Raw genomic sequence first — 56252 nt, 5'->3', positions numbered from 1 at the left:
CGCGTCCTCCACCACCTCCAACGTCACCACCCTCGGCCAGTTCCAGCAGCCGCCGCAGCTCGTGATCACCGCCTCCGACGTGGTGCGCAACGACGCGGCGGGCGTGGCCCCGGGCCACGGCTTCCACGGCGGCGTGCGCGGCGGCGGGCGCGGCTACGGCGGGCGCGGCCGGGGTTGGAACCGCGGCGGCGCGGTGCCCGGGACCCGGCCGACGGCCCCGCAGCCCACCGGCGCGGGCACGACCGTCTCCGGCGCCACGCAGACCAGCTCGACCACGCGCCCCACCAGCCTCCCGGCGAGCGCGTCCACCCAGTCCGGCACGACGTTCGGCCCCGGCGGCGTCATCGGCGGCAGCGCCGACAACCGGCAGCAGGACCGCCGCAAGTCCGCCGCCGACACCGCCGCCGACACCACCACCGAGCAGCACAACACCGGCCAGTCCGCCACCGAGCAGCAGCTCGCGAACGGCCGGCCCAACGGCACGACGGTGGTCAGCTCGGCGGAGTTCGGCGCGCTCGCCACCACCGCCAACGCCCACCACGTCGCCGCCGGGTCCGGCACCGCGAGCGGTGTCCTCGGCGCGGCGCAGCAGGGCGGCGGCGACACGGTCCACAAGCGCGCCACGCCCGTGCCCGTGCAGCAGGCGTTCGACCCGTTCGGCGGCCTCGGCGCGGGCCGCGCGGACGACGAAGAGGATGCCGAGCACGACGGCGCGGACTACCTTCGGGAAACTGACGACATCTACGGCCTCGGCGGGCACATCTCGCCGCCGGTGATCGGGGAGAGCACGACCCGCTGATGACGACGTTCGGTCTGGACCTGGGCACGCACGACGTGCGCGAGCCCGTCACCATCTCGGCCCTGGAGTTCGACGTGCTCTGGGAGCACCTGCGGCTGGAGACCATGCCGCTGGTGCTCAAGGTGCCCTCACCGGGCAAGACGCACGCCGAGCGGGCCGACCTGGAGCGGCGGGCGTGGGCGGGTCTGGAGAGCCGCGGCCTGGGCCGGCCGGTGGCGCTGGACCCGATGCTGGAAGACCTCCTGCACCTGCTCAACCGGCCGCAGCGCGAGGTGGACGGCCGGTTGTGGCTGGGCCGCAGCGTGCGGGTGCTGGCGGCGGCCAAGGGCCAGTCCGCCGTGCTGGCCGTGCTCGACGGCGACCAGCTCACCCTGCGCCCGGCCTCCGCCGAGGGCCTGCCCCGCGAGGCGCTGTCGGTGCTGCCGGCCGCCCCGCCCGGACCGGGCCACTCGGTGACGCTGCCCAGCGCGGACCTCGACGCCGCCGCGGCCGCCGCCGGCACCCCGGACAAGCTGGAGGCCGCGCTGCGCGAGCGGGGCGTCCGGCAGGACGACGCCAAGGTGCTGGCGGACATGTTCAAGGACGCCGGCAACCGCGGCCAGTTCGGCGCGGCGGTGCGCGACAAGTGGGGCAAGCGGGTCCGGCCCGAGCACGTGGTGGCGTTCTTCGACAACCCGAACGGCCGGTACGTCCAGCTGCGCCGCGCCACGCCGGGCCAGCAGCCGTGGAGCACGGTCTCGCCGACCGACCAGCGCCGCCTGGTCCAGCACGTCTCGGACCTCCTACCACCCCCCTGACCGGGTGAACCCGGTACGAGGACCGGTCCGTCGGCCCTCGGTTCCGGCATGACCCACGGCGTCCACCTGCGCACCGACCTGGTCCGGTTCGGCCCGCGCGTGCTGGTCGAACGGCACCGCGCGCTCGACCCCCGCACCCGCTGCGCGGCGGTCCTCCTGCACGCCGGCCCGACGGCCGTGCTGTGCCGGGAGACCGCGCTGTTCCTGCACGGCTGTCCGACCGGCGCCGGCACCGTGCACGTCCGGGTGCCGGACGGGGTGCGGGTCGAGCGCCTGCGCGGCACGACCATCCACCACGGGCCGCCCGGCGAGAGCGTCGAGGTCGACGGCCTGCGCTGCCAACCGCTCGAAGCGGCGCTGCGGGAACTCGTCCGGGCAGCGGACCGGCTCACCGCCCTGACCTGCGTGGACCACGTCCTGAGCCGTCGGCCGGAGTGGCGGGGGACCCTCGACTGCCCCCGGGACCTGCTCGACCTCGCCCCCGGCGTCGGCTCGGCGGCGGTCTGCGCGCTGGTGCTGTCCCTGGTGGACGCGGGACTGCCCGTGCCGTGCGTCGAGCGGCACGGGCAGCGGGTGCGCCTCGCCTGGCCCGCGCGGAAGGTCGCCGTCGTCTACGGCGGCGCGGCGACCCCGGCGCACGGCTGGATCGTCGTCCCGGCGGACGACGTGGACGTGCGCAACCCCCTGCGGCTCATCTCACGGCTGTCACGGCCCGATGCCCTGGCAGGGGCGGGTGCGCAGGTCGGCCACGTAGTCGTCCGGGGCGCCGGCGGCCTCGGCCGCGTCGGCGACCACGCCGATGTAGCGGGCCGACGGCAGGCCGCCTTCGTAGGCGTCCAGCACGTACAGCCACGCGGTGACCGACCCCTCCAGGGTCTGCACCCGCAGGCGGATCTTCTTGTAGAGGCCGAGCGCGCCCTCCCACCGGTCGAGGCGGGACTCGTCGCGGGGGCTCACGTCGTAGAGCACGCAGAAGACCTGGGCCTCCGGGTCCTCGACGATGGTGGCCAGCGCGCCCTCCCAGCCGAGGTCCTCGCCACCGAAGGTCAGACGCCAGCCGACGAGCCATCCGGTCCCCGCCATCGGCGAGTACGGGGCTCGCTCCATCATCTGGTTCGGATCCATGTTGGACCCGTACGCGGCATAGAGCGGCACGACGACAGCCTAGCGACCTCTCGATCACCCGGAAGCACCAGAAGACCGGACGACACGCCCCGGCACCCGACCGCGTACGGTAAACGCGCCGGAGGAGAACCCTGAGGAAGGACGTGTCGTGACCCGCATCGTCATCATGGGCGGTGGGCCCGCAGGTTACGAGGCGGCGTTGGTCGCGGCGCAGCACGGGGCCGACGTCACCATCGTGGAGCGCGAGGGCCTGGGTGGCGCGTGCGTGCTGTACGACTGCGTGCCGTCCAAGACGTTCATCGCCTCGGCCGGTGGCCGCAGCGCCTTCCGCAACGCCGGTGAGCTGGGCATCCGCACCTCCGACACGACCGCCGCGGTGGACCTGCCGGTCGTGCACGGCCGGGTCAAGGGCCTCGCGCTGGCCCAGTCGTCCGACGTGCGGGCGCGGTTGCAGCGCGAGGGCGTGCGGATCGTCAACGGCACCGCGAAGTTCTGCGACGACGCCCGCGGCCTGGCGCAGCACGAGGTCGTCGCCGAGCTGAAGGACGGCGGCACGGAGGTGCTGCCGGCCGACGTGGTGTTGATCGCCACCGGCGCGACCCCGCGCGTGTTGCCGGGCGCCGAGCCGGACGGCAAGCGCGTCCTGACCTGGCGGCAGATCTACGACCTGCCCGAGCTGCCCGAGCACCTCGCGGTCGTCGGCTCCGGTGTGACCGGCGTGGAGTTCGCCTCCGCCTACACCGAGCTGGGCGTGAAGGTGACCATGGTCTCCAGCCGCGACCGCGTCCTGCCGCACGAGGACGCCGACGCGGCCGTGGTGCTGGAGGACGTGTTCGCCGAACGCGGCACGGCCGTGGTGAAGCACGCCCGCGCGGACCGGGTCGAGAACGTCGGCGACCAGGTCCTGATTCACCTGGAAGACGGTCGCACGATCGAGGCCAGCCACGCCCTGATGACGGTCGGCTCGGTGCCCAACACGGCCGACCTCGGCCTGGACAAGGTCGGCATCGAACTCGGCCGCGGCGGCTACATCCCGGTGGACCGCGTGTCGCGGACGAACGTGCCCGGCGTGTACGCGGCGGGCGACTGCACCGGGGTGCTCCTGCTCGCGTCGGTGGCGGCGATGCAGGGCCGGATCGCGATGTGGCACGCGCTGGGCGAGGGCGTGAGCCCGATCAAGCTCAAGACGGTCGCGGCGAACGTCTTCACCAACCCGGAGATCGCGTCGGTCGGCATCAGCCAGCAGGCGATCGACTCGGGCGAGGTCCCGGCCCGCACCATCATGCTGCCGCTGGCCACCAACCCGCGCGCGAAGATGGAGGGCCTGCGGCGCGGTTTCGTGAAGCTGTTCTGCCGGCCCGCGACCGGCGTGGTGATCGGCGGCGTGGTGGTGGCGCCGAACGCGAGCGAGCTGATCCTGCCGATCGCGCTGGCGGTGCAGAACCAGCTGACGGTGGAAGACCTGGCGACGACGTTCTCGGTGTACCCGTCCCTGACGGGCTCGATCACCGAAGCCGGCCGCCAGCTGATGCGCCACGACGACCTGGACTGACGGCCGGGGCGGCGGAGCTCCGGCTCCGCCGCCCCGCCGGCATCAGGACATCGCGCGCCAGAAGTGGCACTGGTGGCGAGCGGCGAAGTCGACCGGCCGGTCGCCGTCGGGCGTCAACTCCACCGCGAGCCGGCCGCGCTGCCAGCCCGGGTCGCCGGTGCGGGCGAAACTCGTCCAGTAGCCGATCATGCGGTCACCCAGCGCGCGTTGCGCCGGCGTCAACGGCGTGTCGAAACCGGCCGTCCGGAACAGGTACTGCAATTCCGCCGTGTGGTAGGAGCCGGTCGGGAAGCTCGGCGCCGGGAACCCGCTCAGCCACGGCGCGGTCGGGTCGGCGAACTCGTAGGCGTAGGTCGGGGTCCGCCACGCGAGCTGCCGGTGGAAGTCGACCATCGGCTCTCCGTACAGCGCGTCGGTCACCACCGTCGACCACGCCTCGCTCGGGCTCGTGGTCACCGGGTACCGGGCCAGCACCGACGCCGCCCGCTCGGGGCCGACGAACCGCGCCACCCGCGCCTCGTACTCGGCCGCCGTCAGCGGCGGCACGCCGAACGCCTCGTTCAGCCCGTCCGAGATCCGGTGCTCGTCGCGCGTGATCCCGTGCAGCACCGGGACCCGCGCCACCCACCCCGCGACCGCCGGGTCCACCGGCAGGACGTCGGTCCCGTGGGTCGGCGCGAACCACTCCGCGCTGGCCAGCAACTCCGCCGGCGTCCTGCCCCGCAGGCAGGCCACGTCCGCGCACCCCAGCGCCTCCGCGTACCGCACACCCTGCCGCTCGGCGGCCGACCGCGACCGCGGGAACCCCGGCGGCTCGGCCTCGGGCGTGCCGTCGGCACCGGGCCAGTCCCGCATGGTGCACGGCTCGCTCTGCACCACCGCCCGGTGGAACAGCCCCCGCGACGCGGGCGCGACCAGGTGCGCGCACACGCTCCGCGCCCCGGACGACTCACCCGCGATGGTCACGTTGCCCGGGTCGCCGCCGAACGCCGCCGCGTTGCGCCGGACCCAGCGCAGCGCCGCCTGCTGGTCGGCGAGACCGTAGTTGCCGGACCCCGCCAGCGACGGGTGCGCGAAGAACCCGAACGCGCCCAGCCGGTAGTTCACCGTCACCACGACGACGTCCCCCAGCGCGGCCATCCGCTCCGCGCCGTAGTCCGCGCCCGTGCCGAACTGGAACCCGCCGCCGTGCAGCCACACCACCACCGGCTTGCCGCCACCGGGACGGCGGGGCGTGGTGACGTTCAGGTACAGGCAGTCTTCGTGCTCGCTGCCCGCGCCGAACCCGGCGGACTGCGCGCACGCGTTCCCGGGCCGGGTGGCGTCCCGGACCTCCGACCACGGTCGCGGCGGTTCGGGCAACGTCCACCGCTGCGGCGGTGCCGCGTAGGGAATGCCCTGGAACAGCCGGTGGTCGTCACCCACCACGCCGCGCACCGGCCCGCCGGCTGTCTTCACCACGTCGGGCGTGGCCGCGGCCGGGCTCGCCATGGACGCGAGTCCCAGGCAGGCGGCGGCGAGGCTGACAAAGGGCTTCCACACCATGTTTCCCCCAGATACCGATGTTTCCATCAGACGCTGATGTGTCCGTCGGACACTGGGGTGTACGGTAGACACAGATCGACATCGCCGGCAACACCGGATCACGCCGCCGCAGGACTCGCCGCGGGGCAGCCCGTCAAGAAGCCCAAGGGCGCGCCCGGAACCGGTGGGCGGGACTGTTCTGGTTGGACGCTCGCGCGGTCACTGAGGGAAACCGCGCGAGCGTCCGACGAGAGATCACTCCACCCAGTCGAAGGTCCGCGTCACCGCCTTCTTCCAGAAGTGGTACTGCCGTTCGCGGGTCTCCTCGTCCAGCGCCGGGTCCCACTGCTTGTCCTGCGCCCAGTTGGCGCGGATGTCGTCCTCGGACTCCCAGAACCCGACCGCCAGGCCCGCCGCGTACGCCGCGCCCAGGGCGGTGGTCTCGTTGACCACCGGGCGGATCACGGGCACGCCGAGGATGTCGGCCTGGAACTGCATGAGCAGTTCGTTGACGACCATGCCGCCGTCCACCTTCAGCGACGTCAGCGCCACGCCGGAGTCGGCGTTCATCGCGTCGATCACCTCGCGGGTCTGGAAGGCCGTCGCCTCCAGCACCGCCCGCGCCAGGTGGCCCTTGTTCACGAACCGGGTCAGGCCGACGATCGCGCCGCGCGCGTCCGACCGCCAGTACGGCGCGAACAGGCCCGAGAACGCGGGCACGAAGTACGCGCCGCCGTTGTCCTCGACGGTCCTGGCGTGCTGCTCGATCTCGGCGGCCGTGCCGATCATGCCGAGGTTGTCGCGCAGCCACTGCACCAGCGAGCCGGTCACCGCGATGGAGCCCTCCAGCGCGTAGACCGGCGCGGCGTCGCCGATCTTGTAGCAGACCGTGGTGAGCAGGCCGTTCTCGCTCATCACCTTGTCGGTGCCGGTGTTGAGCAGCACGAAGTTGCCGGTGCCGTAGGTGTTCTTGGCCTCGCCGGGGGACAGGCACGCCTGGCCGAACGTCGCCGCCTGCTGGTCGCCGAGGATGCCGGAGATCGGCACGCCCGCCAGCGCGCCGCGCTCCCGGACCTGGCCGTAGGTCTCCGACGACGAGCGGATCTCCGGCAGCATGGACAGCGGGATGCCCATGTCCGCGGCGATGCCCTCGTCCCAGCTCAGCGTGTCGAGGTCCATGAGCAGGGTGCGCGAGGCGTTGGTGGGATCGGTGACGTGCACGCCGCCGTCCACCCCGCCGGTCATGTTCCACAGCACCCAGGTGTCCATGTTGCCGAAGAGCAGGTCGCCGGACTCGGCCTTCTCCCGCGCGCCCTCGACGTTGTCCAGGATCCAGCGGACCTTCGGACCGGAGAAGTAGGTCGCGAGCGGCAGGCCGGTCTTGGCGCGGTAGCGCTCCTGGCCGCCGCCCAACGCCGCGAGGTCCTGGCAGATCTTGTCGGTGCGGGTGTCCTGCCAGACGATCGCGTTGTAGACGGGCTTGCCGGTGGTGCGGTCCCACACGACGGCCGTCTCGCGCTGGTTGGTGATGCCGACGGCGGCGATGTCGCCCGCGGTCAGGTCGGCCTTCGCCAGCGCGCCGGCGACGACCTGCCGGGTGTTGGTCCACACCTCCTCGGGGTTGTGCTCGACCCACCCGGCCTTGGGGAAGATCTGCTCGTGCTCCTTCTGGTCGACCGACACCACCCGGCCCGAGTGGTCGAACACCATGCACCGGGTCGACGTCGTGCCCTGGTCGATCGCTGCCACGTACTTGGTCATGCGTCGGAGTCCTTTCGGGGGCGGGGTCAGACCGGCAGGGCGAGGTAGAGCAGCGCCGCGAGGGCGCCGCCGACCAGCGGGCCGACGACGGGGATCCAGGAGTAGCCCCACTCGGCGCTGCCCTTGTCGCGGATGGGCAGGATCGCGTAGGCGATGCGGGGGCCGAGGTCGCGGGCGGGGTTGATGGCGTACCCGGTCGGGCCGCCGAGCGAGTTGCCGATGCCGATGACGACGAACGCGACGGCCGCGTAGCCCAGCGCGGAGTTGCCGAACTGCGGGACGCCGCCCTCCGCCGCCTTGGCGCCGGGGCTGAGCAGGATCCAGATGACCAGCACGAACGTGCCGATGATCTCGGTGACGAGGTTCCACGGCACGGTCGGGACGGTCGGTCCGGTGCAGAAGATGCCGCGGGTGTTGGGCAGGTCGTCGTGCGTGTCGAACTGCGCCTTGTACGCCGCCCAGGCGAGCACGGCGCCGAGGAACGCGCCGACCAGCTCCCCCGCGAAGTAGACGGGCACCTTGGACCACTCGACCTTGTCCGAGATGGCGAGCCCGAGGGTGACGGCCGGGTTGAGGTGCGCACCGCTGGGAGCGGCCACGCTGGCGCCCGCGAACACCGCGAAACCCCAGCCGAAGTTGATCAGGAGCCACCCGCCGCCGTTGCCCAGGGTGTTCTTGAGGACAACGTTGGCGACGACACCCGCGCCGAGCAGGATCAGGATCGCGGTGCCGAGGGTCTCCCAGACGAAGATCGAGCCGTTGCTCATCCGCCGACCTCCTTGCGTTGGCAGGGGACAGCGCTCGTGCCCGGGGGTCCGGCGGCGCTGCCCACCCACGATGTTCGTTGACGCTAGTTCGGTTGCCGATCAGTTGTCCACGGTGGCGTACCGGCGGGTAACGTGGTCAAGTCAAGTCCTTGGTCCCGACCAGCCGTCAGTATCAGGGAGGCGTTGTCCAGTGGCCACGCGCGAGACGCCCGCCGGAACCGACGACCCCGGTCGCCTCGGCCCGCGGGAGCGGGAGACGGCCTGGCGGCGGCTGGGTTCCGAGACGTTCGACCTGGTGGTCGTCGGCGGTGGCGTGGTCGGCGTCGGCGCCGCGCTGGACGCCGCGACCCGCGGCCTGCGGGTCGCCCTGGTGGAGGCGCGCGACCTGGCGTCCGGCACGTCGAGCCGGTCCTCGAAGCTGTTCCACGGCGGCCTGCGCTACCTCGAACAACTGGAGTTCGGCCTGGTCCGCGAGGCCCTGCGGGAACGCGAGCTGATGCTCACGCGCATCGCGCCGCACCTGGTCAAGCCGGTGAGCTTCCTGTACCCGCTGACGCACCGGGTGTGGGAGCGGCCCTACACGGCCGCAGGGCTGTTCATGTACGACACCATGGGCGGCGCGCGGTCCGTGCCGGGGCAGAAGCACCTCACCCGAGCGGGTGCGTTGCGCATGGTGCCGGCGTTGAAGCCCGACGCCCTGGTCGGCGGCATCCGCTACTACGACGCGCAGGCCGACGACGCCCGGCACACCATGATGGTCGGCCGGACCGCCGCCCACTACGGGGCCGTCGTGCGGACGTCCACGCAGGTGGTGGCGTTCCTGCGGGAGGCCGACCGGGTGTCCGGCGTGCGCGTGCGGGACGTGGAGGACGGGCGCGAGACGGACGTGCGGGCGCACGCGGTGATCAACGCGACCGGCGTGTGGACCGACGAGTTGCAGCGCCTGTCGGGTTCACGCGGGCGGTTCCGGGTGCGGGCGTCCAAGGGCGTGCACATCGTGGTGCCGCGCGACCGGATCGTGTCCGAGTCGGGGTTGATCCTGCGGACGGAGAAGTCGGTCCTGTTCGTGATCCCGTGGCGCAACCACTGGATCGTGGGCACGACGGACACGGACTGGAACCTGGACCTCGCCCACCCGGCGGCCACGAAGAACGACATCGACTACATCCTCGACCACGTGAACTCGGTGCTGGCCACGCCACTGACGCACGACGACATCGAGGGCGTCTACGCGGGCTTGCGGCCGTTGCTGGCGGGGGAGAGCGAGTCGACGTCGAAGCTGTCCCGGGAGCACGCGGTGGCGCGGGTCGCGCCGGGGCTGGTGGCCATCGCGGGCGGGAAGTACACGACGTACCGGGTGATGGGCGCGGACGCCGTGGACGCGGCGGCGGTGGACCTGCCGGGGCGGATCCAGCCGTCGATCACGGACAAGGTGCCGTTGGTGGGCGCGGACGGGTACCACGCCCTGGTGAACCAGGCCGACCAGCTCGCGGGGCGGTACGGGCTGCACCCCTACCGGGTCCGGCACCTGCTGGACCGGTACGGGTCGCTGGTGCACGAGGTGCTGGGGGCCGCGGCGGCGGAGCTGCTCAAACCCGTGCCCCACGCGCCGGACTACTTGCAAGTGGAGGTCGTGTACGCGGCTTCGCACGAAGGAGCGCTCCACCTGGAGGACGTGCTGACGCGGCGGACCCGCATCTCGATCGAGTACCCGCACCGGGGCGTGGACTGCGCGGAGGTCGTGGCGCGGCTGATGGCCCGGGTGCACGGGTGGGACGACGCGCGGGTGGCGCGGGAGGTCGAGATCTACACGGCCCGGGTCGAGGCGGAACGGGCCTCGCAGACCGAGCCGGACGACCAGGCGGCGGACGCCGTCCGGTCGGCCGCTCCCGAGGCGCGGCCCCAGATCACCGAACCGGTGAGCTGACCGGACCCCGGTCGGGTGGGGGTGCGGTGTCCCGGTGGGTGGGCGTGGCACGATCGGGCCCGTGGCCACCGATCTTGAGCTCGCCCTCCGCCTCGCCGACGCCGCCGACGCGATCACCACCGCCCGGTTCCGGGCCCGGGACCTCGTCGTGGAGCGCAAGCCCGATCGGACGCCCGTGACCGACGCGGACGTCGCCGTCGAAGACGCCCTCCGCGAGCTGCTCGCCGCCACCGGGGACGACGTCGCGGGCGAGGAGCGCGGCGGGGTGGTCGGGGCCGGGCGCACGTGGGTCGTCGACCCGATCGACGGCACCAAGAACTTCCTGCGCGGCGTCCCGGTGTGGGCGACGCTCATCGCGCTGGTGGTGGACGGGGTCCCGCGGGTCGGGGTGGTCAGCGCGCCCGCCCTCGGGCGGCGGTGGTGGGCCGCAGCCGGGCAGGGCGCGTTCACGCGGGACGCGACCGGCGAGCGGCGGATCAGCGTGTCGGCGGTGCGGGACCTGGCGGACGCGTACCTGTCGACCACGCACCTCGGGTCGTGGGTCGAGCACCACTCCCGCGAGGCCTACCTGCGGCTGGTGGACGCCTGCTGGGAGAACCGGGCGTTCGGCGACTTCTGGCAGCACTGCCTGGTCGCCGAAGGGGCCATCGACGTGGCCGCCGAGGCGATCGTGAACCCGTGGGACGTCGCGCCGTTCCAGGTGCTGGTCCGGGAAGCCGGTGGGCGGTTCAGCGACCTGGCCGGGGTGGACCGGTTCGACGGCGGCAACGTGCTGTCCACCAACGGGCACCTGCACGACGCGGCCCTGGACGTGCTGCGCCGCGACTAGCGCCTCAGGAGTGGCCCAGGGCCTGCTCGTCGTCGTCGGAGTCGTAGGACCGCTTGGCGCGGGGGCGGAAGTCCGCCTCCGGGAAGACCCACTTCTTGTAGCTGTACCAGCGGAACGCCATCGCTATCGCCGTCCCGACGATCTGGGCGCTGGTGAAGTCGGCGATCTCCTCGACCAGGCGGCTGACGTTGGGCTCCTGGAGGTGCAGCAGGTAGCGCGACGCCCACAGCGGCACCGAGTTGATGCCGATGGCGAGGCCGTTGACCAGGAAGAACAGCGCGGCCTCGTGGTGGCGCTCCCGGCCGCCGCGGGTGCGGAAGCTCCACTCCCGGTTCAGGACGTAGGAGACGATCGTGGCCACCAGGGTCGCGACGATCTTCGCGGTCACCGGTTTCTCGGTAAGCACGGTGGTCTTCAGGCCGAGGAAGATCGCCGTGTCGATGATGAAGCAGGTGCCACCGACAAGGGCGAACTTCACCAGCTCTCGGTGCCGCAGGGCGACCTTGCGCAGCGGCTCGGGCAGGCGGCGGACGACGCTCTCGACAACGGACACTCAAGGCAGTGTACGGAGAACGGGTGAAAGCGCAGTTCAGGTCGCTGCGGGGGTGGCTCAGGCCACTTCGCGCTCGTCGTCCTCGGCGACCACGCGCAGCGTGCGGACCTCGGGGCGCGCGCCGGCCTCCGGGAAGACGACCTTGCGCATCGCCCAGAACTTGAAGGCCGTCGCCGCGAGCATGCCGATCACCGAGCCGCTGAGGAAGTCGGCGACCTGGCTGTGCAGGTCGAACACGTGCCGCGACAGGTACAGGGGCGCGAGGTTCACCCCGATGCCCAGGCCGCTGACGATGAAGAACAGCGCGGCCTCGTGGTGGCGCTCCCGGCCGCCCCGGGTGTGGAAGGACCACTCGCGGCTGAGCACGTAGGACGAGATCACCGCCACCAGCACGGCGATCGCCTTGGCCGTGACCACCTTGTCCTGCAGGACGGTCAGCTTCAGGGCGTACCAGATGCCGTTGTCGATGACGAACGTCGTGCCGCCGACGACGGCGAATCTGATCAGCTCGCGGTGCTTGTTGATCAGGAAGCGGACCGGTTCCGGGAGCCGGCTGAAGGCCCTGCGCACGAATGGCAGCACCCGGGCAGCCTACCCACGTCCGTATCGAAGCGATCACGAAGGGGTGCGGCAGAGATCCGGTAGCAGGTCGCGCAGCCCCGGCGGCAGCCACGGCTGGCAGGGCGGGTCGACGCGGCCGGGCGGGTCCTGTCGGCCCGGCGGGTCCTGGCGACCGGGCGGGTCTTGGCGACCGGGCGGGTCCTGTCGGCCGGGCGGGTCCTCGCGGCTCGGCGGCGTCGTCGGGTCGGTGGTGCGCGGCGTGCCCGGCGTGCCCGGCTCCACGGGCGTCGACGGCGGGGTGGGCAGCGGCAGGGTCGGCAGCGGCAGGGTGGGCAGCGATGGGAGCGTCGGCTCGTCGGCCGGCGTGGTCGGGTCGGTGGTCACCGGGGGCTTGGTCGGCTTCGGGGTGGTGACCGGCGGCTCGACCACGGGCGGCTCGGGGACGGTGCCCTCGCCGTCGCCGGGGTGCAGGTGGACGGGCACCGAGACGCTCTTGCTCGCCGTGCCCAGGGTGGCGGTCACGGTGACGTTCCCGCCCCGGTACGGCAGCCCGAAGGCCCACACGGACAGCCGGAACGACTCGCCGCGCTTGAGCGGCTGTTCGCAGGTGACCCGGTGGTCGCTCTGCGCGCAGTCCGGGCGCATGGCCACCACGTGCACGTTCTCGTCCGACTCGACCACCAGGCGCAACGTCCGCGCGCTGCCGCCGGTGTTGGTGGCCCGGATGTCGATGCGCGGGTCCCAGTACCCGTGGTGCCACTTGTGCACGGCCAGGTCGAGGTCGTCGTCGGCGGGCTGCACGGCCACGTCCACCCGGACGGACACGGACATCGCCGTGCCGGCGCTGATCGTGCCGGTGATCACGGCCGAGCCGCCCTCGTAGTCGTGGTCGACCTTGAGGCGGAAGACGAACGTCGCCGTGCCGCCGGGCGCGATGCCGCGGTCCGTGGCGCACCGGATCTCGCCGCGGCCCGCCGGGCAGCCCACGGTCTGGTCGGCCGCGCCGTCGAGCCGGACCAGGCGCTGACCGGTGAACGGGTTGCCCGGACCGACCGCCTGCACGCCCGGCGGCAGCACGAGCGCGGCACTGGCGGGCTCGGACGCGGTCTCGCCGGTGTTGCGGACCGTGATGGGCAGCGCGACCGGTGGTTCGTGGGGCCGGAGGGTGAACCCGCTGGGCACCGTCGGCACCAGGGTGGGCGGTGTCGGCTGGGGCCGCGGTTCGGGCTCCGGGGCCGGCGTGGGCGCCGGGGTGGGCGCGGGCGCGGGGGCCGGGGTGGGTTCCGGCGCCGGGGTCGGCTCGGGCGTCGGCTCGGGCGTCGGTTCGGGGGTGGGTTCCGGGGTCGGCGTGGGCGACTCGGCGGCCGGCGGCGGTGGCAGCTGCGGCGGCTGCACCGGCTGGCTGGAGGCCGGGGGCGGCGGCACGACCTGGGCGGCCGGCACCTGCTGTTCGCCACCGGACGCGAGACCGATCACCACGGCCACCGCGAGCGCCGCGACCGACGCCGCCGTGCCGAGGATCTGCCGGGGCGCGGACGTGGCGGCCGTCGCGGCCCCACCGGCTCCCGCGCCCACCGCGACGACGGTCGCGGCCTTGGCGGTGGTGGCCGTCGCCGCCAGGTAGCCCGCCGCGCCGACGCCGAGCACCAGCGGCGCGACGAACGCGCGCAGCGCCCCGTTGACGTCGGCCAGCTCGGCGGCCAGCGAGCGGCAGTCGGCGCACTCGTCCAGGTGCGCCTCGACCTGGGTGGTCTCCCGCTTGGACAGGCCGCCGCGGGTCCACGCGCCGAGGCGGTCGACGGTGGCGCGGCAGCGCTCGGCGGAGGTCTCGGCGAGGTGCACCTGGAGGTAGGCCTGGCGCAGGCCCTCGCGGGCCCGGTAGGCCAGCGCGGACACGCCGTTGGCGGTCAACCCGAGCAAAGGGGCGACCTCGGCGGGCGTCTGGCCCTCGATCTCGGTGTGCCACAGCACGGTCTGCCACCGCTCGGGCAGCCGGGCGAACGCCTTCGCGGCCAGCGACCGCTCCAGCCCGGCGACCGCGGTGTCCCGGAACGGCACGGCGGTCTGCTCGGGCGCGACCTCGGAGACGTCCTCGGCGAGGTCCACCTTCTTGTCCCGCCGGGTCTTGTCGTAGGCGGTGTGCCGCAGCGCGGTGAGCAGATAGGCGCGGAACGCCGAGTCCGGGCCCCGGCCGCCCTGCAACGTCTCCAGCACCTTGGCGAAGGCGTCGGAGACCAGGTCGTCGGCCTCGGCGGACGAGCGGGTGAGCTGGCGGGCCAGGTTGTAGGCCGCGCTCACGTGGCGCTCGTAGAGCTGCCCGTAGGCGTCGATCGCCCCGCCGCGCACGGAGTCGATCAGCTCCGCGTCGCTCGGTCCCTGGACTTCAGCAGGAACGGTCGCCACGTGTTTTCCCTCCTCGCGCGCCCAGTGTGACCTACCGCATCGAGGCCAGTCACGCCGAACCCCCCAACTGGGCACCCGGACCGCCGTCATGGATGAGCCCCGGCGACGTCCCGTACTCGAATCCCCAGGTCGAGGAGGCATCCGGGTGGGTGTGCGGGAAGCAGCCAAAGGTGGCGCCGAACGGCGGTCCGGCGCGCGGCGCTCCGGCTCCGGTGACGAGGCGCGTGCCCTGAGATCCAGGTGGCGCACCGCGTCGATGGCGGCGGGGTGGGCCTACCCGGCCGACTGGCCGTTGGCCGAGGTGGACGAGGTGTGCGCGGCGGTGCTCGGTCCGGCCGACCCCGGGTCCGCGCTGTACCGGCTGGGCGGCGCGCGGGCGGAGGCGGGCGCGGGCCTGGCGGAGACGCTGCTGGACCTGGCCGCGCTGCACGCGGTGCTGGCCGAGCCGCCGGGGTCCACCGGCATCGTGTCGCCGAACGTGGACGCCATCCCGGCCCGCATGCTCCGCGCGACCGCGCTGGGCTGGGGCGACGTGATGTCGCGGCAGGCGTCCAACTGCGCGGCGGACAACCCGTTGACCGGCCTGGCGACCGGGGCGTACCTGCGGACCCGGTTGCGCGAGGTGTACGCGGAGAACCGGGCGTCCGGGCGGGACGACTACGTGCTGGTGCTGGTGCGGCTGGACCTGAGCCGGACGGCGGGCTGGTCGCGGGTGGTGGCGATGACGCTGCTGGCCGACGCGCTGCGCGAGGTGTTCGACGCGGGCGAGACCATCGCGTCCGTCGGTCCGTCCGTGGCGGCGGTGCTGCTCAAGCGCGACGAGCACCTGCACCGGGCCCTGGTGAACCTCCGCATCCTGACCGCGGACCGCCTGTCGGTGGACCCGCACGTGGCCCCGAGCGGCCCGGCCAAGGTCTGGCTGGAACCGCTGCCGAGCACGTACGAGGAGGCGTCCGACCTGCTCGCGACCCTGGGCCGCTGACCGGACCCGGGCGCTGTCGTGGACCCCTGTCCAGCGCCCGCCAACGATCCCCCTCCCCACCCGCCAGGCCCGTGCCGCCAGCCCCCCGGCGGCACGGGCCTGGCCCTTTCCCGACCGGGACCTCCGCCGGCCGCAGGGCGTGCCGGCGGGTGGGGCGCGCTGGTGGGCGCGGGTGTGCTGGTGGGCGCGGGTGTGCTGGTAGCGGGGCGCGCTGGCGGGGGCGGGCGTGCGCCGGTGGACGCGGTCTCGGCGCTCGCCGGGTCGGGCCGCTTTGACAGGCGAAGGCGTGTTCTGGTCTTCTAGTGTCTTAGTTGAGTAGAACACTTTGGAGGCGGCGGGTGGAGTTCCGCATCGACCGGGCCAGTGGTCTGCCGGCTTACCTGCAGCTCGTGCGGCAGGTGCGGGAGGCGCTGCGGTTGGGGTGGCTCGTGCCGGGCGACCGGCTGCCGACCGTCCGCGACGTCGTCGCGAGCAGCGGGGTCAACGCGAACACCGTGCTCAAGGCGTACCGGGAGCTGGAGCTGTCCGGCCTGGTCGAGGCGCGCCAGGGGTCGGGCACGTTCGTCAAGGCAGCGCTCGGGTCGGGCGACCCCGAGGTGATGGCCGCGCTGCGAACGCGGTTCGCCGAGTGGGTGCGCGCGGCGCGGGAGGCCGGTTTGGACCACGAGGACATCGACGCGCTGGTGCGCTCGGTCCTCACCGAGGGGGAAGGAGAGGCGGTCGCATGACGACCGTGGTCGAGTCTGCCGACACCACCGCGCTCGCGGTGCACGCGCGGGGTCTGGGCAAGCGGTACCGGACCAAGTGGGCGCTGCGGGAGTGCTCGTTCGAGCTGCCCGCGGGCCGGGTGGCGGCGCTGGTCGGCGCGAACGGCGCGGGCAAGACGACGTTGATGAGCGTCCTGGCCGGGCTGTTGCAGCCGGACGAGGGGGCCGCGGGCACATCGGGCCGGGTGGCGTTCGTGTCCCAGGACAAGCCCGTCTACAAGCACTTCTCCGCCGCGGACATGCTGCGGCTGGGCGCGCACCTGAACACCGTGTGGGACCAGGCGCGCGCCGAGCGGTGGCTGGAGCGGTTCGAGATCCCGTTGGGCAAGGCGTGCGGGAAGCTGTCCGGCGGCCAACAGGCGCAGGTGGCGTTCGCGCTGGCCATCGGCTCGCGGCCGACCGTGCTGATGCTGGACGAGCCGCTGGCCAACCTGGACCCGCTGGCCCGCCGGGAGGTCACCGCCGAGCTGCTCAGCGAGGTCGAGGAGACCGGCATGACCGTCCTGCTGTCCACGCACGTCGTGGCCGAGCTGGGTGGCGTCGCCGACTACCTGCTGCTGCTCGCCCACGGCCGGCTGCTCGCGGGCGGCGACCTGGACGAGCTGCTGGAGCGGCACGTCCTCTACACCGGGCCGAAGTCCGACGTGCCGCCCGCCCTGGGCACGGTCGTCGAGGCGCGGCACCGCGGCAACCAGTCGACGTTCCTGCTCGAACTGCCCGAGGGGCAGGAGCGCCCGGTGGTCGCGGGCCAGTGGACCACGCGCCCGGTGACGTTGGAGGACTACGTGCTCGCGCAGCTCGCGGCCACCCGGAAGGGGTTCGACGCATGACCGTGACGGCGGTTCCCGTGCAGCGGCGGGACCGGGTCGGCTGGGGCGACCTGGTGTGGTTGACCTGGCGGCAGCACCGGTGGTCCATCGGCGCGCTCGCCGTCCTGCTCGGCCTGGGCGCGGTGCTGTGCCTGGTGCTGGCCGCGTTCGTCCGCGGCTCCGGCCGGGTCGAGCTGCTCGGCCTGATCGGGGTCTACGGGCTCAGCCAGCTCGTCTCCCTGGTGCCGATGGCGGCGGGCGCGGTCGTCGCGGTGTTCTGGGCCGCGCCGCTGGTGTCGCGGGAGTACGAGCAGAAGACGTCGGTCGTGGTGTGGAGCCAGGACCTCTCGCCGGCCCGCTGGGTAGTCGGCAAGATCGTCCTGCTCGGCGTGCCCGCGGTGGGCCTGTCGGCCGGGTTCGGCGCGACCGTGCTGGTCCTGCAACACGCGGTGAACGGCACGTTCGGCACGGACTACCAGCCGTACCGGCCGTTCGAGCAGCAGGTGTTCGAGGCCGCGCCGGCGCTGCAGGTCGCGTACGCGGCGTTCGGCTTCGCGCTGGGCCTCGCGCTGAGCGCGCTCACCCGGCGGACGATCGTGGCGATGGCGTTGACGCTGGGCGGCTTCATCGTGGCCCGCATGGTGGTCGCGCTGGGCTGGCGGCCGTACTTCCAGACGCCGGTGCGCGAGGTGTGGCCGTACGGCGAGGCCGGCGAGCGCGCGTACGGCCAGGTCGCCCGGGAGAACGGGCTGCACGTGAGCAGCGGCTACCTCGACGCCGCGGGCCGCGAGGTCGAGTTCCCGATGATCTGCGCGCGCACCTCCACCGACGGCGACAGCTTCCAGACGTGCATGGCGGACCAGGGGATCTCCAGCCACTTCACCGACTACCAGCCGGTGGAGCGGGTCGGGGCGTTCCAGGTGTTCGAGTTCTTCGTGTTCGTCGTGCCGGCGGTGGCGCTGCTCGTGTTCGCCTACTACTGGGTGAAGCGTTCGCACCGGATCTAGGTGCGTCTCGAAGGGCGGTCCCGCACACATCGGGGGTGTGCGGGACCGCCCTGTTTGTGCAGGTAGAATCTTCACACCGTGGACTCCCGAACTCGTCTCCCCGTCGTCGGCATGATCGGCGGCGGGCAGCTCGCGCGCATGACCCACCAGGCCGCCATCCCGCTGGGCCAGTCGCTGCGGGTGCTCGCCGAGTCGGACGCCGACCCCGCCGCGCTCGTCGCGCGGGACGTCGAGCTGGGGAAGCACACCGACCTCGACGCGCTGCGGGCGTTCGCCAAGTCGTGCGACGTGCTCACGTTCGACCACGAGCACGTGCCGCAGGAGCACCTGCGCGCCCTGGTCGCGGACGGCGCGCGCGTCCACCCCGGACCCGACGCCCTCCAGCACGCGCAGGACAAGCTGGTCATGCGCGAGCGGCTCGGCGCGCTGGGGCTCCCGGTGCCGCCGTTCCGCGAGGTCACCGACGCCGCGGACGTGCTCAAGTTCGGCGCCGAGCACGGGTGGCCGTGCGTGCTGAAGGCGCAGCGCGGCGGGTACGACGGCCGGGGCGTGTGGATGTTGAACACGCCGCAGAGCGCGCAGCGCGTGGTCCCCGAGCTGCTCGCGGCAGGGACGCCGCTGTTGGTGGAGCAGTGCGTGCCGATGCGGCGGGAGCTGGCGGCGCTGGTCGCGCGGTCGCCGTTCGGGCAGGGCGCGGCGTGGCCGCTGGTGCAGACCGTGCAGCAGGAAGGCATCTGCGTCGAGGTGCTGGCCCCCGCGCCGGACGCGGGCGAGCTGGGCGAGCAGGCCCAGGAACTGGCGCTGCGCATCGCGTCCGAGCTGGGCGTGGTCGGGCTGCTCGCGGTGGAGCTGTTCGAGACCGCCGACGGCCTGGTGATCAACGAGCTGGCCATGCGCCCGCACAACTCCGGCCACTGGACCATCGAGGGCGCGCGGACCTCCCAGTTCGAGCAGCACCTGCGGGCCGTCCTGGACTACCCGCTGGGCGCCACCGACCTCGCCGCGCCGGCCGTCGTGATGGCCAACGTGCTCGGCGCCCCGGACGCCCCGGAGATGGGCCCGGACGAGCGGCTGCACCACCTGTTCGCGCGCTTCCCCGACGCGCACGTGCACCTGTACGGCAAGGCGGAGCGGCCCGGCCGCAAGATCGGGCACGTGACCCTGCTCGGGGAGCGGATGGACCACGTGCGGGAGCGGGCGCGGCTCGCGGCGCACTGGCTCTCGCACGGGGTTTGGCTGGACGGTTACGACATCCACGGAGGACAGCGGTGACGTCGGTCGGTGTGATCATGGGCAGCGACTCGGACTGGCCGGTGATGAAGGCCGCCGCCGAGGCGCTGACCGAGTTCGACGTGGCGCACGAGGTCAGCGTGGTGTCCGCGCACCGCACGCCCCAGCGCATGATCGACTACGCGCGGTCCGCCGCGTCCCGGGGGCTGCGCGTGATCATCGCCGGTGCGGGCGGGGCCGCCCACCTGCCGGGGATGGTGGCGTCGGCGACCGTGCTGCCGGTGATCGGCGTGCCGGTGCCGTTGAAGTACCTGGACGGCATGGACTCGCTGCTGTCGATCGTCCAGATGCCGGCCGGGGTGCCGGTGGCGACGGTGTCGGTCGGTGGGGCGCGCAACGCGGGGCTGCTGGCCGTCCGGATGCTGGCCGCGTCGGACCCGGCGTTGCAGGCGCGGATGGCCGAGTTCCAGGAGTCGCTCGAACGGCTGGTCCTGGAGAAGGACGAGGCGCTGCGCGCGTCCCTCTGAGTGGCGGGTTTCCGCACGTCCGGGTGCTTGTAGTACAGCGCACACGGGATATTCCAGTGAACGCGCGCTAACATCTCCGGTAGGTCCTGCTACTCGGAGGTAACTTGACGTGGACGCGAGCTTCGGTACCTACCAGCTGGCCGAGGAGCACGAAGCGCTGCGGGAAGCGGTCCGGGCACTCGCCGACAAGGAGATCGCGCCGCACGCGGCCGACGTGGACGAGCAGGAGCGCTTCCCCGTCGAGGCCCTGAACGCGCTGGTCAAGTCGGGGTTCGCGGCCGTCCACGTGCCCGAGGCCTACGACGGGCAGGGTGCCGACTCGGTGGCGACGTGCATCGTCATCGAGGAGGTGGCGCGGGTGTGCGCGTCGTCGTCCCTGATCCCGGCGGTGAACAAGCTGGGCACCATGCCGATCCTGCTGTCGGCGTCCGAGGACCTGAAGCGCCAGGTGCTGCCGTCCATCGCGGCCGGTGAGGCGATGGCGTCCTACGCGCTGTCCGAGCGCGAGGCGGGCTCCGACACGGCCTCCATGCGCACGCGCGCCCGCCTCGACGGCGACCACTGGGTGCTCAACGGCACCAAGTGCTGGATCACCAACGCCGGCGAGTCCACCTGGTACACGGTGATGGCCGTGACCGACCCGGACGCCCCGAAGAAGTCGCAGGGCATCTCGGCGTTCGTGGTGCACAAGGACGACCCCGGTTTCGTCGTGGGCTCCAAGGAGCGCAAGCTCGGCATCAAGGGCTCGCCCACCCGCGAGATCCACTTCGAGAACTGCACGATCCCGGCGGACCGCATCATCGGCGAACCCGGCACGGGCCTGAAGACGGCCCTGAAGACGCTGGACCACACCCGCCCGACCATCGGCGCGCAGGCCGTGGGCATCGCGCAGGGCGCGCTGGAGCAGGCGATCGCGTACGTCAAGGACCGCAAGCAGTTCGGCAAGTCGATCTCGGAGTTCCAGGGCGTCCAGTTCATGCTGGCCGACATGGCGATGAAGATCGAGGCGGCCCGGCACATGGTGTACGTGGCGGCGGCGAAGGCCGAGCGCGGCGAGCCGAACATCGGCTTCATCACGGCGGCGGCGAAGTGCTTCGCGTCGGACGTGGCGATGGAGGTGACGACCGACGCGGTCCAGCTGTTCGGCGGCGCCGGCTACACGCGCGACTTCCCGGTGGAGCGCATGATGCGCGACGCCAAGATCACCCAGATCTACGAGGGCACGAACCAGATCCAGCGGGTCGTCATGTCCCGCGCCCTGCTCAACGGCTGAACCAAGCTGCACACCACGGCCCGGAGGCCCTCGATCCGCGTGATCGGGCCGCCTCCGGGCCGTGCCGGTGGTCCTGCGCTACGCCTCCAGCGACGCCAGGTAGGTCTCCAGGCGGTCGTAGCTGGTGTCTGCGCCGGACGTCATGCCGGTGCCCATCGCGCGGTCGCGGGCTTCGCGGTTCGGGTACTTCATGGTCTGCACGACCACGGTCCGCGACCCCGCCCCGGTGAACGTGGTCGTGTTCTCCGTCTCCGGCCACTCCTCGCCCCACGACTCGGTCTGCACCAGGCGCGAGTGCGGCGTCACCTCCAGGTAGCTGCCGGTCATCGACATCTCCGTGCCGTCCGCCCGCCGCCACACCATGTGCCACCGGCCGCCGGGGCGCAGGTCCACCTCGCACACCGGCATGGTCCAGCCCTCGGGTCCCAGCAGCCAGTGGACGATGTGCTCCGGCCGCGTGAACGCCTCGAACACCAGCCGCTGCGGCGCGTCGAACGTGCGGGTCACCGACACCTCCACGTCGGAGGGCGTGGTCCAGGCGCTGGTCTCAGTGGTCATCGGACTGCTCCTTCATGTGCTCCAGGTAGGCGTCCAGGCGGCGGTGGCTGTCGTCCCAGAACCGGCGGAAGCCGTCGGTCCACGCGCTGGCCTCGCGCAACGGCGTCGCGTCCAGGGTGCACGGCCGCCACTGCGCGTCGCGACCGCGCACGACCAGCCCCGCCCGTTCGAGCACCTTCAGGTGCTTGGACACGGCCGGCCCGCTCATCGCGAACGGCGCCGACAGCTCCTTGACGGTGGCCGCACCCTCGGCGAGGCGGGCCAGGATGGCCCGTCTGGTCGGGTCGGCGAGGGCCGCGAAGGTGAGGCTCAGCGGATCGTCTGCCATGGGTACCTAACCTCTTGGTTATCTAACTGATTGGTTTTCTACGCGCCTGTCGAGTCCCTGTCAACCGGTCGCGGACGGCCGGGAATGGTTGAAACTTCATATACCGTCGAGCGCGGCAAAGGTCCCGACCAGGAAGGAACCGCGGAGACATGGTTCGCGTGAGCGATGTGACGGCCCTGATCGGCCGCATCGGCGTCGGTGTGGTGTTCGTGGCGCACGGCTGGCAGAAGTTCACCGAGTGGGGCCCGAGCGGCACCGCGCAGGCGTTCGAGGGCATGGGCGTGCCGCTGCCCGTGGTGTCCGCCTGGTTCGCCGCGCTGGTCGAACTCGTCGGCGGGGCGCTGCTCATCGCGGGCGCGGCGCTGCCCGTGGCCGGGGTCCTGCTGTTCGTGGACATGCTCGGCGCGCTGATCATCGTCCACCTGCCCAACGGCCTGCTGGGCCAGGGCGGCTACGAACTCGTGCTCGCCCTCGGAGTCGCGGCCCTGGCCCTCGGCTTCAACGGCGGCGCGCTCACCGTGGACCGCGTCCTGCGCCGCAAGACCACGGCGGACGCCTAGCCGACGAGGTCGATCGTCGTCTGCTCGCCGGCGCGGCGGGCGGGGAGGGCGTCCGGGTTGGCGTTGCTGACCTGGACCAGCGACCCGCCGCCCGCCAGCACGGCCAGGAAGCCGGTCAGCACGCCGTCCGGATGAGTCCACTCCACAGTGGACAGGACGCGCGAACTCGCCGTGATGCCCAGGGTTTCCGCGCGCTGCCGAGCCTCCGCCACCACTTCGTCCACAGTGGACTTGCCCAGCGCGGGCGTCGAGCCCGGCACCGGGGCCCACGGCATGAACTCGTCGCCGAACACCCGCACCTCGTCCACGTAGTCGACCGGCGCGCCGCAACCCAGGCCCATCGGGTGCAGGGACACCGTGGCCACCACGTCCGCGCCCGGCACCTCGCCGCCCGGCGCCACGAACGCCACCTTCGCGCCCGACGGGTCATCGGTCACCGCCGCGCCGCACCACCACGCGCCCAGCAGCACGCCCGCGGTCTGCCAGTGGGCGGGCAGGAGCACCGCCACCGGGTCGCCCGGCTCCACGTCGTGCTCGTCGCGCAGCCAGTTCGCCGTCTTGGCCGCCCAGTTCGCGATGGTCGCCCGGGACAGCTCCACCCGGGACCCGGTCGCGTCGTCGTAGTGCGTGATCAGCGGACGGCCCGGACCGGCGGCGAACAACGGCGTGAGCAGGACTTCCGTGACGGTCATGGGGTCAACCCTGCCACCCCCGGCGACCGCGCGCGTGAGAGGGGTCAGTCCACGCAGGGAGGGCCCTGAGCGACCCGCCGGGCGTCTGGAACGGCCTGCTGGGCGTCCGGAACGGCTTGCTGGGCGTCCGGAACGGCTTGCTGGGCGTCCGGAACGGCCTGCTGGGCGTCCGGAACGGCTTGCCGGGCGTCCGGAGCGACCTGCTGGGCGTCGGGAGTGGCCCGGCGTGCGCCGTCGAGACCGAACGCCGGCGTGCCGCCGAACTTCCGCGCCGACGTGGTGGTGGGCGCGGGCGGGGCCTTCTCGCCCAGCACCTCCGCCACGAACGCCTTCACCTGCGCCGGGTCCACGGTCACCACGCTCTGCCCGCGCTCGTTCACCGCGCCCACGCCGGTCACCGGGATGGTCGTGAAGTCCACGTTGCCGCCCGCCAGGCCCTGCGCGTGGCCGGCCAGCGTCGCCAGGTCGAACTTCTCGTCCACCACGACCGACTTGCGCATCGCGTCGAGCAGCCCGTCGAGCTTCGCCGGGTCGGCGAGCGTGCCCGCGGACATCAGCCGGGACACCGCCGCCGACAGGAACACCTGCTGCCGGGTGATCCGCCCGAGGTCGCCGTTGGGGATGTTCTTGCGCTGCCGCACGAACGCCAGCGCGTCGCCGCCGGAGACGCTCTGCACGCCCGCCCGGAAGTTCGCGCCCGAGTCGGTGTCGCTGGTGGCGTGGTTCAGGCACACCTCGACGCCGCCGATGACCTGGGTGAGCAGGTAGAACCCGTACAGGTTGACCTCGGCGTAGTGGTCCACCCGCACCCCGGTGAGGTCCTGCACGACCTGCACCAGCGCCCGCCGCCCGGCCTGGTCGCCGCGCTTGGACCGCTCCTCCAGGTCGCCCACGCCCTCGGCGGCCAGCCGCTCCATGGCGAAGAACTTGGTGACCCCGTACGCGGAGTTGATCTTCTCCTGGCCGTGGCCGGGAATCTGGACGTAGGTGTCGCGCGGGATGGACACCGCCCGCGCCTTGCCGCCGTTGCGCGGCACCCGCAGCACGATGATCGTGTCGGTGTTGACCGTGTCCGTCGCCTCGGTGCGCAGCTCGCGCAGCACGTGCGCGGGCAGCTGGCGGCCCTGGGCGTCGGTGCGGCTGTCGCTGCCCACCAGGAGGATGTCCAGCGCGCCGTCCTCGACCGGCGGCGCGTTCGGGATGTCCTCCAACGCGCTGAGCACGTCGGTGGTGTTCACGCTTTCGTGGACGCGCTTGAGCGTCGCCCAGCCATACCCCGCCACGGCGAGCACGGCCGCGGACAGCAACGCGACCAGCGTGCGTCCGATGATCCCCGCGGCCCTCACTGGCGGTCCTCCTTCTGCGCGCGCCCGTGTGGCGGTCAGGCTAGTCGGCTTGCGCCGGTCGGACCCCGTTTCCCGCCGGAGCGGGGGTGTTCAGTTGACGCAGACCACACCGTCGGCGGTGATCGGGGGAGTCGTCGAGGGGACCGTGGTGACGCCGCCCACCGACGCCTGTTCCGGCTCGTCCGACGGCGGCGCGCCGGAGTAGTCGGCGCCGACGTGCACGTGCACCTGTCCTCTGGGCACGGAGTCGTCCTCGACGGCCGTGGCGTTACCGTCCAGGGCCGAGATCACCCGGTCGGCAGCGGCGCGCCCGCCCGGCGCGTACCGCACCTCGGTGGTCGCCAGGTAGCTGCCGGTCTCCGCGTCGCCGCGGACGAAACCCTTCTGCGTCAACATGCCCAGCACGGCGATCGCGCGGCCCTGCGTGCCCGAGGAGTTGAACACGTGCACGGTGATGCTCGACGGCGGCGGCCCGGACGGCGTGGTCGTGGGCGCCGACGAGGACGACGACGCCGCCGGGTCGGTCGCCAGCGACTTGATGAACTGCCGCACCTGTGCCGGGTTGACCGGGAGTACGTTGCCGTCGGTCCAGGTGTCGGTCGGGTCGCCCACCGGGATGGTCCGGAACTGGATGTTGCCCGACACCAGGCCCTGCATCTGCTCGGCGAACTCGGTGATGTTCCAGCCCTCGTTGAGCACCACCGACTTCTTGATCGCCGACACCAGCCCGTCGAGCTTGGCGAAGTCGGTCAGCGTGCCGGTGGACAGCACCTTGCGGGCCAGCGCGCCGATGAACACCTGCTGGCGCACGATCCGGTCCAGGTCGCCGCCGGGCAGCCCGCCGCGCTGGCGCACGAACGACAGCGCCGCCGCGCCCTCCACGGTCTGCCGGCCCGCCGGGAAGTCGGCGCCGGACGCCCAGTCCCGGGTGGGCTGGTTCAGGCACACCTCGACCCCGCCGATGGCCTTCGTGACCTCGTAGAACGACGCCAGGTTGACCTCGGCGTACCGGTCGACGGTGACCGCGCCGCCGGTCAGGCCCTCGATGGTCTTGATCAGCGTGCGGCGGCCGGCCTGGGTGGACTCCTTCTCGATGCGCGCCTCGTCGGTCACGCCCTCGTTGCGCAGCCGCTGCGCGGTGTCGTTCTTCTGCCGGGCCATCGCCGAGTTGAGCTTGTGCTTGCCGAAACCGTCCGCGATCTCCACGTGGGCGTCGCGCGGGAAGGAGATGGCCACCGCCCGCGTGCCGTCCTGCGGGATGTGCACCAGGATCATGGTGTCGGTGTTCAGCGTGCCGTCCGCGACGCCGCCGTTGAGCAGCGCGAGCACCTCCGGCGAGAGGGGCTTGCCCTGGGCGTCGGTGCGGCTGTCCACGCCCACGAGCAGGATGTCGATCGCGCCGTCCAGCGGCTTGCGGGCCACGCCCTGCTCGTCGACCTGGGTCTGGATGACGTCGGTCGTGGTGATGCCCTCGTCGATGTCGCGCAGGTAGTTCCAGCCGTACCACGTGACGAGCAGCACAGCGGCCGACACGAGCGAGACGAGCGAACGGCCCGTGACCACGAGCACACGCAGCGCGGTCGACCTGCTGGTCGATGTGGGCGGACTCGTGTCCACTGGCGCTGCCTCCCCCGGTGTGCGCGACTGCTTCCAAGGTTAGTGGGGATGCGTCGCGGCGGCCCTGTAGTTCCTCATATACGGGAGACGCTGTAACAACCGGGTGGGTTGCACGGGTAAACACCGTGACAGACTGCGATGGACGACCGCTACGAAGGGCATTTGACCATGCGCGTGCTGGTTACGGGTGGAGCCGGGTTCATCGGCTCGCACTACGTGCGGGAACTGGTGGGCGGCGCTTACCCGGCCTACGCCGACGCCGAGGTGGTGGTGCTGGACAAGCTCACCTACGCCGGCAACGAGGCCAACCTGGCGCCGGTCGCCGACGACCCCCGGCTGACGTTCGTGCGCGGCGACATCTGCGACCGCGAGCTGGTGGCCGACCTGATGGGCCGGACGGACGTCGTCGTGCACTTCGCGGCCGAGTCCCATGTGGACCGGTCGATCTCCGGGTCCGCCGATTTCGTGCTCACGAACGTGCTGGGGACGCAGACGCTGCTCCAGGCGGCCCACGACGCGGGCGTGGCGAAGTTCGTGCACGTGTCCACCGACGAGGTGTACGGCTCCATCGAGGAGGGGTCGTGGACCGAGGACCACGTCCTGGAGCCCAACTCGCCGTACTCGGCGTCCAAGGCGTCCTCCGACCTGCTCGCGCGGGCGTTCCACCGCACCCACGGGCTGCCGGTGTGCATCACCCGGTGTTCGAACAACTACGGGCCGTACCAGTTCCCGGAGAAGGTCATCCCGCTGTTCGTGACCAACCTGGTGGACGGCAAGAAGGTCCCGCTGTACGGCGACGGCCTCAACGTCCGCGACTGGCTGCACGTCGACGACCACTGCCGCGGCATCCAGCTCGTGCTGGAGGGCGGGCGCGGCGGCGAGATCTACAACATCGGCGGCGGCACCGAGCTGACCAACCGCGAGCTGACCGAGCGCCTGCTGGAGGCCACCGGCCGCGACTGGTCGTCCGTGGAGCCGGTCACCGACCGCAAGGGGCACGACCGGCGGTACTCGGTGGACATCACCAAGATCTCGACGGAGTTGGGGTACGCGCCGCGGGTGGACTTCGGGGTCGGGTTGGCCGCCACGGTGCAGTGGTACCGGGAAAACCGGGCCTGGTGGGAGCCGCTCAAGCAGCGCGCGGCGCTGGCGGGCTGAGCGCCGTGCTGGCGTTGTTGGTGCCCGGTGGGCGCGGTCAGCTGGGGCAGGACCTGGTCGCGGTCGCTCCCGCGGACGGGCTGGTGCACGGGCCGTCGTCCGGTGAGCTGGACCTGACCGATCGTGGGTGCGTGGCCGACGCGGTGGCTTCATTCGCCTCGACGGCGCGAGATGGTGGGTTGAAGCCCGTCGTGGTGAACGCGGCTGCCTACACCGCGGTCGATGCGGCGGAGACCGATGAGGAGCGGGCTTCGCTGGTGAACGCGGTGGGGCCGGAGTTCCTGGCCTTGGCTTGTGCCGCGGAGAACGTGCCGTTGGTGCACGTCTCGACCGACTACGTGTTCGCGGGGGACGGGTCGCGGCCCTACGAGCCGGAGGACCCGACTGGTCCGCGTTCTGCTTACGGGCGCACGAAGCTGGACGGTGAGCGGCGGGTTCTCCGGGCGTGGGAACGGTCTTGGGTCGTGCGTACGGCTTGGGTGTACGGGGCCGGTGGTCCCAACTTCGTGAAGACGATCGCGCGGCTGGAGTCGGAGCGGCCGGAGCTGTCCGTTGTGGACGATCAGCGCGGGTCGCCGACGTGGTCGGCTGATCTGGCGGCCGGGTTGGTGCAGTTGGCTTCGCGCGTGGTGGGCGACGGGCCCGCTGCCCGGGTGCTGCACGCGACCGGGGGCGGCGAGACGACGTGGTTCGGGTTCGCGCGGGCGGTCTTCGAGGAGTTGGGGGCCGATCCGGATCGGGTGAAGCCTTGTGGGACAGCGGATTTCCCGCGTCCGGCGCCGCGTCCGGCGTACTCGGTGTTGTCCGGGAAGGCGTGGGAGGCGGCCGGGTTGACGCCGCTGCGGCCGTGGCGGGAGGCGTTGCGGGAGGCGTTCGCGGTCGGCGCGGTGCCCTGAACCGGACGGGTTCGAGCTGGACCCCGGTGACGGTCCCCGCTGAGGGGCGTCGGGAGGTTGATCGGCCGGCGCTGGTGTCCTGACCTGGTGGTGCGGTTTTGAGATCAAGAGCTGAGAGCTGGGAGCGGAGAGCGGAGAGCTGGGAGCGGAGAGCGGAGAGCTGGGAGCGGAGAGCGGAGAGCAAAAGCGAAGAGATTAAAAGCGGCGCTCGCCGCGCGGCAGGCCCCCGGGGGGTGGAAGGGCGTCGGTTCGTTCCCCGTACGGCCTGCCGGAGGCAACCACCCTTTGGTCTTCTGCGCAACCGGTGAAGCGTGGTTGCACAGAAGACCAAAGCGCGGTTGGGCTGCGCCCAGGCCGTACGGGGAACGAACCGAGGCCCTTCCTGTGGCTGATAGCCCGTGGCGCCTGCGGCGCTCGCCCCCTTGGTCAGGCTTCTCGCCAGTGGACGCAGGTGGGGCGTTGGGCGGTGGTCAGGAAGTCCTTCAGGGCCATTGCCAGGGTTTCCACCGGGACTCCTGCGCCTGCTGGGTAGTCGACGTACTCCGAGCGGTATTCCGGGGAGGTTGGTTCGCCGGACAGGGTCGAGTAGTCGTGGTCCGGGTCGGCGTAGGTCAGGTAGCCGTAGCCGGCGTGGACCGCTGCCGCCACGTCGTGGTCCGGGATCTTGGTCTGGCCCGGTTCGCCCAGGAGGCCTTCCGTGTCGTCCATGAGCGGGCGGTCCTGGTGTTCGATCACCGCTGGGCCGGCGCCCGGTTCGGCCAGGCGGCTCAGCAGGGTGTCCACGTCCTCCGGGGTCTGCACGGTGAGCTGGTCGGCGGCTTCCGTGTCGTCCGGGTCGTGGATCGGCCACACTGCGGTGAAACTCATGGCGGCATCATCGCAGTGAACGCGGGGAGTGACCACCTGAGGTGGGGGTTGGGCCGTTGGGGTGGACCGCGCTTGTCGCACTGGTTTTGCGCACGAGCGGTGCGGGAGCCTGTGCGGCATGTCCGAACCCGGGCGACTCCCCGAAGCGACCCCGCCGCGCCTCGACGACCGCCAGCGCTTCCTCCGCCGCGTCTGCGCGGTGACGGGGTCGCGCCAGATCTCCTGGGCCGTTCTGACCGCCAAGCCCGCGCCGCGCCGCTAGAGCTGCCGAACGACCCGGCACGGGTTGCCGGCGGCGAACACCCGCGGCGGGACGTCCCTGGTCACCACGCTGCCCGCGCCGATGACGGCGTTGTCGCCGATCGTCACGCCGGGGCACACGATCACGCCGCCGCCCAACCACACGTTGTCGCCGATGGTGATCGGGGCGGCGGTCTCCCAGCGCTGCCGGCGCAGCTCGTGGTCCTCGACCGGGTGCAGCGCGGTGAGGAGTTGGGCGCGGGGGCCGATCGACACGTCGTCGCCGATCGTGATGGGCGCGCAGTCCATCAGGATGGCGTCGTAGTTCAGGAAGCTGTTGCGGCCCAGACGGATCAGGTAGCCGTAGTCGCACTGGAAGCGCGGCATGACCCATGAGCCCTCGCCGATGTGGCCCAGGAGGTCGTCGAGGAGTCGCGCGCGGCGCTCGTCCTCGCCCGACCTGGTCGCGTTGAACTCGTCCAGCAGTTGTTGGCAGCGGCGGCGCTCGGCGACCAGCACCGGGTCGTTGTCCCGGTACAGCTCGCCGCGCAGCATGCGTTCCTTGTGGTCGGTCACCCGTTCGACGCTACCGGCGCGCGGCGGCGGCGAGTCGGTACGCCTCCAGGGTCTTCTCCGCGGTGTTGCGCCAGGTGTAGCCCGAGGCGTGGGCGCGGCGGGCGGCTTGGGCGGTGGCGTTGGGTTCGGTCTCCACGGCGGTGGTCAGGGCGTGCGCCAGGGCTTCCGGGTCGCCCACCGGGACGTGGGTCGCGTGGCCGCCGGCGGTCTCGCGCAGCGCCGGGACGTCGGTGCACACGACGGGCACGTTGCAGGCCAACGCTTCCAGGACGGGGAGGCCGAAGCCCTCGTCGCGGGAGGGGAGGACGAGGGTGGCCGCGCCGGCCACGACGCTGCGCAGGTCCACGTCGTTGAGGTAGCCGGTGCGCAGCACACGACCGTCCACACGGGACTCGCCTGGGCCGGCCAGGACCAGCGGGGGAAGTGATGGGGTTGCGGCGTGGGCGTCCAGGAGGGTGGAGAGGCCCTTGCGGGGGCCGCCGGCGCCTACGAAGAGGAGGTATTCGCTGGGCAGGCCCAGGCGGGAGCGGAGGCCGGCGGACGGGGGCCTGGCGGCGAACCACGCCGGGTCCACGCCCAGCGGGGTCACGACGATCTTGTCCGGCTCCACGCCGAAGCGGTCCGTCACGACGTTCGCCACGGCTTGGGTCGGCGTGCACACGATGTCGGCCCGCAGCGCGGACTTCCGCACCAGCTCGGGCAGCCTGCGGTCCGACGGCGGCAAGTCGCCGGGGGCGTCGAGGAACGCCAGGTCGTGGATCGTGGTCACGCCGCCCGCCCGGATCGCCGGCGGCAGCACGAAGTTCGTGGCGTGCATGACGTCGGTCGGCCCGGCCAGGAGTTCCACCGGCGGGAACGGCCCGCGCAGCCAGAACTGGCGCAGCAGGCGCGCCGAGACCGGCAGGCCCCGGGCGACCACGTCGTGCGGCAGCACGGTGCGCAGCGCGCGCCACCCGCGCAGGGTGAACGCGACCGCCCGCACCTCCACGGCGCCGGGCATCGACGCCAGTTCCTCGGCCAGCGCGGCGGTGTAGCGGCCGATCCCCGTGCGGTGGCCGAGCAGCGGGGTGCCGTCGATGAGGACCTTCAGCGGCTTAGCCATGCCCGCGCAACTTCTTCAACACGCGGCCGGTCGCCCGCTTGGCCACCTCGCGCGGACCGCCCTGGCTCAGGTAGTCCCGCACGAGCCGCACGTCCCGTTGCAGCTTCTCCTTGCGCCCCAACGGCGGGTTGCGCACCATCGGCGCGACGCCGGGCAGCCGGTCGGCGGCCGGGCGCGGGTGGCGGCAGAACTCCACGAGCGGTTCCAGGACCGCCTCCCAGGTGAAGCGATCCCGCACGACCGCTATGCGTTCCGCGCACGCTGTCGCGAACTCGGTGTCGTACAGGACCTTCTCCAACGCGGCGGCCAGCGCGTCCGGGTCTTCCGAGGGCACCACGACGCCGAGGCCCTCGCGGGACACCAGGTCCGCGAACGCGTCGCCGTCGGTCGTCACGATCGGCAGGCCCGACCACAGGTAGTCCAGCACCCGCGTGCGGAACGCGAACGTCGTCTCCACGTGCTCGTAGTGCGTGGTGACGCCCGCGTTCGCGTCCAGCAGCCAGTTCTGCCGGTCGTGGTAGGGCACCCAGGTCTCGTTGAAGAACACGTGCGTGCCGGTGAGGCCGAGCTGCTCGGCCAGCAGCCGGGTGTGGTCGGCGATGTCCATGTCGGGCACCTCGGGGTTGGGGTGCTTCATCCCCAGGAACACCAGGCGCGCGTCGGAGTGCTTGTCCCGCAACCGGTCCACGGCCCGGATGAGGGTCAGCGGGTCGAACCACGAGTACACGCCGCCCGCCCACAGCACGACCTTGTCCTCCGGGGCGATGCCCAGCGCGTCGCGCAGGCCGGGGCCGGTGCGCTGCGGCGGCTTGCCGGACAGGCCGAACGGGGCGACGGCCAGCAGCGACCGGGTCGTGCGGTCGTTGTCGTAGAGGGTCGGGGTCAGGCGGCCCATGGACGCCAGGTGGCCCAGCCAGAAGTGGCGTTGGCGCTCGGACGCGCACAGGAAGAAGTCGCCGCGCCGCAACTGGTTGTCCAGCACGCGCTGCACGCCTTCGAGGTCCTTCTCGCGCTGCTCGTCGGTGGCGTCGCGGCCCTGCTCCAGCAGTTCCAGGTGCATCGGGTCGTAGATGTCGCACACCACGACCTTGTTCGACTGCGGCTGGCGCAGCTGCGGCAGGAACTCCAACGCGTGCCCTTGCAGCACGACCACGTCCGCCCACACCAGGTGCGGGTCGATGTCGCGCGGCTGCACGCCGTGGACCGCGAAGCGCGCCTCGGGCGGCATGCACAGCGGGTTGAACGTCACCAGCCGCACGTCGTGCTCCGCCGACAGCACCTCCGCCATGTGCCACGCCCGGATCGCCGGACCGGCCATGCGCTCCGAGATCGCGTCACCGGTCACGATCAGCACCCGGCGCGGACGCCCGTACAGCTCGTCGATCCCGAACGCCTCGACCAGCACGTCGTGCGCCGCCAGGTAGCGCTCCAGCGGGTACGCGGGCTCCAGTGCCTTGCGCATCAACGTGACCAGGTCCGCGTCGCTCACCGCCCGCGCCGCCTGCTCGACCTTGCGCGACTCCGCCAGCGCCGGCAGCAGCTCCACGAACTGGTCGATCGCCAGGAACCCGGCCAGCGCCTGCCGCGGCACGGGCACCGGCTCGGCGTCCGCCGCCGGGTCCGCCGGCCGCCGGGTGATCTCCAGCTGGGTCGGGTCGATCTCGCCGCGCGCGGTGGCCCGGCGCACGCACAGCGCGAGCGCGGCGGGCAGCGCCTTGGCCAGCGTCTCGTCGGAGGCGTTCTTGTAGAGGGTGGCGAGGGCGTTGCGCTCCAACAGGTACAGCTCGCGACTGGTGTCCACAGTGGACATGGAGCCGTGGTGCTTGTGGTAGGTCAGGGACTTCGGCTCGAACCGCACCCGCCAGCCGCGCAGGTTCAGCCGCCACCCGAGGTCCACGTCCTCGTAGAACATGAAGAAGCGCTCGTCGAACCCGCCCAGCTCGCGGAACAGCGGCGCGCGCACCAGCAGCGCCGACCCGGTCCCGAACAGGACGTCCTTCGGGGCGTCGTGCGACCCGTCGTCGGGCTCGCCCGCGTGCCGCTTGTAGCCCATCCCGAACCAGGTCAGCCCGCCGTCGACGAAGTCGATCGCCTGGCCGTCCCAGTCCAGCACCTTGCTCGCCACCGCGCCCACGGTCGGCTCGTCGCGCAGCACCCGCACCGCCGCGCGCACCCAGTCCGGGTGCGGGCGGGCGTCGTTGTTGAGGAACGCGAGCACCGACCCGGTCGCGTGCCGCGCACCCAGGTTGCACCCGCCCGCGAAACCCAGGTTGGCCGGCGCCTCGACCACGGTGGCCGCGGGCACGGCGGCGCGGATGCGCTCCGCACTGCCGTCGCCCGACGCGTTGTCCACGCACACGACCTGCAACTTCTCCGCCGGGTAGGACAGGTCGGCGTACAGCGCGCGCAGACAGGTGATGGTGTCCTCGGCGCCGCGGTAGTTCACCACGACCACCGACACGTCAGGCAGGCTCGCTCGCTCCACGCGTTAAGCCTGCCTCATGCCCCGCCGGCGCGTTCGACGAAGGTGCCCTATCCGGCCGAACCGGCGTCGTCCGCGGGGTCGTCCCGGTCGTCGTCGTCCTCGGCGGGGGCGGTGGGCAGGTTCGCCCGCTGCCACTCGGCGGTGATCTTGACGTGCGCCTCGACCCCGGACTTGGCGATCACCACCCCGGCCTCGGCGGTCACCTTCAACCCGACCTCGACCATCACCTTGTCGGGTCGGAAGTCCGGCATGGCCCCGATCTTCTCCGCGACCGCCCGCGCGAGCCGGCGGGCGTTGTCGACCCCGGCCTCCAGCGTCTGGTCGACCACCCCCAACGCCTCGTCCAACTTCCGCCCGGCCCGCACGGGCCCGTCGTACTCCTCCTCGACCTCGAACGGGACGAACGCCCCGTCCTCGGTCCGGAGGGCGATGTACTCGGCCACACCTCTCCCCTCGTCGGCAACCCTTCCTACCGGCCCGCCCACTCGCGCCACACGGCGCGGCGGGAGACCGTCGACCGGCGGCCGACCGCCACCCGCTGGGCGAGCGTCGCCGGCAACCGGAAGAGGATCTCCGCGAGCACCTGGACACGCAGCGCGACGCGGAAGTTCGCGGGTTGCGGGCCCCGGCGCACGACCAGGGCCGCCGTCAACGCCGTGAAGTGCGCCAACCGGGCCAAGGCCACCGGGAGGGGCGCGCAGCGCAGCAGCATGAGCAGCCGGTTGCGCTCGTTCCAGCGGTGGAACAGCCGGGAGCCGGGGCGGGTGCTCGCGCCGTGCCGGTGGCGGACGCGGGCCGGGCCGACCGAGACCACCCGGTGGCCCGCCAGGCGCAGCCGCCACGCCGTGTCGGTGTCCTCGTAGTAGCAGAAGAAGCCCGCCGGGACGCCGCCCACCGCGCGCAGCGCGTCCGTCCGGAGCAGGGCCGCGCCGCCGCAGAACCCGAACACCTCGCGCCCGGCGAGCACCAGGTCCGCGCCGTGCCCGTCGGCGGTCAGGGCCACGCCCACCGACTGCGTGGACCCGTCCGCGAGCAGCATCGACGACGTCGCCGCGGCGGCGCCGGGGTCGTCCGCGAGCGCCTGCTCCAGGGCCGCCAGCCAGCCGTCGTCGGGCACGGCGTCGTCGTTGAGCCAGGCCGTGTACTCGGTCTCGACCAGCGGCAGCACGGCCGCCAGGCCGCCCGCGTAACCCCGGTTGCGGTCCAGCCGGACCACCTCCGGCGCGCTCGGGTGCCGGGCGAGCAGCTCGGCGGTGCCGTCGTCGGACGCGTTGTCCAGCACGATCGTCCGGCGTGGACGCTGCCGGGCGAGCGCGTCGAGGCACGCGGTGATGTGGGCGCGACCGCGCCACGTCACCACGACCACCGTCGTACCGGGGGTGGGCACGGCGTGAGACGGTACGCGACGTGCCCAACCTGGTTGTGCTGACCGAGCAGTTGCTGGCCCCCGTGCCCGGCGGGACCGGCCGGTACACCCGCGAGCTGGCCGCCGCGCTGGCCCGGACCGCCCCGCCCGGCTGGGAGGTCACCGGCGCGGTGAGCCGGCGGGCCGACACCTCGGCCGCCCGGGTCCCCGGCGTGCTCGGGCCGAAGGTGCTGCCGCTGCCGCGCCGCGCGCTGATCGCCGCGTGGGAGCACGGCGTCCCGTACTGGCCCGGCGGCGACGCCGTGCACGCGCCCACCCCGCTCGCCCCGCCGCGCGGCCGGGTCGTCGTCACCGTGCACGACACCGTCCCGTGGACCCACCCCGAGACGCTGACCCGGCGCGGCGCGGCCTGGCACCGCAAGGTGGTGCTGCGCGCGGTGTCCCGGGCGCGGGCGATCGTCGTGCCCACGTGGGCGGTCGCGGACGAGCTGCGCCGGTACGCGCCGGGCAGCGCGCCCGTGCACGTGATCCACAACGGGGTCACCGGGTTCCCCGCCGAGGAGCCGGTGGACGTGCCCGACCGGTACGTCCTCGCCATCGGCACCATCGAGCCGCGCAAGGGTTTCGACGTGCTGGTCGAGGCCACCGCCGAGCTGGGCGTGCCCCTGGTGGTCGTCGGTCCGCAGGGGTGGGGCGGGGTGGACCTGCGCGCTCCGCACGTGCGGCTGCTGGGCCGGCTCACCGACGCGCGGTTGGCCTTCGTCCTGCGCCGCGCCGCCGTGCTCGCCGCGCCCAGCCTCGCCGAGGGGTTCGGGCTGCCGGTGGCGGAGGCGATGGCGGCCGGCGTCCCGGTGGTCCACTCCGACGCCCCGGCGCTGGTGGAGGTGGGTGGCGGGGCCGGGCTGGTGACGCCCCGGGGCGATCGCGCGGCTTTGGCGCGGGCGCTGCGGACGGTGCTGTCCGACGAGGGTGTAGCGCACCGCATAGTCGCCGCCGGCCGCGTCCGCGCACAGGCGTTCACCTGGGACAACGCGGCCCGGGAGGTGTGGTCGGCGCACCTGTCGCCCGGTCGGCCGCGTCCCGTTTGAGCCAATCCCGGGTAACCGGGGCGTCGCCCCCCGTACCCTTCACCGCGTGTCGTCCGTCGAACCCAGCGTGCTGATCGACGCCACCGCCGTGCCGACGGACCGGGGTGGCGTGGGCCGGTACGTGGATTCGCTGGTCGCGGCCCTGGACGTGGAAGGCGCGAAGATCAGCGTCGTGTGCCAGCCGCGCGACGCCGAGCTCTACACCAGGCTCGCCCCGCACTCCCGCGTGATCGCCGCCGCCGACGCCGTCGCGACCCGCACCGCGCGCCTGACCTGGGAGCAGACCTCGTTGCCGCGCCTGGCCTCCCGCCTGGGCGTGGGGGTCGTGCACTCGCCGCACTACACCGTGCCGCTGGCCAGCCGCGCCGCCTCCGTCGTCACCCTGCACGACGCCACCTTCTTCACCGACCCGGTCCTGCACTCGTCGGTCAAGGCCCGCTTCTTCCGCGCGTGGACGCGGGCGTCGCTGCGCCGGGCCGCGCTGTGCGTGGTGCCCAGCCGGGCCACCGCCGACGAGCTGACCCGCGTCGCCGGCGCCGACCGGCGGGTGCTGCACATCGCCCAGCACGGCGTGGACACCGAGCGGTTCCACCCGCCGACGCCCGAGGAGGTCGCGGCCGTCCGGCGGACCCTGTCCCTCGGCGACGCGCCGTATGTGGCGTTCCTGGGCGCGTTGGAGCCGCGCAAGAACGTGCCGGCGCTGATCCGCGGCTTCGCGCAGGCGTGCCGGGGCCGGGCGCACCCGCCGACGCTCGTGCTCGCGGGCCAACCCGGGTGGGACAGCCAGGTCGAACGCGCGCTGGACGCCGTGCCGCACCGCATCCGCGTGATCCGCGCCGGGTACCTGCCGTTCGGGCAGCTGGCCGGGTTCCTCGGCGGCGCGGACGTGGTGGCCTACCCGTCGTTGGGCGAGGGGTTCGGGCTGCCGGTCCTGGAGGCGATGGCGTGCGGCGCGGCCGTGCTGACCACCCGGCGGCTGAGCCTGCCCGAGGTGGGCGGCGACGCGGTCGCGTACTGCGGGGTCGGCGCGGGCGACATCGCGGCGGCGCTCGGCGAGCTGCTCGACGACCCGGCCCGCCGGGCGGCCCTGTCGTCGGCGGCCCTGGTGCGGGCGAAGGACTTCACGTGGTCCACCTCCGCCGCGCGGCACCGCCTGGCCTACGAGAGGGCCTTCCGGACCCACCGCCGCTGACGCCACTAGGGTGGCCGGCGTGACGCGCTACGGAGACGGACTGGCGGTCGTGACCGTCACCTACTCGCCGGGGGAAACCCTGGACACCTTCCTGTCCACCCTGGCGGGGGCGACGACCCGCCCGGTGGCTGTCGTCCTGGCCGACAACGGCTCGACCGACGGCGCGCCCGAGCGGGCGGCGGCGGCGTCGCCCTCGGTGACCTTCCTGCCCACCGGCGGCAACCTCGGGTACGGGGCGGCGGCGAACCGGGGCGTGGCGTCGCTGTCCGACGAGTACGGCTGGGTGGTCGTGGCCAACCCCGACGTGTCGTGGGACCCGGGCTCGCTGGACGTGTTGCTGGAGGCCGCCAAGCGGTGGCCGCGCGGCGGCGCGTTCGGGCCGCTGATCCACGAGCCGAGCGGCGAGGTCTACCCGTCGGCGCGGCAGCTCCCGTCGCTGGGGCGGGGGCTGGGGCACGCGGTGTTCGGCAAGGTGTGGCCGGGCAACCCGTGGACGCGCGAGTACCGGCAGGAGACGGCCGAGGTGCGCGAACGGCCGGCCGGCTGGCTGTCCGGGTCCTGCCTGCTCCTGCGGCGCGAGGCGTTCGACTCGGTGGACGGCTTCGACCCCCGGTACTTCATGTACTTCGAGGACGTGGACCTCGGCGAGCGGCTCGGCCGGGCCGGGTGGCTGAACGTGTACGTGCCGGACGCGTCGGTGACGCACATCGGCGGGCACTCGACGTCGAAGATGTCGAACCGGATGCTGGCCGCCCACCACAGCAGCGCCTACCGGTACCTGTCGGACCGGCACCAGGGGCCGTTGTGGGCTCCCCTGCGGTTCGCGGTGCGCACGGGCCTGGGCCTGCGGCTGCGCCTGGTGACCCGCCGGTCCTGAGCCGCTCAGCCGTTGAGGCGCTGGGACAGCCCCTGCGGGGGCTGGTCCTGGCCGCCCGACAGGCGCTGCGACAGCGACGGCCGCGAGGTGGACACCTGCTGCACCGTCGGCACCGGACCGGGCGCGACCCGCAGCTCCGGCTCCGGCTGGGGCGCGGGCGGCGCGGCGGGGGCCTGCTGGTGCCCGGGCGGGCCGGCGGCCGGGAGCGGCTGGGTCTGCGGGGCCTGGCCGTGGGGAGCCTGGCCGTGGGGAGCCTGGTTGTGCGGGGCCTGGTTGTGCGGGGCTGGGTTGTGGGGGGCCTGGAGGGGCTGGGGTTGTGCGGGCAGCGGCTGGGTCTGCGGGGCGCGGCCGGCCGCCGCCTGGGCCGACAGGATCATCGTGGAATCCGGGTCCACCACGCGCGGGTCGGCGGCGTTGACCATCGATCTCGGGATCTGCTGGGTGGCCGACGAGTCCATCGGGCTCGTCATGTTGTCCGGGGTCACGACGTGGATGCCACGTGCACGAGCACGGGCGAGCGCCGCGTCGGCCCGAGCGCGGGGGTCCATCCGGATCTCTCCTGCGTTTCCCTTGGGCCGGCTCCCGGGGAGCCGGCGTGCCGATCGGTGACGCTCCGCGACACCGGACCTGTGCCAGTGTCGTCAAGGTGCTCGTGCCAGAGTATTCGCATCCACGAGCGGAAGTAAGCGGAGGAGGAAAAACGGCATGTCGGAGCTGCAAGGCGCCGAGGCTGTGGTTCTGGTCGGGGGCAAGGGGACCCGCCTGCGGCCACTGACCCTCTCGGCCCCCAAGCCGATGCTGCCCACGGCGGGGGTGCCGTTCCTCACGCACCTGCTCTCCCGCATCCGGGAGGTCGGCATCACGCATGTGGTGCTCGGCACGTCCTACAAGGCCGAGGTGTTCGAGGAGCACTTCGGCGACGGCTCGTCGCTCGGCCTGGAGCTGGAGTACGTCGTCGAGGAGGTGCCGCTGGACACCGCCGGCGCCATCCGCAACGTCGCGCACCTGCTGCGCGAGCCCGACGTGATGGTCTTCAACGGCGACATCCTGTCCGGTGTGGACCTGCGCGCCGTGCTGGACACCCACCGCGTGAACGAGGCCGACGTCACGCTGCACCTGGTCAAGGTGGAGGACCCGCGCCGGTTCGGCTGCGTGCCGACCGACGCCGACGGCCGGGTGACGGCGTTCCTGGAGAAGACCGAGAACCCGCCGACCGACCAGATCAACGCCGGCTGCTACGTCTTCAAGCGCTCGGTGATCGAGGCCATCCCGGCCGGGCGGCCGGTGTCGGTGGAGCGCGAGACGTTCCCCGGGCTGCTGGAGTCCGGCGCGCGGCTCCAGGGCCACGTCGACACCTCCTACTGGCTCGACCTGGGCACGCCCGCCGCGTTCGTGCAGGGCTCGGCGGACCTGGTGCGCGGGGTCGCGCCGTCCGCCGCGCTGCCCGCCGCGCCCGGTGACGCGATCGTCCTCGCGGACGCGAAGGTGGACGACGGCGCCCGGCTGACCGGCGGCTCGACCGTCGGCCTCGGGTGCACGGTCGCCTCCGGCGCGGTGGTCGACGGGTCCGTGCTGTTCGACGGCGCGGTGGTCGGCGAGGGCGCGGTGGTCGAGCGCAGCGTCGTCGGGGCCAACGCCCTGGTCCAGGCCGGCGCGGTGGTCCGGGACGCCGTGATCGGCGACGGCGCGGTGATCGGCGCCCGGTGCGAGTTGATCGGCGGCGCGCGGGTGTGGCCGGGTGTCGTGCTGCCCGAGGCAGGGGTGCGGTTCTCGACCGATGCGTAGGACTTGGCGGCCGGACTTCCCGCTGGACCTGGGGGCCGTCATCGGCCCCCTCCGGCGGGGACCCGGTGACGTCGCGTTCCGCGCGGTCGAGGGCGTCTGGCTGACCGCGAACACGCCGGCCGGGCCCGGCACGCTGCACATCACCCGCCCGGACGCCGTCGAGGCGGAGGCGTTCGGCGCGGGCGCGGAGTGGCTGCTGGACGGCCTGCCCGCGCTGCTGGGCGCGGACGACGACGACTCGGCGTTCGAGTGCCACCACCCGCTGGTCGCCGAGACCCGGCGGCGGCGGCCGGGCGTGCGCCTGGGGTCCACGGGACGGGTGTGGGACTGCCTGCTGCCGGCCGTGCTGGAGCAGAAGGTGACCTCGACCGAGGCGCACCGCTCCTACGCCCAGCTGTGCCGCCGGTTCGGCACGCCCGCGCCGGGGCCGGCGACCGGGATGTTCGTGCCGCCGACGCCGCGCGCGGTGCTGTCGATCAACGACTGGGAGTGGCACCGGGCCGGCGTGGACGGGGCCCGCCGGCGGGCCCTCATCGCCGCCGCGCAGGTCGCGCACCGGCTGGAGGACGCGGCACGGCTGCGCGGCGAGGCCGGTCGGGCGCTGCTGCGCAAGGTGCCCGGCATCGGGGTGTGGACGGCGGCCGAGGTCGCGCAGCGCGGGTGGGGCGACGCGGACGCCGTCAGCTTCGGCGACTTCCACCTCGCGGGCCTGGTCGGCTGGGCCCTGCTCGGCCGCCCGCTGGACGACGACGGCATGGCCGAGGAGCTGTCGCCCTACTCGCCGCAACGCCACCGCGCGGTCCGGTACGTGGAACTGTCCGGCGCCCGCAAGCCCCGCTTCGCCCCGCGCTTCTCGCCCCGCGACTACCGCGCGATCTGAGCCAGCGCCGCTTGCACCATCGGGTGCAGGTCGTCGGCGTTCGACGGCAGGTCGTCCACCGGCCACCACTGGAGGTCCACCGACTCCGCGCTGCGCACCGCCGCCGCGCCCACCGGCGCGCGCACCACGAACCGCACGTCGAAGTGCCGCGTCGGCACGCCCAGCGAGCACGTGATCGGGTGCACGTCCAGGTGGACCGGCGCCGGGTCGATGCGCAGCCCCCGGATGCCGCTCTCCTCCGTCGCCTCCCGCAGCGCCGCGCCGGCCAGCGTCTCGTCGGACGGCTCGCAGTGCCCGCCCAGCTGCAACCACCGGCCCACGCGCGGGTGCAGCGTCAGCAGCGTCCGCTCACCCGTCGCGTCGAGCACCAGCGCGGACGCGGTGACGTGCCCCGGCACGCAGGACCGCTCGCAGGCGTCCGGCCGCGCGGCCAGGAAGCCCAGGTACGCCTGGCGCAGGGCCTCCTGCTCCCGGCCGGCCGGCCGCCAGGCCGTCAGCACGTCCACCGCGTCCGCGTGCAGGCTCACAGCTCCAGGAACCCTTCCTCGACACCCCGCGGCGCGCGCGGGGTCAACGGCTCGACCGGGTGGCCCACCGCCACCGCGCCCAACGGCTCCCACGTGTCCGGCAGGCCCAGGACGTCCCGGACCACGTCCGGGCAGAAGATCGTGGACGACACCCAGCACGACCCCAGGCCCTCGGCCGCCAGCGCCACCAGCAGCCCCTGCACGGCCGCGCCGCCCGCGATGGTGAACATCGTGCGCTCCGCCGCCGTCCGCGCCACGTCCGGGTAGCTGTGCGCGCCCTCCGCGACCAGGAACGGCAGCACGACCTCCGGCGCGGCGCGCAGGAAGTCGCCGCGCGCCACCCGCCGCTCGATCCGCTCCGCCGACCACCCGTCGGCCGCCAGGTCGGACCGCCAGCGCTCCCGCATGGCGTCCAGCAGCGCGACCCGACGGGCCCGCAGGTGCACGAACCGCACCGGGCGCGTGTGGTGCGGCGCCGGGGCGGTCAGGGCCGCGCCCACCGCCCGCCGCAGCGCCGCCGCGTCCACCGGGTCGGCCGTGAACGACCGCACGGACCGGCGCACCAGCACCGCCTCGGCCCGCCCCTGCGCCACCGCCTCCTCGACGCCCAGCCGGAACAGGTCGTCCTCGATCGGCCGCACCAGGTCCCGCGCCGACGACCCGTCGTCGGCGACCGCGAGGCCCCGCACCACGGCCACCGGCACCGCGCCGAGCTTGCCCTTCACCAGGTCCGCCGCGGCGGCGACCTCGTCGGCCACCGCCACCTCGGTCACCAGCAGCTCGTTGCCCTGCGCGTCCACCGAGCCCGCGTACCGGTGCAGCACCGCGAGCCCGGCCGCGCCGATCGCCGCGTCGGTCTGCCCGACCCGCCACGCCCGGCCCATGGTGTCGGTCACCACGACCGCCACCTCGACCCCCAGCGCCTGGGACAGGGCCGCCCGCAGCGCCGCCGCCGACCCGTCCGGGTCCACCGGCAGCAACGCGATCTCGTCGCCTGCCACGTTCGACGCGTCCACCCCGGACGCCGCCTGCACGACGCCCAGCTTGTTCTCGGTGATCAGCGTCCGCCCGCGCCGGGCGATCACGCGCACCGCCTCCGCCTCGACGTGGGACCGGCGCACGGCGTCGCGCTGCTCGGGGTCGGTCGGCACGGACACCAGCCGACCTTCCACTTTGGACAGCACCTTGCTGGTCACCACGACCACGTCGCCGGACTCCAGCCAGGGCGCGGCGGACGCGATCGCGCCCGCCAGGTCGTCACCCGGCCGGAACTCCGGCAGCCCGGTGACCGGCAGGACCGTGACCGCGCCGCCGGCCGCGTGGTCAGCCAACGGAGACACCGGCCAGTTCCAGCGCCGCGCGGGCCATCGCCGCCGTCGCGTCCACATCGGACATCAGCAGCGGCACCGCGCGCACCGCCACGCCGGGCACGTCGCACCGGTCGCCGGTGTGCACCAGCCACCCGTCCAGCACGCCGCCCTCGGTGGTCTTGCGCGACCCGTAGAGCCGGCCCACCGCCTCCGCCGAGGTCTCCACGCCGATCGCGGTCAGGCACGCGTCCGCCATCCCGCGCAGCGGCTTGCCGCCGATGATCGGGGACAGGCCCACCACGCCGGCCTCGGTCTTGCGCAGCGCGTCCCGGATGCCCGGCACGGCCAGGATCGTGCCGACGCTCACCACCGGGTTCGACGGCGCCAGCAGCACCACGTCCGCCTCCAGGATCGCGTCCACCACGCCCGGCGCGGCGGTCGCGGACTCCGCGCCGACCGACGCGAACGACTGCGCCGGCAGCGCCGCGCGGTGCTTGACCCACCACTCCTGGAAGTGGATCGCCCGGGTCTCGTCGCCCTCGGACACGACCACGTGGGTCTCCACCCGGTCGTCGGACATCGGCAGCAGCCGCACGCCCGGCTGCCACCGGTGGCACAGCGCCTCCACCACGGCCGACAGGGGGTACCCCGCGCGCAGCATCCGGGTCCGGACCAGGTGCGTGGCGATGTCCCGGTCGCCGAGGCCGAACCAGGTCGGCTCCGCGCCGTACTTCGCCAGCTCCTCCTTGACCGTCCACGACTCGTCGGCCCGGCCCCAGCCGCGCTCGACGTCGATCCCACCGCCCAGGGTGTACATGCAGGTGTCCAGGTCGGGGGTGATCCGCAACCCGTGCATCCACACGTCGTCCCCGGTGTTCACCACCGCGGTGACCTCGTGCTCCGGAGCACCCAACAACGACTTCAGGCCGACGAGGAACCGAGCCCCGCCGACCCCTCCCACCAGTACGACGACCTTCACGGGACGCCATCCTCCCACCGGGGCCGCAGCGGCCGACACTCAGCGCCAGAACATGAAGGTGCCCTGCCCCAGCCCGGCCCACAGCGGCTCGCCGCCGACCAGTCCGAACACGGTGTAGGACAGGTCGAAGAAGATCGCCGCGATCGCCGGGAACGCCAGCAGCACCGCGAACAGCACCAGCGGCGCCCACGGCCGGGCCTTCGCCCCGAACTGCTGCGCCTGGTAGGACATCCAGGGCTCGATCACGCCCCAGCCGTCCAGGCCCGGCACCGGCAGGATGTTCAGCACGAACGCCAGGATCTGGAGCAGCGCCAGGTAGGACAGCGCGGCGGCCAGGCCGGCGGGCGGCTGGAAGAGCAGCACCGAGAGGCTGAGCAGCGCGCCGAGCACCAGGTTGCTCACCGGTCCGGCGAGCGAGACCAGCGACTCGACCCGCTTGTTGCGCAGGGCGTGGTGGTTGATCCACACCGCGCCGCCGGGCAGCGGGATGCCGCCGAACGCCAGCAGCACCAGGGGCAGCACCAGGGACATGATCGGGTCGGTGTAGTGGCGGATGTCCAGCGTCAGGTAACCGCGTGCTTTCACCGCGTAGTCGCCGCCCTTGTAGGCGACGACGGCGTGCCCGAACTCGTGCAGGCACAGGGAAACCGCCCAGCCGCCGAGCACGAACAGCACGGTGCCGGCGATCACCACGGGGTCGTCGATCGGGCTCTCCGGGTCGCCGAAGAGGGTCAGCACGGCGCCTGCCACCGTGATCGCGAGCAGGCCGAGGAACAGTGGACTGGGTCGCACCGCTGATCGCTTCACCCCACCAGTGTGGCCCCCTCGACGCGGTGGTCGACAAGGCAGGCGGCTTTGGGCCGTTCGGGCAGCGGTTGTCGCTCGGTGTGCCGTGCGAATCACCGTCTGTGCTGCCAGTCAAGGTTTTCCCCGCCGAACGCGGGAATATCCCCCGTCCTGTGGACTCGGCTTGACCGGGTGTTGTGACACAGGTGTAATCACATCGGTGTCATTCGTCGTTGTGGGGACGGCGAGTGGTGTCCGCCAACCGGGGAGAGCGGAAGGCGAGGAGGCGGACGGTATGCGGGAAATCGACGGGGGTCGTGAGGTGGACGGGGACGCGCCGGCGCGGGAGTCGGTGGTGTTCACGGAACTCTTCGACGCGACCGACGAGCAGGACTGGCAGGAGCGCGCCCTGTGCGCGCAGACCGACCCGGAGGCGTTCTTCCCGGAGAAGGGCGGCTCGACGCGCGAGGCCAAGCGGATCTGCCTGGGCTGCGAGGTGCGCTCCGAGTGCCTGGAGTACGCGCTCCAGCACGACGAGCGCTTCGGGATCTGGGGCGGGTTGTCCGAACGGGAGCGGAGGAAGCTCAAAAAGCGCGCCGTGTGATCGTTTCGGCGCGCTCTGCCTTACCGTGTCGTCCACGGGTTGTCGGACGGACGGGAGCGGCACTTGACGAGCGGCGCCACTCCACGGCTGCGCACCGTGCCCGTGCTGGCCGTGCTGGTGTGCCACGACGGCGACCAGTGGCTGGGCACGGCCCTGTCCGCGCTGCGCCGGCAGCGCCCCCGGCCGCGGCACGTGATCGCCGTCGACACCGGGTCCCTCGACCGCACGCCGAAGATCCTCGCCGAGGCGGCGGAAGGTACCGATCGGGTGATCGACGGGGTGCTGACGCTGCCCCGCGGCACGGGGTTCGCCGAAGCGGTCCACGCGGCCGTCGACCACGCGGTCCAGCGCTGGGGTGACCCGGGCGCCTGGCTGTGGCTGCTGCACGACGACTGCGCGCCCGACCCGGACTGCCTGTCGCTGCTGCTGACCGCCGCCGAGGTGTCACCGTCGGCGGCCGTGCTGGGCCCGTTGAGCCTGGACTGGGCCGACCCGCGGCTGGTGGTCGAGGCGGGGTTGTCCACGGACTCGTCCGGGCACCGGCAGACCGGCATCGGCGGGGTGGAGTTCGCCGGGGCGTTCCACCAGAGCACCGAGGCGCTGGCCGTGCCGTCGGCCGGCTCGCTGATCCGGCGCGCGGTGTGGGAGTCGCTGGGCGGTTACGACCGGAAGCTGCCGCTGCTGCGCGACGACATCGACTTCGGCTGGCGCGCCAACCGCGCCGGGCACCTGGTGCTGTCGGTCCCGGTGGCGCGGATGCGGCACGTGCGCGCGGCGTCGCGCGGGATGCGCAAGCTGGACGCGGCGGTCGCCCGGCCCGGCCCGCTGCTGCGCGGGGTGGACCGCGCGCACGGGTTGCGGACGTTCCTGGTCAACTGCGGCGGCGCGGCGTTCCTGTGGGGCGTGCCGCGGCTCGCGGTGCTCGGGTTGTTGCGCGCGCTGGGCTTCCTCGTGGTGCGGAGGTTCTCCGACGCGCGCGGGGAACTGGGCGCGGTCGGGTACGTCCTGGGTGGACGCGCCGGGCTGCGCGCGGGCCGGGCGGCGCGGCCGGCGAAGGGCGTGGTGCGCGGGCTGTTCACGACGCGGATCACCCGGCTGCGCAACGCCGTTCGCGGCGCGTCGGCCTACCTGATCCGGCGGCGGGTCGAGGCCGACGCGGCGCTGGGCAGGCTGCCGGAGGACGACGTGCGGCCGGTCGCGTGGTCGCCACCGTCCGAAGTGGAGCGTCGGGTGGTCGGTCCGGCGGCGCTGCCGGCCGGTGTCCTGTCGCGGCGGCGGCCGGTGCGGGTGACCGGCGGGTTGCGGCGGCCGGCCACGACGGTGCCGGTGGAGGCGCCGCTGCGCGGCTCGTTGCGCCCGTCGCCGCGGCCCCGGCCCTCGCCCGTGCCGCGCGGCGGGTCCGTGGTGTTCGTCGAGGTCGACCGGGCGCGGGTGCTGTGGTCGCTGGTGCTCGGCCCGCCGCTGGTGCTGGTGCTGGGCCTGGTGGTGTTCGGGGTGCTGGCCAACGCGGCGCGGATCGGGCTGGACCTGTCCGGCGGGCGGCTGCTGCCGGTGCCGTCGCTGGGCGAGGTGTGGTCGGAGTACCTGGCGGCGTGGCACCCGGTGGCGGGCGGGACGTCGGCCCCCGCGCCGGCGGCGCTTGCCGTGCTGGGGACGTTCGGCGTGCTGGTCGGCGGGCCCGCGGTCGCCGTGGCCGGGCTGATGGTGTTCAACGCGCCGCTGGCCGGGTTGTCGGCTTACGCGGCGACGCGGCGGCTGCCCGTGCGGCGGCCGGTCCGGGCGGTGGTGGCGGCGGCGTACGCGCTGGTCCCGGCGGCGACGTCGGCCGTGAGCCAGGGTCGGCTGGACGTCGTCGTGGTCCACGTCTTCCTGCCGGCGGTGTTCGCCGGGGTGCTCGCGGTGCTGCGGGGCGGGTCGGGGACGTCGTGGCTGCCGGTCGCGTCCGGGACGGCGCTGGGGTTGGCCGTGGTGGGCGCGTTCTCGCCGCTGGTGCACGCGCTGGTGGCGGTGGGGGCGCTGGTCGGGTTCGTCGCCGTGCCGGGGCGGGTCGGTGACGGGCGGCGGCGGGTGGCCGGGCTGTTCATCGTGGTGCTGCTGCCGATGGCGCTGCTCATGCCGTGGCCGGCGGTGGTCTTGCAGCACCCGTCGATCGTGCTGCACGGGGTGGGCGCGTTCGTGCCGTCCGCGCCGGTGGGGGTCGTGGACCTGCTGACGCTGCGGCCCGGCGGGCCGGGGGCGCTGCCGTTCGTCGGCGGGGTGGTGGTGCTGTTCGCGGCGGGGGCGCTGGCGCTGAGGTTCTCGCGGCCGATGGTGCCCGGGTTGGTGGTGGTCGTCGGGGCCGGGCTCGCGGTGGTCGTGCTGCGGACGGTCGAGGTGTCGCCGGTCGTGGGCGGGCCGGCGGAGCGGGGCTGGGTCGGCGCGCCGCTGGTGGTCGCGTCGTGGGGGTTGCTGTGGGTGGTGCTGGCGGCTTGTCGGCGGGACGCGCGGCCGGTGGGTGCGGGGTCGGGGTTCGCGTCGGCGTCGGGGTTCGGGTCGGGTGCGAGTTCGGGGTTCGGGTCGGGTGCGGGTTCGGGGTTCGGGTCGGGGTCGGGTTTGGAGCGGGCGTTCGCCCTGGGTGGGGTGCTCGCGGTGGTGGCGTTGGTGGGGTGCGGGTTCGTCGGGATGCGGTCCGGGCCGCTGACCGCTGACGGGGCTCGGCTGCCGTCGACCGTGGAGCAGGAGTTGCCCCGGACCGGTCGGTCGGTGCTGGTGCTCGGGACGCCCACGCGGCAGGTGGCCGGGCGGATGCCCGCGTTCGGTGATGATGATCTTGTGCCGGTGCCCGGGGCGGCGTCCCGGCTGGACCGGTGGCACCGGGACCTCGTGGGCGGGGACGCGCGGGCGGCTCGGACGGCGTTGGCCCAGGCGGCGGCGTCGGGGGTGGCGTTCGTGGTGACGGAGGACCGGGCGTCGGGGCAGCGGTTGCGCGACGCCGTGGGCGACCTGGTCGCGGTCGCCCCGCCGATGTCGGACGGTCGGCCGGTGTACCGGGTCCAGTTGGCGGCGGGGAACGCGGTGCTGCTGTCGCCGGAGCTGGCCCGGCGGGCGCGGACCGGCGGGATGCCGCCGGACTCGCTCGGGGTGCCCGGCATCGCCCCGGTGGAGTCCGCCGCGCCCGAGGTGGGGGTGCGGGTGTCGGAAGGGCCGGAGGGGCGGTTGCTGGTCGTCGCGGCGGAGGAGGAGCCGGGGTGGTCGGCGACCGTCGACGGGCGGGCGGTGGCCGTGGTGCGGGCTTGGGGGCACCTGGTGGGGGTGCCGGTCCCGGCCACGGCTTCTGAGGTGCGGGTCGAGGCTTCCAGCACGTTGCGGGAGCTGTTGTTGCTGGTCCAGGCCGCTGCGGCGTTGTTCGCCGTGTTGACGGCTATTCCCTCGCGGCGGCGGGTTTGAAGCGTAAAAGCTGAAAAGCGGCGCTCGCCGCGCGGCAGGCCCCCGGGGGTGGAAGGGCGTCGGTTCGTTCCCCGTACGGCCTGCCGGAGGCAACCACCCTTGGGTCTTGTTTGCAACCGGTGAAGCGTGGTTGCAAACAAGACCCAAGCGCGGTTGGGCTGCGCCCAGGCCGTACGGGGAACGAACCGAGGCCCTTCCTGTGGCTTGGCAGCCCGTTGAAGGCGCGTTGGTTATTCGCCGTCGATGACGTCCGGGTCCAGGCCCAGGTAGTTGGCCACCTGTTCCACCAGGACGTCGTGGACCAGGTCGGCCAGGTCCGAGCCGTCCTTCGCTCGGGCCTCCAGCGGGCGGCGGTAGAGGACGATGCGGGCTCGGCGGTCCGTTCCCGCCGGGAGCAGGCGGGCCAGGGGGACGTTGCCGTCCTCGACCACGTCGCCGTCCTCGGACGTCGCCTGGACGTCCGGGACGTCGTCCACCGCCACGTCCAGCTGGGTCAGCTCGGTGCGCCAGCGGGCCTCGATGGGTTCCAGGGCTTCCAGGACCAGGGCGTCGAAGCGTTCCGCCCGGCTGCGGGCCGCCGGGAGGGTCGCCGGGTACAGCGGGCCGCGCAGGCCTCGGCCGTGGCGGTCGCGCCTGCGTCGGCTCGACGGGCCTTGACGTCGGGAACCCCTGGCCATCACCACGGCGTACAGGTTAGTTGCCCCGGCCGGCGGGGTGGTCACCAGGCGGGTCGGCGGGGGTCGACTTGGCCAAGTCCACCGACGCGCTGAGGGCAATCCAACACACCTGCGCCCGGACGCGATATCGTCCCCGCCGTGCGGAGCGTGAGACGGTGCTCGCGAACCGGGTGCGCGAACCCGGCAGTCGCCACGCTCACGTACGCCTACGCGGACTCCACGGCGGTCGTCGGACCCCTGGCCACCTACTCCGAGCCGCACAGCTACGACCTCTGCGAGGAGCACGCGCTGCGCCTCACCGCGCCGCGCGGCTGGGAGGTCGTCCGGCACCAGGGGCAGTTCGTCGCCCCCGAACCCACCGTGGACGACCTGACGGCGTTGGCCGAGGCCGTGCGGGAGGCCGGGCGGGCGGATCGGCCGGTCGAGGCGCCCGAGGTGCCGGCGGGCACGATCCGACGAGGTCACCTGCGCGTCCTGCCCGATCCGAACGAAGACTGAACGGACCCGACACGGCTCTGACAGCCGCGCCGGTAGGCTTCGGCACGCCCACGTCAAGAGCCAATCCGGGAGTGTGGCTGTGCGCGATCTGTCCGGCATCGTCAAGGCCTACGACATCCGCGGTGTCGTCGGGGAGCAGCTGGACGCGGACGTCGTCCGCGAGTTCGGCGCGGCCTTCGCGCGGCTGGTCGGCGGGCCCGCCGTCGTCGTCGGCCACGACATGCGCGAGTCCTCGCCGGGGCTGGCCGCCGCGTTCGCCGAGGGCGTGACCGCGCAGGGCGTCGACGTCGTCAGCATCGGCCTGGCCAGCACGGACATGCTCTACTTCGCCTCCGGCAAGCTCGACCTGCCCGGCGCGATGTTCACCGCCAGCCACAACCCGGCGAAGTACAACGGCATCAAGCTGTGCCGCGCGGGCGCCGCGCCGGTCGGCCAGGACTCCGGGCTCGCGCAGATCCGCGCCGACGTCGAGCAGGGCGTCGCCGACGCCGAAGGGGTGACCCCGGGCACGGTCTCCGAGCGGGACATGCTCGCCGACTACGCCGCCTACTTGCACGAACTGGTCGACCTGTCCGGCTCCCGGCCGCTGAAGGTCGTCGTGGACGCGGGCAACGGCATGGGCGGGTACACCGTCCCGAAGGTGTTCGAGGGCCTGCCCGTCGAGGTCGTCCCGATGTACTTCGAGCTGGACGGCAGCTTCCCCAACCACGAGGCCAACCCGCTGGACCCGAAGAACATCGTGGACCTGCAGGCCCGGGTCAAGGAGGAGGGCGCGGACGCCGGTGTCGCGTTCGACGGCGACGCCGACCGCTGCTTCGTGGTGGACGAGCGCGGCGAGCCGGTGTCCCCGAGCGCCATCACCGCGCTGGTCGCGGTGCGCGAGCTGGCCAAGGACCCGGGCGGCACGGTCATCCACAACCTGATCACCTCGCACGCGGTCCCCGAGATCGTGCGCGAGCACGGCGGCACGCCCGTGCGCACCCGCGTCGGCCACTCCTTCATCAAGGAGGAGATGGCCCGCACCGGCGCGATCTTCGGCGGCGAGCACTCCGCCCACTACTACTTCCGCGACTTCTGGCGCGCCGACACCGGCATGCTGGCCGCGCTGCACGTGCTGGCCGCGCTCGGCGAGCAGGACGGTCCGCTGTCCGCCCTGACCAGCGCCTACGAGCGCTACGCCGCCTCCGGCGAGATCAACTCGACGGTGGCCGACCAGGCGGGCAGGCTGGCGGCCATCAAGGCGGAGTTCGGCGCTCGCGAGGGCGTCACGCTCGACGAGCTGGACGGTCTCACCGTCGCCCTGCCCGACGGCTCGTGGTTCAACCTGCGCGCCTCCAACACCGAGCCGCTGCTGCGGCTCAACGTCGAAGCCGCCGACGCGGCCTCCGTCGCCGCGCTGCGCGACGAGGTCCTGGCGATCGTGAGGGGATGACAGACGTGGCCGTCCAACTCGACCCCCAGCTGCTGGAGATCCTGGCCTGCCCGTGCCCGGAGCACGCGCCGCTCAAGCCCGGCACCGCCGCCGACCCGCAGGCCGACTTCCTGACCTGCACGTCGTGCGGCCGGTCCTTCCCGGTGCGGGAGGGCATCCCGGTGCTGCTGCTCGACGAGGCTGTCGAACCGTCGGCGGGGTGACCCGGTGCTCGACGACAGCCTCCTCGACGACCAGGCCCGGCTCGCCGAAGTCGACACCAGCGGCCTGCTCAGGGCCGCCGCGCGGGCGGGCGCGCAGGTCCGGGCCACCGCCGAGGCGGCGGAGGAACTCGGTGTGCGGCGCGTGTTCGCCGAACGGCCGCGCGCCCTGGTGCTGGTGACCCGGCCGGGCGTGGCGCCCGCAGTGGCCAAGCTGGTGACCGCGCTGCTGGGACCGGCGTGCCCGGTGCCGGTCGTGGTCGCCGACGACGTGCCGACGTGGGTGGGCGCGCTGGACGTGGTCCTCGCGCACACCGAGGACCCCGGTGACGCGGTGCTGGCCGAGGCCGTCGACCGGGCGGGCCGGCGGGGCGCGCGGGTGCTGCTGACCGCCGAGCCGGACGGCCCGGTGGCCGCGTCGGCGGCGGGGCACGCGCTGCTCATCCCGCCGCGCGTGCCGGTGCCGCAGGGGTTCGGGTTCGCCCGCGCGTTCGCCGCGTGGGTGGTGGCGCTCAACGCGCTCAAGCTGCTCGACGTGGACGTCAACCTGGTCGCCGACGAACTCGACCGCGAGGCCGAGCGCGACCACCCGATGCACGAGTCGTTCGTCAACCCGGCCAAGACGCTCGCGCTGCGCGTCGCCGACCGCACGCCGCTGCTGTGGGGCCTGGACGAGCCGGCGACGGCCGTCGCGGCGCACGGCGCGGGCGTGCTGGCCTGCTACGCGGGCCTGGTGAGCGACGTCGCGGGCTACCCGCAGGCGCTGACCCGGTCGGTGCTGCACCGCCGGGCCGTGCACGGCACGTCCGGCGCGGACATCTTCGCCGACCCGGACGACGAGTCCGACGGCCTGGTGCGGGTGCTGCTGCTGGCCGTGCGCCAGGGCCGGCCCGCCGAGATCGCGCGGCGGGCCGCGCAGGACACCTTGCCGGGAGCCGACGTGCTCGAACCGGCCGAGGAAGTGACCGGCGGCGACGCGGTGTGCTCCGCGTTGCTCGCCCTGCGGTTCGAACTGGCCGCGCTGTACCTGGGGCTGGCGGCGGGGACGCTGGGTGGCCCGGGGCTGTACGCGCCGGCCGTGTGAGGGGATTTTCGCTGTGGAACTGCTGCACAACGCGGTGCGGGCGTACGCGTGGGGATCGCGTACGGCCATCGCCGAGCTGCTCGGGAGGGAGGTGCCCGCGCCGCACCCGGAAGCCGAGCTGTGGATGGGCGCCCACCCCGGCGACCCGTCCCGGGTGCGGCGGTCCGACGGCGAGCGCTCGCTGCTCGACCTGCTCGCCGAGGACCCGGAGGCCCAGCTCGGGCAGCGCTGCACCGAGCGGTGGGGCAGCAGGCTCCCGTTCCTGCTCAAGGTCCTGGCGGCCGACGAGCCGCTGAGCCTGCAGGCGCACCCGTCGGCCGAGCAGGCCGCGCTGGGGTTCGCGCTGGAGGAGAGGACCGGCGTGCCGATCGAGTCGTCGGTGCGCAACTACAAGGACCCGTCGGCGAAGCCGGAGCTGATCTGCGCGCTGACCGAGTTCCACGCGCTGGCCGGGTTCCGGGCGCCGGAGCGGACCGTGGCGCTGCTGCGGTCGCTGGAGGCGCCCGACCTGGCCCCGTACACCGAGCTGCTGGCCGCGCAGCCGGACCAGAACGGGCTGCGCGCCCTGTTCACCACGCTGATCACGCTGCCGCAGCCGACGCTGGACGCCCTGCTGCCGCAGGTGCTCGACGCGTGCGTGCTGCACGTGAAGGAGCGCGGCGAGTTCGACCTGGAGTGCCGGACCGTCCTGGAGCTGGGCGAGGCCTACCCCGGTGACGCGGGCGTGCTGGCCGCGATGCTGCTCAACCGGCTGGTGCTCCAGCCCGGCGAGGCGATCCACCTGCCCGCCGGCAACCTGCACGCCTACCTGCACGGCACCGGCGTGGAGATCCTGGCCAACTCGGACAACGTGCTGCGCTGCGGCCTGACGCCCAAGCACGTGGACGTGCCCGAGCTGATGCGGGTGCTGGACTTCACGTGCGGCGACATGGCGGTGCTGACCGGCGACGAGACCCAGCCCGGCGTGTGGACCTACCGGACGCCCAGCCCGGAGTTCGAGCTGTCCCGCCTGGAGCCGGCGGTGGGCGGCGAGACCCGCGTCGACCACCACGGCCCGCAGATCCTGCTCGTGACGCAGGGCGAGGCGCGCCTGTCGTGCGGCGGGCAGGAGTTGACGGTCGCGCGGGGGCAGTCCGTGTGGGTGCCCGCGGCCGACCCCGCGGTGGTCGTCACAGCCGACGAGCCGACCCGGCTTTTCCGGGCAACATCGGGCAGCGATTAAGGTCTGCGCACTAGGGTCACACCGACACCGGCAAACCGGACGTTTTGGGTGAGGGAGCAACCGTGTCAGCAGGAGGCGGTACCAGGGCGATCATCGCCGCGTTGGTGGCCAACGCCGGGATCGCGTTGGCGAAGTTCGTCGGCTTCCTGATCACGGGGTCGTCGTCGATGCTCGCCGAGGCGGTGCACTCGGTCGCCGACACGTCGAACCAGGGCCTGTTGCTGCTGGGGCAGAAGACGTCCCAGCGCAAGGCGACGCTGAGCCACCCGTTCGGCTTCGGACGGGACCGGTACTTCTACTCGTTCGTCGTGGCCCTGCTGCTGTTCAGCCTGGGCTCGGTGTTCGCGCTCTACGAGGGCATCCACAAGCTGGAGGCCCACGAGCCGCTGTCCTCGCCGTGGGTCGCGGTCGGCATCCTGGTGGTGGCGATCGGCCTGGAGACCTACAGCTTCAAGACCGCGATCCACGAGTCGAAGCTGATCAAGGGCGACGCGACGTGGTGGCAGTTCATCCGCCAGTCGAAGGTGCCCGAGCTGCCCGTGGTGCTCCTGGAGGACCTGGGCGCGCTGGTCGGCCTGGTGCTGGCCCTGTTCGGCGTTGGCCTGGCGATGCTGACCGGCAACCCGGTGTGGGACGCCATCGGCACCATCTGCATCGGCGTGCTGCTGGGTGTGATCGCGATCATCCTCATCGTGGAGATGAAGTCCCTGCTCATCGGCGAGGGCGCGGCCCCGACGGAGCTGGACGTGATCGTGGACGAGCTGGCCGCGGGCAAGGTGCAGCGGGTCATCCACATCAAGACCCAGTACATCGGGCCGGACGAGCTGCTGGTGGCGGCGAAGATCGCGCTCAACCCGGGCCTGACGGTGGCGGAGGTGGCGGAAGCCATCGACGCGGCGGAACAGCGCGTCCGCAACAAGGTCCCGTCGGCCCGGCTGATCTACCTGGAGCCCGACCTGGACCGTTCGCTGGCGACCTCGTAGCGCTCGACGACCCGCTTGGCCGCGTGCTGGTCGCCGCGGCGGGCTCTGTCTTCGAGTTCGGTGAACTGGCCGCGTTCCGCGAGGAGCGCGGCCAGTTCCCTTTGAGCGGGGCGTGAAACCACCGCCCGTTGGCGGCCGGCGGCTCCAGCAGCAACAAGGCGGCAAATCAGGCGAACGGCCCGCGCCCACCGTGATCGCCGGGTGGACATCCAGGTCGAACGGATGCCACTCGGCGATCAGACGCGCGGTGGGCGCGGGCCGGCTGGGAACGCCCAGGTGGACCCCTCCGGTGATGGAGCCGGCCTGGACGACGGTGGTCGCCTCGCCGGACAGCTCGTCGTGCACCGGACCGGTCACGGTGATCGACGCTACGGCACCTCGTCCGGCTTGACCACGGGGACGTTCGTGGCCCCGTGCCCCTTGCCCAGCAACGAGTGCCGCCGGCTGTAGGCGAAGTACACGACCACGCCCAGCACCATCCACGCCAGGAACCGCACCCACGTCAACGCGGTCAGGTTCAGCATCAGCCACACGCACGCGATGATCGACAGGACCGGCACCAGCGGCACCAGCGGCACGCGGAAGCCGCGCGGCAGGTCCGGGCGGGTCTTGCGCAGCACCAGCACGCCCGCCGACACCAGCACGAACGCGAACAGCGTGCCGACGTTGACCATCTCCTCCAGCTTGCCCGCCGGGAAGAAGCCCGCCGCGATCGCGACCAGCACGCCGATGAGGACCGTGATCCGGTACGGCGTGCCGTGCTTGCCGGTGCGCGCCAGGCCGCGCGGCATCAGGCCGTCGCGGGACATCGCGAACAGCACCCGCGACTGGCCCAGCATGAGCACCATCACGACCGTCGTCAGACCGGCCAGCGCGCCGACCGAGATGACCGTCGCCGCCCAGTCCACGCCGTTCTCCGCGAACGCCGTGGCCAGGGTCGCGCGGGACCCGTCCGGCTGGGTCTTGAGCCGGTCGTAGGGCAGCATGCCGGTGATCACCAGCGACACCGCCACGTACAGCACGGTCACGATCGCCAGCGACCCCAGGATGCCCCGCGGCACGGCCTTCTGCGGGTTGCGCGTCTCCTCGGCGGTGGTGGCGACCACGTCGAAGCCGATGAACGCGAAGAACACCAGCGACGCCGCCGCGAGCAGCCCCAGCACGCCGTAGGTGCTGCCCTCGAAGCCGGTGAGCAGCGAGAACAGCGACTGCTCCAGCCCGGTCGCGGTGGACCCGCCGGTCTGCGCGGGCGGGATGTACGGGCTGTAGTTCGCGGCCTTGATGTAGCCGATGCCCAGCACGATGACCAGCAGCACCACGGCGACCTTCACCGCCGTGATCACCGCGCTGACCCGCGAGGACAGCTTCGTGCCCACGACCAGCAGCACGGTCAGCGTCGCCACCAGCAGCAGCGAGCCCCAGTCGACCTCGAACCCGGCCACGACCGCGGTCGTCTTCAGGTCCAGCCCGAGCTGGGCCAGCACGGTCTGCAGGTACAGCGACCACCCCTTGGCCACGGCCGCCGCGCCGACCGCGAACTCCAGCACGAGGTCCCAGCCGATGATCCACGCCATGAACTCGCCGAACGTGGCGTACGAGAACGTGTACGCGCTGCCCGCCACCGGCACGGTGGACGCGAACTCCGCGTAGCACAGCGCGGCGAGCGCGCAGGCGACGGCGGCGAGCACGAACGCCAGCGACACCGACGGCCCGGCGAG

Annotated in this window: 55 protein-coding genes (2 of these 55 running past the window's edge); 29 read left to right on the top strand and 26 right to left on the bottom strand. The window is 73.2% G+C overall.

The genetic code is table 11. The features are described 5' to 3' along the window. Window positions 1–799, top strand: the 3' portion of a protein-coding gene (locus ABD126_RS22845; RefSeq protein WP_343935917.1) for a PPE domain-containing protein. Its footprint begins 467 nt before the window's first position; 799 of the gene's 1266 nt are visible here — the last part of the coding sequence; the start codon falls outside the window, past its left edge; it ends in the stop codon at window positions 797–799. Continuing rightward, window positions 799–1596 carry an ESX secretion-associated protein EspG gene (locus tag ABD126_RS22840; RefSeq protein WP_343935916.1) on the top strand — a complete coding sequence of 266 codons (798 nt, stop codon included), beginning with the start codon at window positions 799–801 and terminating at the stop codon, window positions 1594–1596. Before ABD126_RS22845 ends, ABD126_RS22840 begins: the two co-directional genes overlap by 1 nt. Here the strand turns inward: ABD126_RS22840 and ABD126_RS22835 are convergent. Continuing rightward, window positions 1582–2010 carry a hypothetical protein gene (locus ABD126_RS22835; protein ID WP_343935915.1) on the bottom strand — a complete coding sequence of 143 codons (429 nt, stop codon included), beginning with the start codon at window positions 2008–2010 and terminating at the stop codon, window positions 1582–1584. The two genes, ABD126_RS22840 and ABD126_RS22835, sit on opposite strands and share 15 nt — an antisense overlap. 291 nt (window positions 2011–2301) lie before the next feature. Continuing rightward, complete coding sequence (locus tag ABD126_RS22830; RefSeq protein WP_343935914.1) at window positions 2302–2751, bottom strand: gamma-glutamylcyclotransferase family protein; 450 nt, start codon at window positions 2749–2751, stop codon at window positions 2302–2304. A 118-nt stretch (window positions 2752–2869) separates the two neighbouring features. Between ABD126_RS22830 and ABD126_RS22825 the strand changes: the two genes are divergently transcribed. Further along, complete coding sequence (locus tag ABD126_RS22825; protein WP_343935913.1) at window positions 2870–4273, top strand: NAD(P)H-quinone dehydrogenase; 1404 nt, start codon at window positions 2870–2872, stop codon at window positions 4271–4273. Window positions 4274–4315: 42 nt separating this feature from the next. Here ABD126_RS22825 and ABD126_RS22820 read toward each other — a convergent pair whose 3' ends face one another. From ABD126_RS22820 to ABD126_RS22810, 3 genes are all read right to left on the bottom strand, one after another. Next, window positions 4316–5764 (bottom strand): carboxylesterase/lipase family protein, encoded by a 1449-nt coding sequence (locus ABD126_RS22820; RefSeq protein ID WP_343935912.1) that lies wholly within the window; start codon window positions 5762–5764, stop codon window positions 4316–4318. Window positions 5765–6052: 288 nt separating this feature from the next. After that, window positions 6053–7558: a glycerol kinase GlpK gene (gene glpK / locus ABD126_RS22815; RefSeq protein WP_343935911.1), complete on the bottom strand. Its 1506-nt coding sequence runs from the start codon at window positions 7556–7558 to the stop codon at window positions 6053–6055. A 26-nt stretch (window positions 7559–7584) separates the two neighbouring features. Then, complete coding sequence (locus ABD126_RS22810; RefSeq protein ID WP_343935910.1) at window positions 7585–8325, bottom strand: MIP/aquaporin family protein; 741 nt, start codon at window positions 8323–8325, stop codon at window positions 7585–7587. A gap of 190 nt (window positions 8326–8515) precedes the next feature. Between ABD126_RS22810 and glpD the strand changes: the two genes are divergently transcribed. Both glpD and hisN read left to right on the top strand, forming a co-directional pair. Then, entirely contained in the window at window positions 8516–10252 is a 1737-nt protein-coding gene (gene glpD / locus ABD126_RS22805; RefSeq protein ID WP_343935909.1) for a glycerol-3-phosphate dehydrogenase, read from the top strand. Window positions 10253–10313: 61 nt separating this feature from the next. Then, window positions 10314–11081 (top strand): histidinol-phosphatase, encoded by a 768-nt coding sequence (hisN, locus tag ABD126_RS22800; protein WP_343935908.1) that lies wholly within the window; start codon window positions 10314–10316, stop codon window positions 11079–11081. 4 nt (window positions 11082–11085) lie between these two features. Here the strand turns inward: hisN and ABD126_RS22795 are convergent, their stop codons facing one another. Genes ABD126_RS22795 through ABD126_RS22785 form a run of 3 tightly spaced genes read right to left on the bottom strand, consistent with a single transcriptional unit; the run spans window position 11086 to window position 14598 of the window. Next, entirely contained in the window at window positions 11086–11634 is a 549-nt protein-coding gene (locus ABD126_RS22795) for a GtrA family protein (RefSeq protein ID WP_343935907.1), read from the bottom strand. A gap of 57 nt (window positions 11635–11691) precedes the next feature. Then, complete coding sequence (locus ABD126_RS22790) at window positions 11692–12213, bottom strand: GtrA family protein (RefSeq protein ID WP_343935949.1); 522 nt, start codon at window positions 12211–12213, stop codon at window positions 11692–11694. 36 nt (window positions 12214–12249) lie between these two features. Further along, the gene (locus tag ABD126_RS22785) at window positions 12250–14598 is read right to left on the bottom strand and encodes a sigma-70 family RNA polymerase sigma factor (RefSeq protein ID WP_343935906.1); all 2349 of its coding nucleotides are present in this window, start codon (window positions 14596–14598) and stop codon (window positions 12250–12252) included. A 256-nt stretch (window positions 14599–14854) separates the two neighbouring features. Here ABD126_RS22785 and ABD126_RS22780 point away from each other — a divergent pair, with 256 nt between their 5' ends. From ABD126_RS22780 to ABD126_RS22750, 7 genes are all read left to right on the top strand, one after another. After that, a complete protein-coding gene (locus tag ABD126_RS22780; protein WP_343935905.1) occupies window positions 14855–15580 on the top strand; it encodes a GGDEF domain-containing protein in 726 nt (241 codons plus the stop codon). Between the two features lie 338 nt (window positions 15581–15918). Continuing rightward, entirely contained in the window at window positions 15919–16308 is a 390-nt protein-coding gene (locus tag ABD126_RS22775; RefSeq protein ID WP_343935904.1) for a GntR family transcriptional regulator, read from the top strand. Further along, window positions 16305–17177 carry an ATP-binding cassette domain-containing protein gene (locus ABD126_RS22770; RefSeq protein ID WP_343935902.1) on the top strand — a complete coding sequence of 291 codons (873 nt, stop codon included), beginning with the start codon at window positions 16305–16307 and terminating at the stop codon, window positions 17175–17177. The genes ABD126_RS22775 and ABD126_RS22770 overlap by 4 nt, the downstream gene beginning before the upstream one ends. After that, a complete protein-coding gene (locus tag ABD126_RS22765) occupies window positions 17174–18163 on the top strand; it encodes an ABC transporter permease (protein ID WP_343935901.1) in 990 nt (329 codons plus the stop codon). The genes ABD126_RS22770 and ABD126_RS22765 overlap by 4 nt, the downstream gene beginning before the upstream one ends. Window positions 18164–18241: 78 nt before the next feature. Next, entirely contained in the window at window positions 18242–19435 is a 1194-nt protein-coding gene (locus tag ABD126_RS22760; protein WP_343935900.1) for a 5-(carboxyamino)imidazole ribonucleotide synthase, read from the top strand. 17 nt (window positions 19436–19452) lie between these two features. After that, window positions 19453–19920 (top strand): 5-(carboxyamino)imidazole ribonucleotide mutase, encoded by a 468-nt coding sequence (purE, locus tag ABD126_RS22755; protein ID WP_343935948.1) that lies wholly within the window; start codon window positions 19453–19455, stop codon window positions 19918–19920. Between the two features lie 109 nt (window positions 19921–20029). Beyond that, window positions 20030–21193 carry an acyl-CoA dehydrogenase gene (locus ABD126_RS22750; RefSeq protein ID WP_343935899.1) on the top strand — a complete coding sequence of 388 codons (1164 nt, stop codon included), beginning with the start codon at window positions 20030–20032 and terminating at the stop codon, window positions 21191–21193. A gap of 78 nt (window positions 21194–21271) precedes the next feature. Here ABD126_RS22750 and ABD126_RS22745 read toward each other — a convergent pair whose 3' ends face one another. Both ABD126_RS22745 and ABD126_RS22740 read right to left on the bottom strand, forming a co-directional pair. Next, window positions 21272–21751: an SRPBCC family protein gene (locus ABD126_RS22745; protein ID WP_343935898.1), complete on the bottom strand. Its 480-nt coding sequence runs from the start codon at window positions 21749–21751 to the stop codon at window positions 21272–21274. Beyond that, window positions 21741–22079: an ArsR/SmtB family transcription factor gene (locus ABD126_RS22740; RefSeq protein WP_343935897.1), complete on the bottom strand. Its 339-nt coding sequence runs from the start codon at window positions 22077–22079 to the stop codon at window positions 21741–21743. Before ABD126_RS22740 ends, ABD126_RS22745 begins: the two co-directional genes overlap by 11 nt. A gap of 149 nt (window positions 22080–22228) precedes the next feature. On the opposite strand from ABD126_RS22740, the gene ABD126_RS22735 reads away from it, so the two are divergent. Beyond that, window positions 22229–22639, top strand: a complete 411-nt coding sequence (locus tag ABD126_RS22735) for a DoxX family protein (RefSeq protein ID WP_343935896.1) — start codon at window positions 22229–22231, stop codon at window positions 22637–22639. On the opposite strand, the gene ABD126_RS22730 is transcribed toward ABD126_RS22735, so the two are convergent. From ABD126_RS22730 to ABD126_RS22720, 3 genes are all read right to left on the bottom strand, one after another. Then, a complete protein-coding gene (locus ABD126_RS22730; RefSeq protein ID WP_343935895.1) occupies window positions 22636–23331 on the bottom strand; it encodes a TIGR03089 family protein in 696 nt (231 codons plus the stop codon). The two genes, ABD126_RS22735 and ABD126_RS22730, sit on opposite strands and share 4 nt — an antisense overlap. Window positions 23332–23375: 44 nt before the next feature. Beyond that, complete coding sequence (locus tag ABD126_RS22725) at window positions 23376–24677, bottom strand: LCP family protein (protein ID WP_343935894.1); 1302 nt, start codon at window positions 24675–24677, stop codon at window positions 23376–23378. Window positions 24678–24767: 90 nt separating this feature from the next. Further along, on the bottom strand, window positions 24768–26210 hold the full coding sequence (locus tag ABD126_RS22720; RefSeq protein WP_343935893.1) for an LCP family protein: 1443 nt from the start codon (window positions 26208–26210) through the stop codon (window positions 24768–24770). A gap of 252 nt (window positions 26211–26462) precedes the next feature. On the opposite strand from ABD126_RS22720, the gene rfbB reads away from it, so the two are divergent. Both rfbB and rfbD read left to right on the top strand, forming a co-directional pair. Then, on the top strand, window positions 26463–27452 hold the full coding sequence (gene rfbB / locus ABD126_RS22715; RefSeq protein ID WP_343935892.1) for a dTDP-glucose 4,6-dehydratase: 990 nt from the start codon (window positions 26463–26465) through the stop codon (window positions 27450–27452). Between the two features lie 5 nt (window positions 27453–27457). Beyond that, on the top strand, window positions 27458–28348 hold the full coding sequence (rfbD, locus tag ABD126_RS22710; RefSeq protein ID WP_343935891.1) for a dTDP-4-dehydrorhamnose reductase: 891 nt from the start codon (window positions 27458–27460) through the stop codon (window positions 28346–28348). Window positions 28349–28774: 426 nt separating this feature from the next. Here rfbD and ABD126_RS22705 read toward each other — a convergent pair whose 3' ends face one another. Next, the gene (locus tag ABD126_RS22705; protein WP_343935890.1) at window positions 28775–29215 is read right to left on the bottom strand and encodes an Imm1 family immunity protein; all 441 of its coding nucleotides are present in this window, start codon (window positions 29213–29215) and stop codon (window positions 28775–28777) included. 118 nt (window positions 29216–29333) lie between these two features. On the opposite strand from ABD126_RS22705, the gene ABD126_RS22700 reads away from it, so the two are divergent. Further along, window positions 29334–29477 carry a hypothetical protein gene (locus ABD126_RS22700; RefSeq protein ID WP_343935889.1) on the top strand — a complete coding sequence of 48 codons (144 nt, stop codon included), beginning with the start codon at window positions 29334–29336 and terminating at the stop codon, window positions 29475–29477. Here the strand turns inward: ABD126_RS22700 and ABD126_RS22695 are convergent. Genes ABD126_RS22695 through ABD126_RS22675 form a run of 5 tightly spaced genes read right to left on the bottom strand, consistent with a single transcriptional unit; the run spans window position 29474 to window position 35005 of the window. Further along, window positions 29474–30010 carry a sugar O-acetyltransferase gene (locus tag ABD126_RS22695; protein WP_425542860.1) on the bottom strand — a complete coding sequence of 179 codons (537 nt, stop codon included), beginning with the start codon at window positions 30008–30010 and terminating at the stop codon, window positions 29474–29476. The two genes, ABD126_RS22700 and ABD126_RS22695, sit on opposite strands and share 4 nt — an antisense overlap. Before the next feature lie 31 nt (window positions 30011–30041). After that, the gene (locus tag ABD126_RS22690; RefSeq protein WP_343935887.1) at window positions 30042–31133 is read right to left on the bottom strand and encodes a glycosyltransferase family 4 protein; all 1092 of its coding nucleotides are present in this window, start codon (window positions 31131–31133) and stop codon (window positions 30042–30044) included. Then, a complete protein-coding gene (locus ABD126_RS22685; RefSeq protein ID WP_343935886.1) occupies window positions 31126–33618 on the bottom strand; it encodes a glycosyltransferase in 2493 nt (830 codons plus the stop codon). Before ABD126_RS22685 ends, ABD126_RS22690 begins: the two co-directional genes overlap by 8 nt. A 47-nt stretch (window positions 33619–33665) precedes the next feature. Next, window positions 33666–34061 carry a CU044_2847 family protein gene (locus tag ABD126_RS22680; protein ID WP_343935885.1) on the bottom strand — a complete coding sequence of 132 codons (396 nt, stop codon included), beginning with the start codon at window positions 34059–34061 and terminating at the stop codon, window positions 33666–33668. Between the two features lie 26 nt (window positions 34062–34087). Then, entirely contained in the window at window positions 34088–35005 is a 918-nt protein-coding gene (locus ABD126_RS22675) for a glycosyltransferase family 2 protein (protein WP_343935884.1), read from the bottom strand. Between the two features lie 20 nt (window positions 35006–35025). Between ABD126_RS22675 and ABD126_RS22670 the strand changes: the two genes are divergently transcribed. The 3 genes from ABD126_RS22670 to ABD126_RS22660 all read left to right on the top strand — a co-directional run bounded on the left by ABD126_RS22670 (window position 35026) and on the right by ABD126_RS22660 (window position 38141). Next, window positions 35026–36072: a glycosyltransferase family 4 protein gene (locus tag ABD126_RS22670; protein ID WP_343935883.1), complete on the top strand. Its 1047-nt coding sequence runs from the start codon at window positions 35026–35028 to the stop codon at window positions 36070–36072. A gap of 67 nt (window positions 36073–36139) precedes the next feature. After that, window positions 36140–37264: a glycosyltransferase family 4 protein gene (locus ABD126_RS22665; RefSeq protein ID WP_343935947.1), complete on the top strand. Its 1125-nt coding sequence runs from the start codon at window positions 36140–36142 to the stop codon at window positions 37262–37264. 19 nt (window positions 37265–37283) lie between these two features. Then, on the top strand, window positions 37284–38141 hold the full coding sequence (locus ABD126_RS22660; RefSeq protein WP_343935882.1) for a glycosyltransferase family 2 protein: 858 nt from the start codon (window positions 37284–37286) through the stop codon (window positions 38139–38141). 5 nt (window positions 38142–38146) lie between these two features. Here ABD126_RS22660 and ABD126_RS22655 read toward each other — a convergent pair whose 3' ends face one another. Then, window positions 38147–38689, bottom strand: coding sequence for a hypothetical protein (locus tag ABD126_RS22655; RefSeq protein WP_343935881.1), 543 nt, complete (start codon window positions 38687–38689; stop codon window positions 38147–38149). A 157-nt stretch (window positions 38690–38846) separates the two neighbouring features. On the opposite strand from ABD126_RS22655, the gene manB reads away from it, so the two are divergent. Further along, window positions 38847–39926: a mannose-1-phosphate guanylyltransferase gene (gene manB, locus ABD126_RS22650; RefSeq protein WP_343935880.1), complete on the top strand. Its 1080-nt coding sequence runs from the start codon at window positions 38847–38849 to the stop codon at window positions 39924–39926. Next, on the top strand, window positions 39919–40806 hold the full coding sequence (locus ABD126_RS22645; protein ID WP_343935879.1) for a DNA-3-methyladenine glycosylase family protein: 888 nt from the start codon (window positions 39919–39921) through the stop codon (window positions 40804–40806). The genes manB and ABD126_RS22645 overlap by 8 nt, the downstream gene beginning before the upstream one ends. Here the strand turns inward: ABD126_RS22645 and ABD126_RS22640 are convergent. From ABD126_RS22640 to ABD126_RS22625, 4 genes are read right to left on the bottom strand one after another with little or no spacing between them, the layout of a single operon-like run. Next, on the bottom strand, window positions 40791–41333 hold the full coding sequence (locus ABD126_RS22640) for an NUDIX hydrolase (RefSeq protein WP_343935878.1): 543 nt from the start codon (window positions 41331–41333) through the stop codon (window positions 40791–40793). The two genes, ABD126_RS22645 and ABD126_RS22640, sit on opposite strands and share 16 nt — an antisense overlap. After that, a complete protein-coding gene (locus ABD126_RS22635; protein WP_343935877.1) occupies window positions 41330–42664 on the bottom strand; it encodes a coenzyme F420-0:L-glutamate ligase in 1335 nt (444 codons plus the stop codon). The genes ABD126_RS22640 and ABD126_RS22635 overlap by 4 nt, the downstream gene beginning before the upstream one ends. Beyond that, window positions 42657–43622, bottom strand: a complete 966-nt coding sequence (cofD, locus tag ABD126_RS22630; RefSeq protein ID WP_343935876.1) for a 2-phospho-L-lactate transferase — start codon at window positions 43620–43622, stop codon at window positions 42657–42659. The genes ABD126_RS22635 and cofD overlap by 8 nt, the downstream gene beginning before the upstream one ends. Before the next feature lie 39 nt (window positions 43623–43661). Then, complete coding sequence (locus ABD126_RS22625; protein WP_343935875.1) at window positions 43662–44429, bottom strand: site-2 protease family protein; 768 nt, start codon at window positions 44427–44429, stop codon at window positions 43662–43664. Window positions 44430–44703: 274 nt separating this feature from the next. On the opposite strand from ABD126_RS22625, the gene ABD126_RS22620 reads away from it, so the two are divergent. Next, the gene (locus ABD126_RS22620; RefSeq protein ID WP_343935873.1) at window positions 44704–45012 is read left to right on the top strand and encodes a WhiB family transcriptional regulator; all 309 of its coding nucleotides are present in this window, start codon (window positions 44704–44706) and stop codon (window positions 45010–45012) included. A gap of 63 nt (window positions 45013–45075) precedes the next feature. Further along, window positions 45076–48438, top strand: a complete 3363-nt coding sequence (locus ABD126_RS22615) for a glycosyltransferase (RefSeq protein WP_343935872.1) — start codon at window positions 45076–45078, stop codon at window positions 48436–48438. A 230-nt stretch (window positions 48439–48668) separates the two neighbouring features. On the opposite strand, the gene ABD126_RS22610 is transcribed toward ABD126_RS22615, so the two are convergent. Further along, complete coding sequence (locus tag ABD126_RS22610) at window positions 48669–49115, bottom strand: metallopeptidase family protein (protein WP_343935946.1); 447 nt, start codon at window positions 49113–49115, stop codon at window positions 48669–48671. A gap of 138 nt (window positions 49116–49253) precedes the next feature. Between ABD126_RS22610 and ABD126_RS22605 the strand changes: the two genes are divergently transcribed. The 6 genes from ABD126_RS22605 (at window position 49254) to ABD126_RS22580 (ending at window position 54534) form a co-directional block, all read left to right on the top strand. Further along, window positions 49254–49613: a DUF3499 domain-containing protein gene (locus ABD126_RS22605; protein ID WP_121225427.1), complete on the top strand. Its 360-nt coding sequence runs from the start codon at window positions 49254–49256 to the stop codon at window positions 49611–49613. A 79-nt stretch (window positions 49614–49692) separates the two neighbouring features. Then, on the top strand, window positions 49693–51045 hold the full coding sequence (locus tag ABD126_RS22600) for a phosphomannomutase/phosphoglucomutase (RefSeq protein ID WP_343935871.1): 1353 nt from the start codon (window positions 49693–49695) through the stop codon (window positions 51043–51045). 5 nt (window positions 51046–51050) lie between these two features. Beyond that, window positions 51051–51248: a Trm112 family protein gene (locus ABD126_RS22595; RefSeq protein ID WP_343935945.1), complete on the top strand. Its 198-nt coding sequence runs from the start codon at window positions 51051–51053 to the stop codon at window positions 51246–51248. Window positions 51249–51252: 4 nt separating this feature from the next. Beyond that, entirely contained in the window at window positions 51253–52329 is a 1077-nt protein-coding gene (locus ABD126_RS22590) for a hypothetical protein (RefSeq protein WP_343935870.1), read from the top strand. Window positions 52330–52342: 13 nt separating this feature from the next. Continuing rightward, on the top strand, window positions 52343–53551 hold the full coding sequence (gene manA, locus ABD126_RS22585; protein ID WP_343935869.1) for a mannose-6-phosphate isomerase, class I: 1209 nt from the start codon (window positions 52343–52345) through the stop codon (window positions 53549–53551). A 62-nt stretch (window positions 53552–53613) separates the two neighbouring features. Then, window positions 53614–54534: a cation diffusion facilitator family transporter gene (locus ABD126_RS22580; RefSeq protein WP_343935868.1), complete on the top strand. Its 921-nt coding sequence runs from the start codon at window positions 53614–53616 to the stop codon at window positions 54532–54534. A gap of 368 nt (window positions 54535–54902) precedes the next feature. Here ABD126_RS22580 and ABD126_RS22575 read toward each other — a convergent pair whose 3' ends face one another. Continuing rightward, window positions 54903–56252 carry the 3' portion of an amino acid permease gene (locus tag ABD126_RS22575; RefSeq protein WP_343935867.1) on the bottom strand. It continues 174 nt past the right edge of the window, so the window shows 1350 of its 1524 coding nt (coding positions 175–1524); its start codon lies beyond the right edge, outside the window; the stop codon is at window positions 54903–54905.

The organism is Saccharothrix mutabilis subsp. mutabilis, assembly GCF_039521145.1.
Taxonomy (GTDB): domain Bacteria; phylum Actinomycetota; class Actinomycetes; order Mycobacteriales; family Pseudonocardiaceae; genus Actinosynnema; species Actinosynnema mutabilis.
This window is presented reverse-complemented; position numbering and strand designations above follow the sequence as displayed.

Bases quoted from the DNA above. Each gene is read 5' to 3' on its own strand.
- ABD126_RS22840 (WP_343935916.1), top strand. From the start codon at position 799: ATGACGACGTTCGGTCTGGACCTGGGCACGCACGACGTGCGCGAGCCC.
- ABD126_RS22820 (WP_343935912.1), bottom strand. From the start codon at position 5,764: ATGGCGAGCCCGGCCGCGGCCACGCCCGACGTGGTGAAGACAGCCGGC.
- glpK (WP_343935911.1), bottom strand. From the start codon at position 7,558: ATGACCAAGTACGTGGCAGCGATCGACCAGGGCACGACGTCGACCCGG.
- ABD126_RS22810 (WP_343935910.1), bottom strand. From the start codon at position 8,325: ATGAGCAACGGCTCGATCTTCGTCTGGGAGACCCTCGGCACCGCGATC.
- ABD126_RS22780 (WP_343935905.1), top strand. From the start codon at position 14,855: ATGGCGGCGGGGTGGGCCTACCCGGCCGACTGGCCGTTGGCCGAGGTG.
- ABD126_RS22770 (WP_343935902.1), top strand. From the start codon at position 16,305: ATGACGACCGTGGTCGAGTCTGCCGACACCACCGCGCTCGCGGTGCAC.
- ABD126_RS22765 (WP_343935901.1), top strand. From the start codon at position 17,174: ATGACCGTGACGGCGGTTCCCGTGCAGCGGCGGGACCGGGTCGGCTGG.
- purE (WP_343935948.1), top strand. From the start codon at position 19,453: ATGGGCAGCGACTCGGACTGGCCGGTGATGAAGGCCGCCGCCGAGGCG.
- ABD126_RS22745 (WP_343935898.1), bottom strand. From the start codon at position 21,751: ATGACCACTGAGACCAGCGCCTGGACCACGCCCTCCGACGTGGAGGTG.
- ABD126_RS22740 (WP_343935897.1), bottom strand. From the start codon at position 22,079: ATGGCAGACGATCCGCTGAGCCTCACCTTCGCGGCCCTCGCCGACCCG.
- ABD126_RS22735 (WP_343935896.1), top strand. From the start codon at position 22,229: ATGGTTCGCGTGAGCGATGTGACGGCCCTGATCGGCCGCATCGGCGTC.
- ABD126_RS22730 (WP_343935895.1), bottom strand. From the start codon at position 23,331: ATGACCGTCACGGAAGTCCTGCTCACGCCGTTGTTCGCCGCCGGTCCG.
- rfbB (WP_343935892.1), top strand. From the start codon at position 26,463: ATGCGCGTGCTGGTTACGGGTGGAGCCGGGTTCATCGGCTCGCACTAC.
- ABD126_RS22705 (WP_343935890.1), bottom strand. From the start codon at position 29,215: ATGAGTTTCACCGCAGTGTGGCCGATCCACGACCCGGACGACACGGAA.
- ABD126_RS22700 (WP_343935889.1), top strand. From the start codon at position 29,334: ATGTCCGAACCCGGGCGACTCCCCGAAGCGACCCCGCCGCGCCTCGAC.
- ABD126_RS22695 (WP_425542860.1), bottom strand. From the start codon at position 30,010: ATGCTGCGCGGCGAGCTGTACCGGGACAACGACCCGGTGCTGGTCGCC.
- ABD126_RS22690 (WP_343935887.1), bottom strand. From the start codon at position 31,133: ATGGCTAAGCCGCTGAAGGTCCTCATCGACGGCACCCCGCTGCTCGGC.
- ABD126_RS22655 (WP_343935881.1), bottom strand. From the start codon at position 38,689: ATGGACCCCCGCGCTCGGGCCGACGCGGCGCTCGCCCGTGCTCGTGCA.
- manB (WP_343935880.1), top strand. From the start codon at position 38,847: ATGTCGGAGCTGCAAGGCGCCGAGGCTGTGGTTCTGGTCGGGGGCAAG.
- ABD126_RS22645 (WP_343935879.1), top strand. From the start codon at position 39,919: ATGCGTAGGACTTGGCGGCCGGACTTCCCGCTGGACCTGGGGGCCGTC.
- ABD126_RS22620 (WP_343935873.1), top strand. From the start codon at position 44,704: ATGCGGGAAATCGACGGGGGTCGTGAGGTGGACGGGGACGCGCCGGCG.
- ABD126_RS22610 (WP_343935946.1), bottom strand. From the start codon at position 49,115: ATGGCCAGGGGTTCCCGACGTCAAGGCCCGTCGAGCCGACGCAGGCGC.